The organism is Streptomyces sp. NPDC088810, assembly GCF_044750305.1.
GTDB lineage: Bacteria > Actinomycetota > Actinomycetes > Streptomycetales > Streptomycetaceae > Streptomyces.
This window is the reverse complement of the sequence record NZ_JBIVJQ010000001.1, coordinates 57672-114530: the sequence shown is the minus strand read 5'-3', so window position 1 is coordinate 114530 and position 56859 is coordinate 57672. Positions and strand designations below refer to the sequence as shown.

The 56859-nt window shown below is 72.5% G+C and carries 47 protein-coding genes, 2 tRNA genes, 1 other RNA gene and 1 pseudogene (2 of these 51 running past the window's edge); 14 read left to right on the top strand and 37 right to left on the bottom strand.

Annotated features, from left to right (window positions below):
• Nucleotides 1–950, bottom strand: the 5' portion of a protein-coding gene (locus ACIP4Y_RS00455) for an RDD family protein (protein ID WP_401385836.1). Its footprint begins 781 nt before the window's first position; 950 of the gene's 1731 nt are visible here — the first part of the coding sequence; its start codon is at nucleotides 948–950; its stop codon lies beyond the left edge, outside the window.
• Between the two features lie 235 nt (nucleotides 951–1185).
• On the opposite strand from ACIP4Y_RS00455, the gene ACIP4Y_RS00450 reads away from it, so the two are divergent.
• Nucleotides 1186–1599 (top strand): SsgA family sporulation/cell division regulator, encoded by a 414-nt coding sequence (locus ACIP4Y_RS00450; protein WP_358637232.1) that lies wholly within the window; start codon nucleotides 1186–1188, stop codon nucleotides 1597–1599.
• A gap of 8 nt (nucleotides 1600–1607) precedes the next feature.
• Here the strand turns inward: ACIP4Y_RS00450 and ACIP4Y_RS00445 are convergent, their stop codons facing one another.
• Nucleotides 1608–3014, bottom strand: coding sequence for an FAD-binding oxidoreductase (locus ACIP4Y_RS00445; RefSeq protein WP_401385833.1), 1407 nt, complete (start codon nucleotides 3012–3014; stop codon nucleotides 1608–1610).
• 92 nt (nucleotides 3015–3106) lie between these two features.
• On the opposite strand from ACIP4Y_RS00445, the gene ACIP4Y_RS00440 reads away from it, so the two are divergent.
• Nucleotides 3107–4591 (top strand): tetratricopeptide repeat protein, encoded by a 1485-nt coding sequence (locus ACIP4Y_RS00440; protein ID WP_401385830.1) that lies wholly within the window; start codon nucleotides 3107–3109, stop codon nucleotides 4589–4591.
• Nucleotides 4592–4609: 18 nt separating this feature from the next.
• On the opposite strand, the gene ACIP4Y_RS00435 is transcribed toward ACIP4Y_RS00440, so the two are convergent.
• Both ACIP4Y_RS00435 and hppD read right to left on the bottom strand, forming a co-directional pair.
• On the bottom strand, nucleotides 4610–5458 hold the full coding sequence (locus ACIP4Y_RS00435) for a Teichoic acid biosynthesis protein C (Precursor) (RefSeq protein ID WP_401385827.1): 849 nt from the start codon (nucleotides 5456–5458) through the stop codon (nucleotides 4610–4612).
• A gap of 35 nt (nucleotides 5459–5493) precedes the next feature.
• Nucleotides 5494–6642: a 4-hydroxyphenylpyruvate dioxygenase gene (gene hppD / locus ACIP4Y_RS00430; RefSeq protein WP_401385824.1), complete on the bottom strand. Its 1149-nt coding sequence runs from the start codon at nucleotides 6640–6642 to the stop codon at nucleotides 5494–5496.
• A gap of 126 nt (nucleotides 6643–6768) precedes the next feature.
• Here hppD and ACIP4Y_RS00425 point away from each other — a divergent pair, with 126 nt between their 5' ends.
• Complete coding sequence (locus ACIP4Y_RS00425; protein WP_358637222.1) at nucleotides 6769–7254, top strand: Lrp/AsnC family transcriptional regulator; 486 nt, start codon at nucleotides 6769–6771, stop codon at nucleotides 7252–7254.
• A gap of 37 nt (nucleotides 7255–7291) precedes the next feature.
• Here ACIP4Y_RS00425 and ACIP4Y_RS00420 read toward each other — a convergent pair whose 3' ends face one another.
• The 3 genes from ACIP4Y_RS00420 to ACIP4Y_RS00410 are packed head-to-tail and all read right to left on the bottom strand — an operon-like array spanning nucleotide 7292 to nucleotide 9994.
• A complete protein-coding gene (locus tag ACIP4Y_RS00420; protein WP_401385821.1) occupies nucleotides 7292–8083 on the bottom strand; it encodes a S16 family serine protease in 792 nt (263 codons plus the stop codon).
• A gap of 55 nt (nucleotides 8084–8138) precedes the next feature.
• Nucleotides 8139–9248 carry an o-succinylbenzoate synthase gene (gene menC, locus ACIP4Y_RS00415; RefSeq protein WP_401385818.1) on the bottom strand — a complete coding sequence of 370 codons (1110 nt, stop codon included), beginning with the start codon at nucleotides 9246–9248 and terminating at the stop codon, nucleotides 8139–8141.
• Nucleotides 9245–9994: a chorismate synthase gene (locus ACIP4Y_RS00410; protein WP_401385815.1), complete on the bottom strand. Its 750-nt coding sequence runs from the start codon at nucleotides 9992–9994 to the stop codon at nucleotides 9245–9247. Before ACIP4Y_RS00410 ends, menC begins: the two co-directional genes overlap by 4 nt.
• 103 nt (nucleotides 9995–10097) lie before the next feature.
• Here ACIP4Y_RS00410 and ACIP4Y_RS00405 point away from each other — a divergent pair, with 103 nt between their 5' ends.
• Nucleotides 10098–11645: a PucR family transcriptional regulator gene (locus ACIP4Y_RS00405; protein WP_401385812.1), complete on the top strand. Its 1548-nt coding sequence runs from the start codon at nucleotides 10098–10100 to the stop codon at nucleotides 11643–11645.
• Here the strand turns inward: ACIP4Y_RS00405 and dapE are convergent.
• The 4 genes from dapE to ACIP4Y_RS00385 form a co-directional block, all read right to left on the bottom strand.
• Nucleotides 11536–12681: a succinyl-diaminopimelate desuccinylase gene (dapE, locus tag ACIP4Y_RS00400; RefSeq protein WP_401385809.1), complete on the bottom strand. Its 1146-nt coding sequence runs from the start codon at nucleotides 12679–12681 to the stop codon at nucleotides 11536–11538. The two genes, ACIP4Y_RS00405 and dapE, sit on opposite strands and share 110 nt — an antisense overlap.
• Nucleotides 12682–13163: 482 nt before the next feature.
• Nucleotides 13164–13805 (bottom strand): IclR family transcriptional regulator, encoded by a 642-nt coding sequence (locus ACIP4Y_RS00395; RefSeq protein WP_401385806.1) that lies wholly within the window; start codon nucleotides 13803–13805, stop codon nucleotides 13164–13166.
• 496 nt (nucleotides 13806–14301) lie between these two features.
• Nucleotides 14302–16110, bottom strand: coding sequence for a DEAD/DEAH box helicase (locus ACIP4Y_RS00390; RefSeq protein ID WP_358637210.1), 1809 nt, complete (start codon nucleotides 16108–16110; stop codon nucleotides 14302–14304).
• A gap of 150 nt (nucleotides 16111–16260) precedes the next feature.
• The gene (locus ACIP4Y_RS00385) at nucleotides 16261–17709 is read right to left on the bottom strand and encodes an MFS transporter (RefSeq protein WP_401385803.1); all 1449 of its coding nucleotides are present in this window, start codon (nucleotides 17707–17709) and stop codon (nucleotides 16261–16263) included.
• 177 nt (nucleotides 17710–17886) lie between these two features.
• Between ACIP4Y_RS00385 and ACIP4Y_RS00380 the strand changes: the two genes are divergently transcribed.
• The 3 genes and pseudogenes from ACIP4Y_RS00380 to ACIP4Y_RS00370 all read left to right on the top strand — a co-directional run.
• A tRNA-OTHER gene (locus tag ACIP4Y_RS00380) sits at nucleotides 17887–17984 on the top strand.
• Nucleotides 17985–18001: 17 nt separating this feature from the next.
• Nucleotides 18002–18076: transfer RNA gene (locus tag ACIP4Y_RS00375), tRNA-Cys, on the top strand.
• A 106-nt stretch (nucleotides 18077–18182) separates the two neighbouring features.
• Nucleotides 18183–18620, top strand: a pseudogene (locus ACIP4Y_RS00370) (DUF6082 family protein); the annotation flags it as partial.
• Nucleotides 18621–19005: 385 nt separating this feature from the next.
• On the opposite strand, the gene ACIP4Y_RS00365 reads toward ACIP4Y_RS00370, so the two are convergent.
• The 8 genes from ACIP4Y_RS00365 to ACIP4Y_RS00330 form a co-directional block, all read right to left on the bottom strand.
• Entirely contained in the window at nucleotides 19006–20163 is a 1158-nt protein-coding gene (locus tag ACIP4Y_RS00365; protein WP_401385800.1) for an SUKH-4 family immunity protein, read from the bottom strand.
• A gap of 129 nt (nucleotides 20164–20292) precedes the next feature.
• Entirely contained in the window at nucleotides 20293–20421 is a 129-nt protein-coding gene (locus ACIP4Y_RS00360; RefSeq protein WP_401385797.1) for a hypothetical protein, read from the bottom strand.
• Nucleotides 20422–20536: 115 nt separating this feature from the next.
• A complete protein-coding gene (locus ACIP4Y_RS00355) occupies nucleotides 20537–22846 on the bottom strand; it encodes a xanthine dehydrogenase family protein molybdopterin-binding subunit (protein WP_401385795.1) in 2310 nt (769 codons plus the stop codon).
• A complete protein-coding gene (locus ACIP4Y_RS00350) occupies nucleotides 22843–24714 on the bottom strand; it encodes a 2Fe-2S iron-sulfur cluster-binding protein (RefSeq protein ID WP_401385793.1) in 1872 nt (623 codons plus the stop codon). The genes ACIP4Y_RS00355 and ACIP4Y_RS00350 overlap by 4 nt, the downstream gene beginning before the upstream one ends.
• Nucleotides 24711–25604: an FAD binding domain-containing protein gene (locus ACIP4Y_RS00345; RefSeq protein ID WP_358637199.1), complete on the bottom strand. Its 894-nt coding sequence runs from the start codon at nucleotides 25602–25604 to the stop codon at nucleotides 24711–24713. Before ACIP4Y_RS00345 ends, ACIP4Y_RS00350 begins: the two co-directional genes overlap by 4 nt.
• Before the next feature lie 252 nt (nucleotides 25605–25856).
• Nucleotides 25857–27494 carry a beta-N-acetylhexosaminidase gene (locus ACIP4Y_RS00340; RefSeq protein ID WP_401385791.1) on the bottom strand — a complete coding sequence of 546 codons (1638 nt, stop codon included), beginning with the start codon at nucleotides 27492–27494 and terminating at the stop codon, nucleotides 25857–25859.
• Nucleotides 27495–27695: 201 nt separating this feature from the next.
• Nucleotides 27696–27980 carry a DUF3039 domain-containing protein gene (locus tag ACIP4Y_RS00335; RefSeq protein WP_208032514.1) on the bottom strand — a complete coding sequence of 95 codons (285 nt, stop codon included), beginning with the start codon at nucleotides 27978–27980 and terminating at the stop codon, nucleotides 27696–27698.
• Nucleotides 27981–28009: 29 nt separating this feature from the next.
• Nucleotides 28010–28582 carry a YqgE/AlgH family protein gene (locus tag ACIP4Y_RS00330; RefSeq protein WP_401385788.1) on the bottom strand — a complete coding sequence of 191 codons (573 nt, stop codon included), beginning with the start codon at nucleotides 28580–28582 and terminating at the stop codon, nucleotides 28010–28012.
• Between the two features lie 277 nt (nucleotides 28583–28859).
• On the opposite strand from ACIP4Y_RS00330, the gene murA reads away from it, so the two are divergent.
• On the top strand, nucleotides 28860–30200 hold the full coding sequence (gene murA / locus ACIP4Y_RS00325; protein WP_401385785.1) for a UDP-N-acetylglucosamine 1-carboxyvinyltransferase: 1341 nt from the start codon (nucleotides 28860–28862) through the stop codon (nucleotides 30198–30200).
• Nucleotides 30201–30298: 98 nt separating this feature from the next.
• Here the strand turns inward: murA and ACIP4Y_RS00320 are convergent, their stop codons facing one another.
• The 6 genes from ACIP4Y_RS00320 to ACIP4Y_RS00295 all read right to left on the bottom strand — a co-directional run bounded on the left by ACIP4Y_RS00320 (nucleotide 30299) and on the right by ACIP4Y_RS00295 (nucleotide 37354).
• Nucleotides 30299–30580 (bottom strand): HU family DNA-binding protein, encoded by a 282-nt coding sequence (locus ACIP4Y_RS00320; RefSeq protein WP_023550134.1) that lies wholly within the window; start codon nucleotides 30578–30580, stop codon nucleotides 30299–30301.
• A gap of 321 nt (nucleotides 30581–30901) precedes the next feature.
• Complete coding sequence (locus tag ACIP4Y_RS00315) at nucleotides 30902–32317, bottom strand: NAD-dependent malic enzyme (RefSeq protein WP_401385781.1); 1416 nt, start codon at nucleotides 32315–32317, stop codon at nucleotides 30902–30904.
• A 346-nt stretch (nucleotides 32318–32663) separates the two neighbouring features.
• Complete coding sequence (locus ACIP4Y_RS00310) at nucleotides 32664–35045, bottom strand: HelD family protein (protein ID WP_401385778.1); 2382 nt, start codon at nucleotides 35043–35045, stop codon at nucleotides 32664–32666.
• A gap of 69 nt (nucleotides 35046–35114) precedes the next feature.
• Nucleotides 35115–35882: a zf-HC2 domain-containing protein gene (locus tag ACIP4Y_RS00305; protein ID WP_358637187.1), complete on the bottom strand. Its 768-nt coding sequence runs from the start codon at nucleotides 35880–35882 to the stop codon at nucleotides 35115–35117.
• Between the two features lie 62 nt (nucleotides 35883–35944).
• Nucleotides 35945–36532, bottom strand: coding sequence for a sigma-70 family RNA polymerase sigma factor (locus ACIP4Y_RS00300; protein WP_358637185.1), 588 nt, complete (start codon nucleotides 36530–36532; stop codon nucleotides 35945–35947).
• A gap of 228 nt (nucleotides 36533–36760) precedes the next feature.
• Nucleotides 36761–37354: a CGNR zinc finger domain-containing protein gene (locus ACIP4Y_RS00295; protein ID WP_401385774.1), complete on the bottom strand. Its 594-nt coding sequence runs from the start codon at nucleotides 37352–37354 to the stop codon at nucleotides 36761–36763.
• A gap of 279 nt (nucleotides 37355–37633) precedes the next feature.
• On the opposite strand from ACIP4Y_RS00295, the gene ACIP4Y_RS00290 reads away from it, so the two are divergent.
• From ACIP4Y_RS00290 to ACIP4Y_RS00280, 3 genes are all read left to right on the top strand, one after another.
• Nucleotides 37634–39007, top strand: a complete 1374-nt coding sequence (locus tag ACIP4Y_RS00290; RefSeq protein WP_401385771.1) for a nitrate/nitrite transporter — start codon at nucleotides 37634–37636, stop codon at nucleotides 39005–39007.
• 88 nt (nucleotides 39008–39095) lie between these two features.
• Nucleotides 39096–40247 carry a uroporphyrinogen-III synthase gene (locus ACIP4Y_RS00285; protein WP_358637179.1) on the top strand — a complete coding sequence of 384 codons (1152 nt, stop codon included), beginning with the start codon at nucleotides 39096–39098 and terminating at the stop codon, nucleotides 40245–40247.
• A gap of 160 nt (nucleotides 40248–40407) precedes the next feature.
• On the top strand, nucleotides 40408–40743 hold the full coding sequence (locus tag ACIP4Y_RS00280; RefSeq protein ID WP_358637177.1) for a hypothetical protein: 336 nt from the start codon (nucleotides 40408–40410) through the stop codon (nucleotides 40741–40743).
• Here the strand turns inward: ACIP4Y_RS00280 and ACIP4Y_RS00275 are convergent.
• The 3 genes from ACIP4Y_RS00275 to ACIP4Y_RS00265 all read right to left on the bottom strand — a co-directional run bounded on the left by ACIP4Y_RS00275 (nucleotide 40688) and on the right by ACIP4Y_RS00265 (nucleotide 44857).
• Nucleotides 40688–42856, bottom strand: coding sequence for a bifunctional polysaccharide deacetylase/glycosyltransferase family 2 protein (locus ACIP4Y_RS00275; protein ID WP_401385766.1), 2169 nt, complete (start codon nucleotides 42854–42856; stop codon nucleotides 40688–40690). The genes ACIP4Y_RS00280 and ACIP4Y_RS00275 overlap by 56 nt on opposite strands.
• A gap of 19 nt (nucleotides 42857–42875) precedes the next feature.
• Nucleotides 42876–43628: a hypothetical protein gene (locus ACIP4Y_RS00270; protein WP_401385763.1), complete on the bottom strand. Its 753-nt coding sequence runs from the start codon at nucleotides 43626–43628 to the stop codon at nucleotides 42876–42878.
• Nucleotides 43629–43855: 227 nt separating this feature from the next.
• Entirely contained in the window at nucleotides 43856–44857 is a 1002-nt protein-coding gene (locus ACIP4Y_RS00265; protein ID WP_401385760.1) for a LysR family transcriptional regulator, read from the bottom strand.
• 84 nt (nucleotides 44858–44941) lie between these two features.
• Between ACIP4Y_RS00265 and ACIP4Y_RS00260 the strand changes: the two genes are divergently transcribed.
• Complete coding sequence (locus tag ACIP4Y_RS00260; protein ID WP_401385757.1) at nucleotides 44942–46174, top strand: MFS transporter; 1233 nt, start codon at nucleotides 44942–44944, stop codon at nucleotides 46172–46174.
• Between the two features lie 64 nt (nucleotides 46175–46238).
• On the opposite strand, the gene ssrA is transcribed toward ACIP4Y_RS00260, so the two are convergent.
• The 5 genes from ssrA to ftsE form a co-directional block, all read right to left on the bottom strand.
• Nucleotides 46239–46608, bottom strand: a transfer-messenger RNA (tmRNA) gene (ssrA, locus tag ACIP4Y_RS00255).
• A 129-nt stretch (nucleotides 46609–46737) separates the two neighbouring features.
• Nucleotides 46738–47280: an SsrA-binding protein SmpB gene (gene smpB, locus ACIP4Y_RS00250; RefSeq protein WP_358637345.1), complete on the bottom strand. Its 543-nt coding sequence runs from the start codon at nucleotides 47278–47280 to the stop codon at nucleotides 46738–46740.
• A gap of 81 nt (nucleotides 47281–47361) precedes the next feature.
• The gene (locus ACIP4Y_RS00245) at nucleotides 47362–48531 is read right to left on the bottom strand and encodes a S41 family peptidase (protein ID WP_358637168.1); all 1170 of its coding nucleotides are present in this window, start codon (nucleotides 48529–48531) and stop codon (nucleotides 47362–47364) included.
• A gap of 68 nt (nucleotides 48532–48599) precedes the next feature.
• Nucleotides 48600–49517, bottom strand: a complete 918-nt coding sequence (gene ftsX, locus ACIP4Y_RS00240) for a permease-like cell division protein FtsX (protein WP_358637167.1) — start codon at nucleotides 49515–49517, stop codon at nucleotides 48600–48602.
• A 40-nt stretch (nucleotides 49518–49557) separates the two neighbouring features.
• Nucleotides 49558–50247 carry a cell division ATP-binding protein FtsE gene (gene ftsE / locus ACIP4Y_RS00235; protein WP_030610589.1) on the bottom strand — a complete coding sequence of 230 codons (690 nt, stop codon included), beginning with the start codon at nucleotides 50245–50247 and terminating at the stop codon, nucleotides 49558–49560.
• 262 nt (nucleotides 50248–50509) lie between these two features.
• Between ftsE and ACIP4Y_RS00230 the strand changes: the two genes are divergently transcribed.
• The gene (locus ACIP4Y_RS00230; protein WP_030348508.1) at nucleotides 50510–50710 is read left to right on the top strand and encodes a hypothetical protein; all 201 of its coding nucleotides are present in this window, start codon (nucleotides 50510–50512) and stop codon (nucleotides 50708–50710) included.
• A gap of 103 nt (nucleotides 50711–50813) precedes the next feature.
• On the opposite strand, the gene ACIP4Y_RS00225 is transcribed toward ACIP4Y_RS00230, so the two are convergent.
• The 4 genes from ACIP4Y_RS00225 to ACIP4Y_RS00210 form a co-directional block, all read right to left on the bottom strand.
• Nucleotides 50814–51749: a hypothetical protein gene (locus tag ACIP4Y_RS00225; RefSeq protein ID WP_401385750.1), complete on the bottom strand. Its 936-nt coding sequence runs from the start codon at nucleotides 51747–51749 to the stop codon at nucleotides 50814–50816.
• 297 nt (nucleotides 51750–52046) lie between these two features.
• Nucleotides 52047–53153, bottom strand: coding sequence for a peptide chain release factor 2 (gene prfB, locus ACIP4Y_RS00220; protein ID WP_358637162.1), 1107 nt, complete (start codon nucleotides 53151–53153; stop codon nucleotides 52047–52049).
• A gap of 72 nt (nucleotides 53154–53225) precedes the next feature.
• A complete protein-coding gene (locus ACIP4Y_RS00215) occupies nucleotides 53226–54452 on the bottom strand; it encodes a serine/threonine-protein kinase (protein WP_401385747.1) in 1227 nt (408 codons plus the stop codon).
• Nucleotides 54453–54576: 124 nt separating this feature from the next.
• Nucleotides 54577–56319, bottom strand: a complete 1743-nt coding sequence (locus ACIP4Y_RS00210; protein WP_401385744.1) for a serine/threonine-protein kinase — start codon at nucleotides 56317–56319, stop codon at nucleotides 54577–54579.
• A 300-nt stretch (nucleotides 56320–56619) separates the two neighbouring features.
• Here ACIP4Y_RS00210 and ACIP4Y_RS00205 point away from each other — a divergent pair, with 300 nt between their 5' ends.
• A protein-coding gene (locus ACIP4Y_RS00205; protein WP_401388586.1) for an FtsK/SpoIIIE domain-containing protein crosses the window boundary here: on the top strand, nucleotides 56620–56859 show its start. The gene runs 3300 nt beyond the window's last position; only the first 240 of its 3540 coding nucleotides appear in the window; its start codon is at nucleotides 56620–56622; the stop codon falls past the right edge of the window.

The window sequence follows — 56859 nt, the reverse complement described above, 5'->3', positions numbered from 1 at the left end:
CCGACGGGTCCCTGCGCGCCGAAGCCGGGGGAACCGCTTTCGGGGGCGGGGGCGGGGGCCGGGCCGGGGGTGCCGGAGGGGGCGGGAGCGGCAGAGGGACCGGGGGTGCCGGACGGTACCGGGCGGAACGTCATCGTGCCGTCGTCGGTGCGGGCCGCCGCCGGGCCGGGGATCGGGCGGCGGAAGATGAAGGTGCCGGGGTCCGGGGCGTCGTCCTCCGCCGGGGGGATCGTCGCGGCGCCGTCGGTACGGGCGGTGGCACGGCCGTCGGGCCCGCCCGAGGAGTCGGCCGGCACCCGCGGATCGGCACCCCAGGCACCCCCGCGTCCGGCATCACCGCCGAACCCGGCCGACTGGGCACCCTGCGCGGATTGACCGGGCTGAGCGGTCCGGCCCGGCTGACCGGAGCCGCCCCACTGCGCGGGTCCGCCGGACTGACCCGGCAGTCCCGGCTGAGCCGATTGCGCTGACTGGCTCCACTGCGCACCCTGCGCCACCTGACCGGCCTGCGCAGCCTGCCCCGCCTGGCCCGCGCGATCCACCTGTCCCGGCACGCCCGGCTCACCCCAGTGCGCGCCCTGCGCGCCCCGGCCCGCCTGAACCCACTGCGCGCCCGGGCCGCCCTGCCCCCCAGCGCCCTGGCCAGCGGCGTCGGGCCGGCCCACAGCACCCGGCTGACCGGCGGCACCGGACACACCCGTGCCGCCCTGCTGGGGCACGTCGAGTGGGTCCTCGTCGAAGAAGTGGGGGCCCGTCTCCTCTACGGCGGGGAGTGCCGGGCGGGCGCCCGGCGGTGGGGTGAGCGGTTCGCCGTCCTTCGGCGCCGGGCGGCTGGTGCCGGGCACCCAGGAGGCGCCGTTCCAGTACCGGACGTAGCCGGGAATGGACGGGTCCGGGTAGTAGCCCTCGCGGGGCCGGTCGTCGCCTGGGGCCGGGGTTGGGGCGCTCATGTCCGTCGTCCCGTATCTGCTCGGGGGTGGGATGGGGGCCTCCACATCTATCAGACCGCGGCAGCCCACAGCGCCAGTCCGGCGGGACCCACCCCTTTCCGGGCAATGCCGTACCGGACTCTCACGGGTCCGCGAAAAAGATTTCCCCGAACCCGCGTAATGCCCCGGCCCCTGCCCCCTCTCCCCCGGTGCGGGCCCGGTCCGAACGGCCCCGGACAGAAAGGAAACGCAGGTCATGCAGCACACCGTGGTGGAGCGCGAGCTGGAGCTGAGGCTCATCCTGTCCCCGGAGCGGAGCGTCCCGGTTCCCGCCCGGCTCCGTTACCGCTCCGACGACCCGTACGCCGTCCACATCGCCTTCCACATCACCTCCGAGCACCCCGTCAACTGGACGTTCGCGCGCGACCTGCTGGTGGAGGGGGTGTTCCGGCCGTGCGGGCACGGGGACGTGCGGGTGTGGCCGACGAAGGCGGACGGCCGGAGCGTCGTGCTGATGGCGCTCAGTTCACCGGACGGCGACGCGCTGCTGGAGGCACCGGTCCCGCAGGTGTCGGCCTGGCTGGAGCGGACGCTGCGGGTGGTGCCGCCGGGCACGGAGGGCGGGCAGCTGGGCATCGACGACGCGCTCGACCACCTGCTCGCCCAGTGAGCCCGGCGTCAGAAGAGCTTGCCGGGGTTGAGGATGCCCAGCGGGTCGAAGACCTGCTTCACCGCCCGCTGCATCTCCACCCCGACCGGGCCGATCTCGCGGGCCAGCCACTCCTTCTTCAGCACGCCGACGCCGTGTTCGCCGGTGATGGTGCCGCCCAGCTCCAGGCCGAGGGCCATGATCTCGTCGAAGGACTCGCGGGCCCGCCGGGACTCCTCGGGGTCGCGGGCGTCGAAGCAGACCGTGGGGTGCGTGTTGCCGTCGCCCGCGTGGGCGCAGACGCCGATCGTGAGGTCGTACTTGGCGGCGATCCGCTCCACGCCCTCCAGCAGGGCGCCGAGCCGGGAGCGGGGCACGCACACGTCGTCGATCATCGTGGTGCCCTTGGCCGCCTCCAGCGCGGTCAGCGACAGCCGCCGGGCCTGCAGCAGCATCTCGGACTCGGTGGCGTCCTCGGCGGGCACGACCTGGGTGGCGCCGGCGGCCTCGCACAGGGCGCCGACGGCGGCGAGGTCGGCGACGGGGTCCGGGGTGTCGAAGGCGGCCAGCAGCAGGGCCTCGGTGGTCTCGGGCAGTCCCATGTGGGCGAGGTCGTTGACCGCCTTGACCGTCGTACGGTCCATCAGTTCGAGGAGGGAGGGGACGTGACCGCCCGCCATGATGCGGCAGACGGCGTCGCAGGCGGCGGCCGCGGAGGGGAACTCGGCGGCCAGCACGAGCTGCTCGGGCGGCTTGGGCTTCAGCGCCAGGACGGCCCGGACGACGATGCCCAGTGAGCCCTCGGAGCCGACGAAGAGCCGGGTGAGGTCGTAGCCCGCGACGCCCTTCGCGGTGCGGCGGCCGGTGGACATCAGGCGGCCGTCGGCGAGGACGACGTCCAGGCCGAGGACGTACTCGGCGGTCACGCCGTACTTGACGCAGCACAGGCCGCCGGAGGCCGTCCCGATGTTGCCGCCGATGGTGCACGTCTCCCAGCTGGAGGGGTCCGGCGGGTAGTACAGGCCGTGTTCCTCGACCGCGCGGGAGAGGGCCGCGTTGACCACGCCCGGTTCCACCACGGCGATCCGGTCGACGGGGCTGATCTCCAGGATGCGGTCCATCTTGGTGAGGGACAGCACGATGCAGCCGTCGGTGGCGTTGGCGCCACCGGACAGGCCGGTGCGGGCACCCTGCGGGACGACGGGTACGCGCAGCTCGGTGGCGGTGCGCATGACGTGCTGGACCTGCTCGACGGTGCGCGGCAGGACGACGACGGCGGGGCTGCCCGCGGGGCAGAAGCTCGCCATGTCGTTGGCGTAGGAGGCCGTGACGTCGGGGTCGGTGAGGACCGCCTCGGGCGGCAGGCCGGCCAGGAGCCGGTCGGTGAGGTTCCCCGTGTGCTCGTCGCGCGGTGCTTCGATACGGCTCATGATCACAGCGTGGCACTCGCGGCCATCGGTGTGAACCCCACCCGTGCCGTCCTTGGGCCACCCGGATGTGCTCGTCGTATTGACGCACAGTGAGCGCCATGGACAACCGACAGTGCGTGGGTACGTCCCTGATCCCGGAGCCGCCGCCGCGCCGGTCCCGGCGGGTGCTGCGCCGGGTGCTGGTCGCCGCGCTGGCGGGCGGTGTCGTCGTCGGCTCGGCGCTGGTGCTGCTGCCCGAGGAGCCCCGGCCGCACCGGCCGGCCCCGCCGCCCGCCGCCGGCCCGCGGGCACAGCCGCAGACGCAGGCGCAGGCGCAGGCGCAGGCGCTGACGACGGTGACGTACGGGGTGCCGGCCGCGCTGCCCGGGCTGACGGCGCTGATCGGGCGGCAGGAGCAGCGGGTGCGGGCGCAGCCGCGGGACGCCCGGGCGTGGGCGGTGCTGGGCTCGGCGTATGTGGCGCGGGGGCGCCGGGCGGGTGACGCGGCGGACTATCCGCGGGCCGAGCGGGCGCTGCGGACCTCGCTGGACGTCCGCGGCACCAAGAACACCGAGGCGCTGGACGGGCTGACCGCGCTGGCGCTGGCGCGCCGGGACTTCCCGGCGGCGAAACGGTACGGCGAGCAGGCCCTGAAGGCGACGCCGAAGCGGTGGTCGGCGTATCCGCCGCTGATCGACGCCTACAACGGGCTCGGCGACTACACCAAGGCCCGCGCCGCCCTGGACAAGCTGATGGAGCTGCGCACCGGTCCGGCGGAGCGGCCGGCGGTGATGGCGCGGGCCGCGGCGGTGTACCGGGACCGGGGCTGGCGTGAGGACGCGGTGGCCCAGCTGACCGACGCGGCGGCCGCCGCCCGCACCCCGGCCGAGCAGGCCGCCTGGCTGGCCGGGCTGGGACAGCTGGCGTGGGAGCGCGGGGATCTGCCGGACGCGCTGCGGCACTTCGAGGCGGCACTGCGGCTCGACCCCGACCAGCGGGCGGCGCCGGCCGGGCGGGCGCGGACGCTGGCCGCGCTGGGGCGTACGGCGCAGGCGCTGGCCGCGTACCGGGCCGCCGTCGCGAAGCAGCCGGACCCCGAGGTCCTGATGGAGCTGGGCGAGCTGTACGAGTCGCTGGGGCAGCCCCGGCCCGCCGAGGAGCAGTACGCGCGGCTGAAGGCGGCGGTACGGCAGTCGGTGGCGGGCGGGGTCGACGAGGAGCTGCTGATCGGGCGGTTCGAGGCGGACCACGGGGATCCGTGGGACGCCGTGGAGCGGCTGGAGGAGGAGTGGCGGCGGCAGCCGGGGATCGAGGTGGCCGACGCGCTGGGCTGGGCGCTGCACCGGGCCGGTGAGGACCAGGAGGCGCTTCCTTACGCGACCGCCGCGACGGACGAGGCGAAGGGCGGCGGGGTGCGCAGTGCGCCGTACGCCTTCCACCGGGGGGTGATCGAGGCGGAGCTGGAGCGGTACGGGCCCGCGCGGCGGTACCTGGAGGAGGCGCTGCGGATCAATCCGTACTTCTCGCCGCTCGGCGTGCCGGTGGCCCGGGAGGCGCTGCGGACGCTGGGCGAGCCGCCGGCCGACGAGCCGCCCGAGTCCTGAGGGGTCACTCGCGGAGGGTCACTTGTAGTAGACCGAGAACTTCCGCGCGCCCTCCGCCCCGGACGCGAACCCGATGTACAGGCGCGGGGTGCCCGCGGTGCGGACGGCCAGGCCCTCCGGTTCGCGGTGGTCGAGGGAGTACGCGGCCTCGGTGCGGTGCCGGGCGAGGAGTTCGCCGGTGCGGATGTCCAGGCAGGACAGGTGGGTGTCGCCATGGCCGGCGGGCGGGTTGGTGCGCGGGTCGTAGGCGGAGCCCGCGAGCTGGTAGAGGTGGTCGCCGTGCAGGGCGAAGCCCTGGAAGGGGACGCCGGGGTCGGGGTGGGCGCCGGTCTGGGGGAGGTCGGCCAGCGGGGATGCGTAGTCGCGGGCGGTGAAGGCGGCCAGGTCCCAGACGCGGTACCGGGGGGTGTTCCCCAGGCGGTAGCGGACGGCGATGCGGCCGGTGGCCGGGCAGACCGCGGGCTGGTTGGTGCGGGAGCCCTCGACGGGGTGGCGGACCTTGACGTCCTCGGGGGTGCGGGTGGCTCCGGCCGCGAACCGGAACCGGGTGACGCCCCGGCCGTAGCCGTCCACGGCGTCCGTCTCGGTCCAGATCCACACCGTGCCGTCGGCGCCGTGCTGGACGCCCATGCCCACACCGTGCCCGAAGCCCTTGAGGTACATGTGGCCGAGGCGTCTGCCCGTCAGGTCCAGGCGGTTGAGGCACAGGTCGCCGGCGGCCCGGCCGCCCGGGGTGAGCTGGAGGACGTAGAGGTGGTGGTGGACCTCGTCGAAGGCGAAGGACTGGAGGACCGTGGGTTCGCGCAGGGTGCCCTTCTCCCGCAGCCAGCGGACGGCCGGCGCGGCGAGGTCGATGCGTTCCGCCACGGTCCCCCCTCGGATGTCCGGCGGGGGACCGTCGGCTACAGGTTGCCCCGCTTGGCCTGCTCGCGTTCGATCGCCTCGAACAGTGCCTTGAAGTTGCCCTTGCCGAAGCCCATCGAACCGTGCCGCTCGATGAGTTCGAAGAACACGGTCGGCCGGTCCTGGACCGGCTTGGTGAAGATCTGCAGCAGGTAGCCGTCCTCGTCGCGGTCGGCGAGGATCTTCAGCTCGCGCAGGGTCTCGATCGGCACGCGGGTGTCGCCGACCCACTCGCCGAGGGTGTCGTAGTACGAGTCGGGGGTGTCGAGGAACTCGACGCCGGCCGCGCGCATGGTGCGCACCGTCTGCACGATGTCGTTGGTGTTGAGCGCGATGTGCTGGACGCCCGCGCCGCCGTAGAACTCCAGGTACTCGTCGATCTGGGACTTCTTCTTGGCGATGGCGGGCTCGTTGATCGGGAACTTGACCTTGAGGGTGCCGTCCGCGACCACCTTCGACATCAGCGCGCTGTACTCGGTGGCGATGTCGTCGCCCACGAACTCCTTCATGTTCGTGAAGCCCATGACCTTGTTGTAGAAGGCGACCCACTCGTTCATCCGGCCGAGTTCGACGTTGCCGACGCAGTGGTCGACGGCCTGGAAGGTGCGCTGGGCGGGCGGCTCGACGATCGGCCGGGCGGCGGTGTAGCCGGGCAGGTAGGGGCCGTCGTAGCCGGTGCGCTCGACCAGGGTGTGGCGGGTCTCGCCGTAGGTGGCGATCGCGGCGAGGACGACCGTGCCGTGCTCGTCCTTCATCTCGTACGGCTCGGCGACGCTGCGCGCGCCGTGCTCGATCGCGTAGGCGTACGCGCGGCGGGCGTCGGGGACCTCGATGGCCAGGTCGATGACGCCGTCGCCGTGCTCGGCCACGTGCTGGGCGAGGAAGTGGCCCCAGGTGCTGCTCGGCTTGATCACCGAGGTGAACACGAAGCGGGCGGAGCCGTTCTCGAGCACGTAACTGGCGGTCTCGCGACTGCCGTTCTCCGGTCCGGAGTAGGCAACCAGCCGCATGCCGAAGGCGGTGGAGTAGTAGTGCGCCGCCTGCTTGGCGTTGCCCACGGCGAAGACGACCGCGTCCATTCCCTTGACCGGGAAGGGGTCGTCCTGCCGGGCGGTCGTGTCGGGAGTGTGCTGTGTGGTCTGCGTCATAGCGGAAGGGTGGCTCTGCTCTGCAAGGTGCGCAATAGTTCGCTTCATCGCTGGGCAATCTGACCAGCGATACGGCCGTATCGTCGGTCGTTCTGTACAGGATGACCAACCATCTCAGGGGGTCCCGTGGCGATCGATCATCTGGACGGGCGGATCATCGTGCTGCTGGCCGAGGAACCGCGCATCGGGGTGCTGGAGATGTCCCGGCGGCTGGGTGTCGCCCGGGGCACGGTGCAGGCGCGCCTGGACCGGCTCCAGTCGAACGGTGTCATCCGCGGCTTCGGTCCGCAGGTGGACCCCGCGGCCCTCGGCTACCCGGTCACCGCGTTCGCCACCCTGCAGATCCGGCAGGGCAAGGGAGCCGACGTACGGGCCTACTTGGCGACCGTGCCGGAGGTGCTGGAGCTGCTGACCACCACGGGCAGCGGGGACATGCTGTGCCGGCTGGTGGCCCGCTCGAACGCCGATCTCCAGCGGGTGATCGACCGGGTCGTCGGTTTCGACGGCATCGTCCGGGCCTCCACGGCGATCGTCATGGAGAACCCCGTCCCGCTGCGGATCATCCCGCTGGTGGAACAGGCCGCGGAGGACCGGCGCCCGGGTGCGGTGTAGGGCCTGCCGTTCGGGTCGGGCCGGGTGATCGATACACCTAGCAGCTGGGGACCGGGCCCTTGCCCTTCTCCAGTGCCACCAGGGAGTCGACCGCGCCCTTGAGGGTGGTCACCGGAACGAGCCGCAGCCCCTTCGGCAGCTCGGCCTCGGCATCGGCGCACTCCGCCTTCGGCACCAGGAAGACGGTGGCCCCGTCCCGGCGCGCGGCCTGGGTCTTCAGGGCCACCCCGCCGACCGCGCCGACCTTGCCGGTGGCGTCGATCGTGCCCGTCCCGGCGATGGTGCGGCCCCCCGTGAGGTCGCCGCCGCTGCCGTCGCCGTCGAGCTTGTCGATGATCCCCAGGGTGAACAGCAGTCCCGCGCTGGGCCCGCCGACGTCGGCGAGCTTCAGCGTGACCTTGACCTTGCCGGTGCTCAGCCCGAGGTACTTCAGCGCCGCCTGGGTCGCCGCGTCCTGGGACTGCTGCATCTGTGCCTCGTTGTGCTTCTCGATCTCCTTGACGGTGTCGCCGCTCGGGTAGACCGCGTCGTGCGGCATGACGGCCCGGTCGGTGCGGAACCAGTTGCCGAGCACGTCACCGAGGGAGACGCGGGTGTCGGGGCCGGTCGCCTCGATGGTGGTCATCCGCAGCTGCCCGCTGGTGTTGCGGGTCGCCGCGCCGGAGACGGTGATCACCGGGGTGCCCTTGTTCTCGCCGAGCACGTTCGCCGTCATGCCGGGCTGCGCCACCGAGAACGGCAGCGGCGCGAACACCGCCGTGGCCAGCAGGGCCACGACGGGCAGCGCACAGACGGCGAGGGCCTGGGGGCGTGTGAGACGTGAGAGCACGGGATCAATCTAACGTGACCGCCAGGTGCCCCTCGTGCCCTGGACAGGGTGCCTCCTACGCCGTGTACAGGTCCCGCCGCTCGCGGGTGAACCGGCGCAGGGCGTCCGGCCGGGGCTCGACGCCGATGCCGGGGCCGGTCGGGACGGGCAGGTGGCCGTCCCGCAGGACGAACGGCTCGGTGAGGTCCTCGGCGAAGTAGCGGCTGGACGCCGAGGTGTCCCCGGGCAGGGCGAAGCCGGGCAGCGCGGCCAGGGCGAGGTTCGGCGCCCGTCCGATGCCGGTCTCCAGCATGCCGCCGCACCACACCGGCACGCCGTGCGCGTGGGCGACGTCGTGGACCCGGCGGGCCTCCAGGTAGCCGCCGACCCGGGCGGGCTTGACGTTCACCACCCGGCAGGCGCCCATCGCGATCGCGGACGCGGTGTCGCGCGCGTGGTGCAGGGACTCGTCCAGGCACACGGGGGTGGCCAGGCGCTGCTGGAGGAGGGCGTGGGCGTGCAGGTTGTCCTCCTCCAGCGGCTCCTCGATGAGCAGCAGCCCGAACGCGTCCAGCCGCCGCAGGTGCTCGGCGTCGGCGAGGGTGTAGGCGGTGTTGGCGTCGACCTGGAGGGGCAGGCCGTCGCCGAAGCGCTCGCGGACCGCCCGGACGGGCTCCACGTCCCAGCCGGGCTCGATCTTCAGCTTGATGCGGACGTACCCCTCGGCGAGGTAGCGCTCGACGTCGTCCAGCAGCTCGGACACCGAGTCCTTGATGCCGACGGAGACCCCGGCGGGCACCCGGTCCCGTACCGCGCCCAGGTAGGCGGCGAGCGGCATGCCGTAGGAGCGCAGCTCGGCGTCCAGGACGGCCGTCTCCAGGGCCGCCTTCGCCAGTTCGTGGCCCTTGGTCTTCGCCATGGCCGGGGCCAGCGCGGCCGTGGTGAGGTGCGGCAGCGCGGCCACGCGGGGCAGCAGGAAGTCGCGCAGCACGATCTCGGCGCCGGCGACGAACTCCGAGCAGTACAGCGGCTCGGGGTCGGCGGCGAACTCCGACCAGCCCTCGGCACCGTCGGTGACGACGCGCAGCAGGAAGGTGTCCTTGGCCGTCATGGTCCCGAAGGACGTACGGAACGGGGTGACCAGCGGGATCGCCACGTGCACGATCTCGACGCGCTCCAGCTTCACGCGGCCGCCTCCGTCGCGGTGAGGGTGTACCAGCCGTCGCGGGACATCCCGGTGGCCCGGAACCCTTCCGCGAAGGCGTTCACGAGGACCTCGCGCACCGCGCGCCGCCAGCGCAGCGCCAGCGCGGGATCGCCGGCGCGCAGCGCGACGACGTCCTCGGGCACCCGGCACCACAGGTGCCGGCCGGTGCGCCGGGCGAGCGGGCCGCCGTCGGGCGCGGAGCGCACGACCTCCCCCTCGGGCCGGACGTCGTACGACGGTCCCGGCTCCGCCAGGTCCCAGGTCACCGTCAGCCGGTCGCTCTCGTCGCCGCCGTTCACGCCGTCGGTCATCGGGCCGTAGAAGTCGATCAGGTACTCCGTGCCGACGGCCCCCAGCTTGACCAGGTTGAAGCGGGCGTTGCGGCCGACCAGCGGGTCGAAGGTCCAGCGCATGGTGCGGGCGCCGAGGGCGCGGGCCCAGTCGCGCTGCGCCCGCTTCAGCGCGGGTCCGAGACCGCGCTCGGCGGCGGCCACCAGCGAGTACGTGCTCCGGTCCGGGCCGAGGACGGCGACGGCCGCCCCGGCGAGCCGCTGCCCGGCGAACACGGCGTGCACAGCGCCGCCGGCGTGCACCAGGCTGTGCAGGACCTCGGCCGGGTACGGCGGGGCGGAGCGGGGCGTCCGCCAGACGTCGCTGAAGTGGTCCGCGACGGCCGCGAGCCCGGCGACGTCGTGGACGGTACGGATGGTGGTGCCTGCTGTCATGGGACCGAGTCTGGGATTCCCCCGCCCGGCGTGTGTTGTGCGAGCGGCCAACAGGTGCGTACGTTCGTTGCAGCATCAGCCAAGCCGCCCCGCGAGGACCCTCATGGACACGTGCACCCTCGGCGACCTCCTGGACGTCGTCGGCGGCCCCGCCCTGCGCCTGCACACCGCCCCGGCGGGCCGGGCCGTGCCGGTCACCGAGGCGGTGCTGTACGACGGCCACGCCCCGCTCCCCCGGCTGCCCGGCGCGCTGCTGCTGGCGGTCGGGGTCCGGGCGGCGGAGGCGGGGCCGCTGGTGCGGGCGGCGGCGGAGGCGGAGCTGGCCGGGGTCGTGGTGCGGGGCGCCGACGGGCCGGTCGAGGAGGCGCGGGCGCACGGCATCGCGCTGCTGTCGGTCGCCGAGGACGCGGCCTGGCACCAGGCGCACCTGCTGCTGGCCTCCGCCATCGGCGCCCGGCCCGCCGCCTCCTCCGACACCGGGCTCGGCGACCTGTTCGCGCTGGCCGACGCGATCGCGGCGGCGACCGGCGGGGCCACCGCCGTCGAGGACCCCCGGCAGCGGATCCTCGCCTACTCGACCGTCCCCGGGCAGCCGGTGGACGAGGACCGGCGGCAGGGCATCCTCGGGCTCCAGGTGCCGGCCAGCCCGGAGAACACCGAGCAGTACCGTCGGCTGTTCGCCGCCGACCGGCCGGTCCGGCTGCCCGCGCTGTCCGGCTCGGGCCTGCCCCGGCTGGCGATGCCGGTGCGGGCCGGCGGCGAGACGCTCGGCTCGGTGTGGGTGGTCGACGCGGGCTCGCTCGCCCCGGACGCCGAGGACACCCTCGCCCAGGGCGCCTCCACGGCCGCCCTGCTGCTGCTCCGGGCCCGGGCGGCGCGCGAACTGGCCCGGCACCGCAACAGCGACCTGCTGCGCCGCCTGCTGGACGGCACGGCGGACGCGCCGACGGCCGCCGAGCGGCTCGGTGTCGCGGGCCCGGCCCGGGTGGCGGCCTTCGTCCTGGACTCCGCCGCGAGCGTCCCGGACGCCGAACGCACCGCGCTGCGCCTGCTGGACGTCGTACGCCTGCAGTGCGAGGCCCGCTACGGCCGGCACGCGTGCGTGCTGCTGGACGGGGTGGTGTACGCGGTGCTGCCGGGCCCCGGCGAGCGGCACCGGAAGCTCGCCGAGGACATCGTGGCGCGGGCCGGGCAGGCGTTGCGGGTGCCGGTGCGGGCCGCGCTGGGCGAGGTGGTGCCGGGCGCGGAGGGGCTCGCGGACTCGCGGGCGGACGCCGACCTGGTGCTGCGGCTGCCGGCCACGGAGCTGCCGGTGGCCGCGGTGGACGAGGTGCGGGCCCGGGTGACACTGCTGCGGCTGGCCGAAGTGATGGCGGAGCAGCGCGAGTTGAACGCGGGCGCCTGGCGGCGGGTGCTGGCGTACGACGCCGGGCACGGCACCGAGTACGCCCGCACCCTGGTCTGCTGGTTCGACGCGGGCTGCGACATGGCGGGCGCGGCCAGGCTGCTGGCCGTCCACCCCAACACCTGCCGCTACCGGCTCAGGCAGCTCCAGCAGCACGCCCGGGTCGACCTGGACGACCCCGACGAACGGCTGGTGCTGTGGCTGCAGTTGCGGACGCTGGCGGGGATCGGCGCAGCCACTCCCTGAGCCGCTCCTCGCACCGCCGAAGGTGTGGCACGGGGACGTACTCCCCCGCCGTGTGCGCCAACGAGGGGTCGCCGGGGCCGTAGTTGAGCGCGGGCACCCCCAGCGCCGCGAACCGGGCCACGTCGGTCCAGCCCAGCTTGGCCCGGGGCTCGGCCCCGAGGGCGGTGACGAGGGCGCCCACCCGGTCCAGGTGCGGCAGCGCGCCGCCGGCCACCTCGGTGACCCGCACCTCGTACTCCGGGAACAGCCCGCGCACGTACGCCTCCGCCTCCTCCGCCGAACGGCTCGGCGCAAAACGGCAGTTGACGGTGACGACGCACTCGTCCGGTACGACGTTCCCGGCGACCCCGGCGCGTACGGCCACCGCGCTCAGCCCCTCCCGGAACTCCAGCCCGTCGATCACGACCCGCTGCGGGACGTGCGCGTCGAGCCGCTGCAGCACCTGCCCCGCCTTGTGCGCGGCGTTGGTGCCCTGCCAGGCGCGGGCGGTGTGCGCGCGGGCGCCCCCGACCACGATGTCGGCGGTGAGGATGCCCTGGCAGCCGGCCTCGACACCGGCGTCCGAGGGCTCCATGAGGATCGCGAGACCGGCCTCCTCCAGGAGCCCCGGCCGGGCGGCGGCGATCCGGCCGAGCCCGTTGCGCTCCCCCTCCACCTCCTCGCACTCGTAGAAGACGTAGGTGACGTCGCGCACCGGTTCCGGCACGGTGGCCGCGAGCCGCAGCGCGACCGCCACCCCGCCCTTCATGTCACAGGCGCCGAGCCCGTGGACCCGCCCGTCGGCGAGCCGGGAGGGCAGGTTCCCGGCGGCCGGCACGGTGTCCAGGTGCCCGGCGATCAGGACGCGTTCCCCGCGTCCGAGACCGGTACGGGCGATGACGGAGTTGCCGACCCGGTCCACGGCGAGATGCGGCAGGAGGCGCAGAGCCTCTTCCACGGCGTCGGCGATCAGCTCCTCCTCGCCGCTCTCGGAGGGCAGGTCGACGAGGGCGCGGGTGAGGGTGACGACGTCGGCGGTGGGATCGAGGGCGCTCATGCGGGGTCTTCCTGGGGCTGGGCGAGCTGGGAGTGCCGGATGCCGTGGAGGGCTGCACAGCATGCCGGGCCCCTCGATGATGCGGAGGAGGGAAGACCTCGTGGTGTACGGATCCGCCAAAGGCCGGCGGGTGGGGTTGGCGCGTGGGCCAAGAGGGCGGCCGTCGCCCCGCGGGTGCGGGTGCGCCACAGCTGCTCGCGGCGCGTCGACCAAAGAGGCCTAGCCCTCGCGCCGCGGGTGCGGGTCCGCCGCAGCCGCTCGCAGCGCGTCGACCAAAGAGGCCTAGCCCTCGCGCCGCGGGTGCGGGTCCGCCACAGCCGCTCGCAGCGCGTCGACCAAAGAGGCCTAGCCCTCGCGCCGCGGGAGCGGGTCCGCCGCAGCCGCTCGCAGCGCGTCGACCAAAGAGGCCTAGCCGTCGCCCCGCGGGTGCGGGTGCGCCACAGCCGCTCGCGCAGCGCGCCCCTTTCAGCCGCCGTCCGGTCTCAGCGGAGTGCTTCCGCGACCTCCCTGGCCGCCTCCACCACCCGCGCCCCGACCCGCTCGGGTACGGCGTCCGCCAGCATCACCACGCCCACGCTGCCCTCCACGCCCGTGACGCCGACCAGGGGTGCGGCGGCTCCGCTCGCCCCGGCCTCCAGCTCGCCGTGCGTGAGGGTGTACCCGGGATCGGCCGACGGCGACTGCCGCGCGGAGAGGATCGCCTTGCCCGCCGCACCCCGGTCCAGCGGATGCCGGAAGCCGGCCCGATAGGCCACGTGATAGTCCGTCCACGTCGGCTCGACGACCGCGACGGCCAACGCCTCGGACCCGTCCACCAGCGTCAGATGCGCGGTGGCCCCGATGTCCTCGGCCAGCGACCGCAACGCGGGCAGCGCGGCCTCGCGCACCAGCGGATGCACCTGCCGCCCGAGCCGCAGCACCCCGAGCCCGACCCGGGCTCGCCCGCCCAGGTCACGTCGTACGAGCGCGTGCTGTTCCAGCGTGGCGAGCAACCGGTACACCACGGTCCGGTTGACGCCCAGCTTGGTGGACAACTCGGTGACGGTCAGCCCGTGGTCCGTGTCGGCCAGCAGTTTGAGGACACGTAGTCCCCGGTCGAGCGTCTGAGAGGTCTCCGCGGTCACGACGCCCACTCCTTCGGCGGTGAGGTCGGCAACCCCTGAGCGAAAGATGCGTCACCGAGTCCCGTCGGCGACGCGCTTCAGAGGCCGCCGATCGGCAGGACGGCCCGGCGGCTCCCGGGCCGAGTCGCTTCACGGCTGCGCTCCGCGGCGGCGCTGCCACGGGGCGTGTGCGTAGCGGGACAGTAGCGAAGCCGGTTCGCTGAGCGGAAGTCTTCGTCCAGAATCCGGGCAAGACCGGATCCGGCCTGCCTGCATTCGTCCGGATACGCACACGGCACAGGGGACCGAATCGGAGCAAACACGTTCGCAGAACGGGCCCCGGGACGGGACCCCGCGACCATTGCCGACCGCCCGACCTCTCGGCTGACCGAGCCGCCTCACCACCCACCCGCGCTCACCCGCAGCCGGGGTCCGGGGCGGAGCCCCGTGGCGGTCGGCTCTTGGCCTACCGAGACGGGTGGGCGGGTGGGAAAGAACCGCCGAACCCAGCGGAGTGTCACCGCATGCGGGTAGCCCACTCCTGCACCTTGGCAATGCGCTGCCGCAACTGCCCCGCCGTGGCCTCCGCACTCGGCGGGCCCCCGCACACCCGCCGCAGCTCGGTGTGGATCACCCCGTGCGGCTTGCCGCTCTGGTGGACGTACGCGCTGACCAGCGTGTTGAGCCGCTTCCGCAGCTCCATCATCTCCTTGTGGCTGACCACCGGCCGCCGCTCGGCCGGCAGCTCCAGCAGATCCGCCTCGCTGTCCGGCTTCTTCCGGCTGTGCGCGATCTGCCGTGCCTGCCGCTTCTGCAGCAGCAACTGCACCTGCTCCGGCTCCAGCAGCCCGGGGATGCCGAGGTAGTCCTGCTCCTCCTCGCTCCCGGGATGCGCCTGCATACCGAACTCGGCGCCGTCGTACAGCACCCGGTCGAACACCGCGTCGGACTCCAGCGCTTCGAACGGCAGCATGTCCTGCTCGCCGGTGTCCTCGTCCTGCTCCTTGTTCGCCTCCTCCATCTCCTTCTCGGATTCGGCGTACGGGTCCTCCTCGCCCTCCTTCTTCGGCTTGTCGAGGGCGTGGTCCCGCTCCTTCTCCATCTCGTTGGCGAAGGTCAGCAGGTCCGGCACGGTCGGCAGGAACACGGACGCGGTCTCGCCCCGCCGCCGGGACCGTACGAAACGCCCGACGGCCTGCGCGAAGAAGAGGGGCGTCGAGATGGTCGTGGCGTACACCCCGACCGCCAGCCGCGGTACGTCGACACCCTCGGACACCATCCGCACCGCGACCATCCACCGGTCGTCGCTCGCGCTGAACTCGTCGATCCTCTTCGACGCCCCGGTGTCGTCGGAGAGCACGAGCGTCGCCTTCGTACCGGTGATCTCCCGGATCAGCTTGGCGTACGCCCGCGCGGAGTCCTGGTCGGAGGCGATGACGAGCGCACCCGCGTCCGGGATGGCCTTGCGGACCTCGGTCAGCCGCTGGTCGGCGGCGCGCAGCACGCTCGGCATCCAGTCGCCCCGCGGGTCGAGGGCCGTACGCCAGGCCTGGCTGATCGCGTCCTTGGTCATCGGCTCGCCGAGCCGCGCGGCGACCTCGTCACCGGCCTTCGTACGCCAGCGCATGTTGCCGCTGTAGGAGAGGAAGATGACAGGGCGGACGACCCCGTCCGACAGGGCGGACCCGTAGCCGTAGGTGTAGTCGGCCGCGGACCGCCGGATCCCGTCCGCCCCCTCCTCGTACGTCACGAAGGGGATGGGGTTGGTGTCGGACCGGAACGGCGTACCGGTCAGCGCGAGCCGCCGCGTGGCCGGCTCGAAGGCCTCCAGACACGCCTCGCCCCAGGACTTGGAGTCACCGGCGTGGTGGATCTCGTCCAGGATGACGAGGGTCTTGCGCTGCTCGACCCGGTTGCGGTGCAGCATCGGGCGCACGCCCACACCGGCGTACGTGACGGCGACCCCGTCGTACTCCCGGCCGAGCGGCCCCGCGCTGTACTCGGGATCGAGCTTGATGCCTATCCGGGCGGCCGCCTCCGCCCACTGCTTCTTCAGGTGCTCGGTGGGCGCGACCACGGTGACCTGCTGCACGACGTGATGGTGCAGCAGCCAGGAGGCCAGCGTCAGGGCGAAGGTCGTCTTGCCGGCGCCGGGCGTGGCGACGGCGAGGAAGTCACGTGGCTGCTCCTGGATGTACTTCTCCATCGCGCCCTGCTGCCAGGCACGCAGCTTGCTGGCGGTACCCCAGGGGGCCCGGCCCGGGAAGGCGGGCGAGAGGTGGTGCGAGTGAGCGGCGGAAGCTGCGGAAGCGGCGGTGGTAGTCACGGTCTCCGTGCGGGGTAGGGCGGCTACGTATGACAACCGGGCCACCCTACCGGCGCCGCCGTGCCGTCACCGCGCGAACAAGGCCGGGTCGCCCGCGGGTGGGAGGCACGTCACAGCAGCCGCAAGCGCCTCCTGGTCACCGACCGTCACTCAGCGCGCAGGCGTCCGTTCCCGCAGCCGCCGCGTCACCCAGGCCCCCACCAGCGCGACCCCCGCCATCGGCAGGAAGACGGCGGCGAAGGCGGCGGGATGCCCGCTGCCGGCCGCCGTGGCCGAGGTGGCCGCCGTGCTGCCGCCGCCCAGGGCCGCGAAGGCCGCGCCGGTCGCCGCGAGGAGGACGACGTTGGCGAGGGCGTCGGAGATCTGCAGCGCGGCCGAGTTCGAGCCGGCCTCCTCGGGCGCGGACAGCTGGAGCAGCAGCACGCTGGTGGAGGCGATCACCAGCCCCATGCCGAAGCAGCCCACACCCCAGGCGACGGCCACGGTCCACACCGGCACGGAGTGCACGAGCACACTCGGCGCGGTGACGATCGCGGCGGCGACCAGCACCATCCCCACGGTCATCAGCCGCTCCCGGTACGGCGCCACGCGCGCCCGGGACTGCACGAACGACCCCAGCGCCCAGGTCCCGCCGCCGGCCGCCAGCGAGAAACCGGCGAGGGTCGGCGACAGCCCGCGCTGGGTGACCAGCATCAGCGGCACGAACGACTCGGCGGCGACGAAGGAACCGGCGGCCAGGCCGCGCAGCAGCACGACGGAGGGCAGGCCGCGGGCGGCCCGGTAGGTGCCGCGGGGCAGCAGTCCGAGGACGGCGGGCACGAGGAAGGCGGCACCGGCCAGCCCCGGGACCAGGGAGAGGGGGCGCAGATCCTGGGCGGCGTACTGGAGGAGCCCGGCGCCCAGCGAGATGCCGAGCGCGAGCCGGATCCGCCGCCGGTCGAAGGAGCCGGCGCCGGCCTCCTCGTCCACCGGGCCCGACGCCCTGCGCCGTATCTGGGGCAGGGCGAGGGCGAGCGGGAACACGACGAGGACCGGGATGCCGAGGAACACCCAGCGCCAGCCGAGGTGCTCGGTGACGGCGCCGGCGGCGAGGGGGCCGACGATGGACGGTACGACCCAGCCGGCCGCGAAGGACGCCATGATCGCGGGGCGCAGCCGCTCGGGGTAGGCGCGGCCGACGACGACGTACAACGCCACGATGACCAGTCCGCCGCCCAGCCCCTGCACGGCCCGCCCGAGGATGAACACCCACATGACCTGCGCGGTCCCGGCGACGACGAGCCCCGCCGCGAAGGCGCCGATACCCGTGGTGAGAGCGCCCAGCGGACCCCGCCGGTCGGACCACTGCCCGGCGAGCACCATCCCGAACAGGCTGGTCGTGAAGTACCCGGAGAAGGCGAACGCGTACAGCGCCAGTCCGTCCAGCTCCCGCGCGGCCACGGGCATCGCCGTGCCCACGGCGGTCGCCTCGAAGGCGATGAGCACCACGACGGACACGATCCCGACACTCAGCGCCCGGTACGCCCTGCCCAGCACCCCCTCGCTCTTCTCGGCGAGTGGATCAACGACACCGGGTTCACGGGACTCGAGGGCACTCATGCCCGCCAGAGTAAGGCCCACAACCGACTTTGACCCCTGTCGGAAGTCCGACCCCGGACTACACCCTTGGTCGTACGCACGCCTCGCTTCATGAACGGCGTATGGCAGTCCCGTTGCAGCACCCCCGCTCCCCTTGAGCCCCTCACGGCCCGCCCCGTACGTTCGTCTCACGAACACGGCCGTGTGCCCGAGTGGTTCAGGGGCTCGCCCGCACTGCATCCAACAGCGAGCTCCGCTCGCGGGGAGTCACGCGGGTCCGATCCCCACCACGGCCGAGACGACAACAAAACACGGCCGTGTGCCCGAGTGGTTCAGGGACTCGCCTGCAAAGCGAGTTACGCGGGTTCGATTCCCGCCACGGCCTCCAACGCCTGACCAGAGGCAACGAGAGCCTTGGGCAGGTCCTGCCATCTTGCCCAGCGCGGCCTAGCTCCCCAAGATGAGTACGAAGACGGAGACGGGGGCGGGCCGCGATGAACCCTGGACGGCGCCGGAGCATCATTCTGTGGACGCTCACAGGAGCGCTCACCACCTTCTTGATAGTGATCACTCCGTTCCTGCTCCAAGCGGCGGCACCTTCCAACAAGGACTGGGAGCAACTCAGCAACATCAGCCAGTCATACGGAGCACTGTCCGTCCTGTTCTCCGCAGCAGCACTCATCGGCGTCGTGGCGTCCCTGTTCCACCAGTCACGGCAGACGGACATCGCGCTCGAACAAGCAATACGTGCTTCACACCAGCACGTGATCGGCATGCTGCTCAACGACCCTGCACTGCTGGCAGGCGGTGAACCACCTTTGATGGACGTCACAGAGCAAGAGATGAAGCAGGTGATGCTGGCGAATCTCTTCATGAGCAACTGGTTGGCGACCTACCGGCTCAATCGTTTGACCGACGGCCAACTTCGAGTGCTGCTCAGGGGCCACTCAGAGGTGAAATCCCTCGCAGGCACTGGGAGGGAGCCGGCGAACAGTGGCGACAGTTGGCCACTGCCTCGAAGGCCCGCAAAGAGGTCCGATTCGTTTCCCTTGCGGACGAGGAATACAGAAACGCGGTTTCTGAGGGGCCGGCAATCCCACCCGGTTCCTACTTCTCAGATCCCTCGTAGCCACTGGACCATCCACTGCGGTACCGCCCTGGCCGCAACGCGGCACTCATCGGACGCGAAAAGGCGACGGCCAGAAGGATGGCCGCTGACCGGTGGTACCTGTCCGCCCGTACGGCCTGCGCCGGCCTCATCGGCCTTCGTCCCGCGCCGTCTGCTGAGCCGACGGTGTCACAAGGCACCCGGCCGGCTCAGAACAGCCCGCCTGCCTCGTCCTGGAAGAGTTCCGTCCAGTAGTGCCAGTTGGTGTCGGGGAGGGTGCCGGTGGGGTCCAGGGTGGTCAGGGTGTGGATCATGGCGGCGACCAGGTGGTCGTAGGCGTGGGTGGCGAGTTCGTGGCCCAGGTGGGTGTCGATCGTGCGCTCGTGGTGGATGAGCCAGAGGGTGAAGGCCAGGGTGGAGACGTCGGTGTTGAGGGGGTAGAGGGCGGCCTCGGGCTCGTTGAAGGTGAGGACCGCGCCCGTTCGGCCGTCGACCACCAGGCTGGTGTCCTCCAGCAGGTGGCCCAGGCGGATCAAGTGGTCGCAGTGGGCGGGGAGTTCCGCGAGGGGGTACTCGGGGCGCTCCTCGGTGAAGTACTCGCGGAGCGTCGGCAGCGGGACGTCCGTGTCGGCGTGGAAGAAGACCGCCTCCTCCGGCAGTCCCGTCTCGCGCAGGAAGCGGCGGGTCGGCTCGTGGGTGAGCGTCGCCGGGAAGTCGACCTCCTCGAAGCGGGCCACCCGGCCCTGCCCGAACTCCTGGTCCAGGATGCGCGCGGGGACGTCGAGGGTGAGGCCCGAGGCCGTGCCGGGGCCGGCGACGAGGGAGAGCGGGCGGATCAGCGCGGCCGCCTTCCAGTACGGCGGGACCTCGCCGCCCGTGCCCTCCTCGAAGAGGGTGAGGAGGCGGCGCGAGGCCTCGGTCGCCGTCCTGGGGCCGTACTGCCCCGCCAGGGAGGCGAAACGGCCGCGCAGACCCGCCAGTTCCTCGGTGACCGCGGCGAAGCGCAACAGCGTGGCCAGGGAGGGCGCGAAGGGGCGGGCGTCGGACGGGTCGAAGAGGTAGGCCGTGGTCAGCTCGCCCGTGGCGCCGTCGAGCAGGATCGACTCGCGCTCCATGCCGGCCGGGGTGAGCAGTTCGCCTATCACCAGGCGGCCGCGCAGCTCCTCGGCCAGGCCGAAGGGGCTCTCGGCGGCGTCGTCGAGCGTGCGCAGGCCGTGGGTGCGGAGCGGGGAGAAGGTGAGCAGGTCGGTCTCGGCGGGCAGGCCGGTACCCGTGAGCAGGCCGCGCGTCGGCGTGTGCGTGACGAACCGGTCCAGCTCCGCCTCGGTCAGCGTGATCACCGGTACTTCGGCGTCGGTCGTGCTCATCGCTCCCCCGCGGTCTTCCCTGTGCGTGACGGGCCGGCGCACACCGTCGTACGCGGCCCCCGGGCAGATGCCCCCACCGCTCAGCACACTACGCCGCCCCACTGACAACGGCCCTCACGAGGGAAGACGTCAGGCGACCCGGGCTCGTTGCGCGTCCGCGAGGATCGTCCCGGTGCGCGGGCGCAGTTCCCCGTCCGGGGCGGCCACCACCGACGTGCCCGCCGCCATCACCCCGGTGACCAGGACGACACCGTCCATCACAGGAAGAAGGAGATCAGCCGCAGCACCAAGGCCAGGGCTCCCATCGCGCACACGACGACCGACGCGGTCACACCGGTCGGTGGTGTGCAGCGCTGTCGGCCGGACGGCGTGCTCACCGGTCGGTCACCACGGCCGCCTGCGGGCGGATCGGCAGGCGGTTGACCGGGCGGCCGGTGGCGGCGCGGACGGCGGAGGCGATCGCCGCCGGTGCCGTCACCACCGGGACCGCGCTGACCGACTTGGCGCCGAAGGGGGCCACCACGTCCCGTTCCTCGACCAGTTTCACGATCCGGATGTCGGGGGCGTCCAGGGCGGTCGGCAGGGCGTAGCCGGTGAGGTCGGGGTGGCGGATCAGGCCGCGGGGCGTACGGAGGTTCTCGGTGAGGGCGATGCCCACGCCCTGCGTGACGCCCGCCTCGATGCGCGCCGCCAGCTGCGCCGGGTTCAGCACCCGGCCCACGTCCTGGGCGACCGCAAGCTCCACCACCCGGACCGAGCCGAGTTCGACGTCGACGTCCACCACCGCGCGGATCGCGCAGAACGCGAGCCCCACGAAGGCGTCACCCTGGCCGGAGGCGTTCAGCGGCTCGGTGGGGTGCGGGCGGCACTGGGCGGTGGCCCACAGCTCCTTGCCCTCCATCGCCTCGGTGACGGTGGTCGACAGGACGCCGTCGTACGAGGTGATCTTGCCGTCGGTGATCTGGAGCAGCTCGGTGGACATGCCGAACTTGTGCGCGAGCGGCTGGAGCAGTTGCGTGCGGACCATCTTGGCCGCGCGTTCCACCGCGCCGCCGGACACCCAGGTGTGCCGGCCCCGGCAGCCCGCGCCGGCCGGCGGCTGGTCGGTGTCGACCGGGGCTACGTGGACCTCCTCGATGCCGAGGGTCTCCTGGACGATCTGCCGGGCCAGCGTGGTGAAGCCCTGGCCGGTCTCGACGGCCGCGCACAGCACGGTCGCGATGCCGTCGTGGACCTTGACGGTGGCGGTCGACACCTCGTCGGCGCCCTCCGCGCCGAGCATGTGCACCATGCCCAGGCCGTAGCCGACGCCCCGGCGCACCGCGCCCGGCTCGCCCGCGCCCTCGGGGCCGCCGGGCAGCAGCCACTCCTCCTCGGGGGTGTCCTTGGGCAGCGCCGGGAGCGGGAAGTCCCGTACCGCCTGGAGGAGTTCGGCGACCGGGGCCGGGCAGGTCACGGTCTGCCCGATCGGCAGGACGTCTCCGGTGGCGAGGACGTTGCGCAGGCGCAGTTCGGCCGGGTCCAGGCCCAGCTTCTTCGCCAGCTTGTCCATCTGCGCCTCGTAGGCGGCGCACACCTGCATGGCGCCCTCGCCGCGCACATGGCCGGAAGGCGGGTTGTTGGTGCGGACCGCCCAGCCCTCGATGAAGGCGTTCGGGACGACGTACGGGCCGCACGCGAAGGAGACGGCGGCGGCGAGCGCTTCGGCGGAGGTGTCGGCGTACGCGCCCGCGTCCAGCAGGATCTGCGCCTCGACCTTCACCAGCCTGCCCTCGGCGTCGGCGTGGTGGCGGTAGCGCAGCAGGGTGGGGTGGCGGTGGGCGTGGCCGAGGAAGGACTCCTCGCGGGTCGCCGTCAGCTTCACCGGGCAGCCGGTCTTCAGGGCGAGCAGGCCGAGCGGGAGCTGGAAGCCCTGGTCCTCGCGGTCGGCCGTGGCGCCGGGCACCCCGGTGACGACGACCTTCACTCGATCGGGGGGCAGGCCGTAGCAGGCGGCGGCCGTGTTGCGGTCGGCGTGCGGGTCGGTGGAGGCCAGGTACAGCTCCACCCCGCCGTCGGGGCGCGGTACGGCGAGACCGGCCTCGGCGCCGATGGGGGCCGGGTCCGCGCGGCCGATGCGGTACTGGCCCTCGACGACGACCTCGCCGACCGCGCCCGGGTCGCCGTGGTGCAGCGGGATGTGCCGGATCAGGTTGCCCTCGGGGTGCAGGGGCTCGGCCTCGAAGGCCTGTTCCGGGTCGGTGACCGGGTCGAGCACCTCGTACTCGACGATGACGGCGGCGGCGGCCATCCGCGCGGTGTCCGGGTGGTCGGCGGCGACGGCGGCGATGGGCTCGCCGTGGTGGCGTACGACCTCGGAGGCGAACACCGGACGGTCGGGCGTGCCGCGGCCGTGGCGGGGCGTGCCGGGCACGTCCTCGTGGGTGATGACGGCGCGGACGCCGGGCATCTCGCGCGCGTGGGTGGTGTCGATGGAGACGATGCGCGCGTGCGCGTGCGGGGAACGCAGCACGGCCGCCCACAGCAGGCCCTCGGCCCACAGGTCGGCCGCGTACGGGAAGGTGCCCTCGGTCTTGGCGCGGGCGTCGGCGTGCGGCAGGGAGGCGCCGATGCCGTGCGGCAACGGCTCGGCCGCGGGGGCGGCTTCCGCGGCGGTGGTCGCGGTGCCGGCTTCGTTGCTCACGCCTGGCCTCCGTCCTGGCCGTAGTCCTGGTCCTGCTGTCCCCGCGGCGTGCCGTACGCGTCGGGCGTGCCGTACGGGTCCGACGGGTCGTACGGATGCGACGGGTCGTACCGGTCCGGCGGGTCGTACGGGTCCGGCGGGTCGTACGGTTCGGGCGCCCGCGGGGTGTCGAACGCGCCCGGTGCCTCGAACGCCGACGGGTGGACGCCGCCGGAGCCGGGCCCCGCCTGGTGCGGAATGCGGGCCTCTTCCGCCTCGGACTCGCCGCCCGCGTGGGACGCCTCGCGCTCGGCGACGACCTCCTTGACGGCCTCCAGGACGCCCCGGTAGCCCGAGCACCGGCACAGGTTGCCGCACAGGGCCTGCCGGGTCTCCAGCTCGGTCGGCGCCGGGTTGCCCTCCAGCAGGTCGTGCACGGTCATCGCCATGCCGGGCACGCAGAAACCGCACTGCACGGCACCGCAGCGGGCGAGCGCGCGCTGCACGTCGGAGGGCTGCCCGTCGGCGGCCAGGCCCTCGACCGTACGGACCTCGCTGCCGGCCGCGGTGACCGCCGGAACCAGGCAGGAGGCCACCAGGCGGCCGTCGACCTGCACGTTACAGGCCCCGCACTCGCCCTGCGAGCAGCCGTCCTTGGCGCCCGCGAGGCCGAGCCGTTCGCGCAGCACGTACAGCAGGGACTCGCCGATCCAGGCGTCGGTGACCGGGCGGTCGGCGCCGTTGACGCGCAGCACGTAGGAGGCGAGGGGGTGGTCGTCGTGCGGCGGCAGCGGTACGGCCGCCTGCTCGCCGGCATCGTCGGAGGCGTCCTCCTGCGCGCGCGGGGTGTCACCTTCGGCGCCCGCGCCTTCGGAGGGGCCGTCCGGTTCGGCCGCGGGCGCGGGTTCCTCCGCGTCGCTGCCGGGGGCTTCCGGGGAGGCAACCGGCTCGGCCGTGGCCGCCGTCGTGGCGGGCTGGGACGCGTCGGCCGGGTCTGCCGGCTGTTCGTGGCCCGCGGGGGCGTCAGCGGGGCGCTCAGGGGCCTCGGCGAGGTCGTGTGCCTCGGCTTCCGGCGCCGTATCGGACTCGGTCGGCGCGACCGGCGCGGCGGGCACGCCCGTACCGCCGGGCGTGTCGGCCTCCCCGGCGTCCCCGGTGCTCCCTGCGTCCCCGACGTCGGCGTGGCCGCCGTACCCGTCCTCCGGCCCGTACCCGTCCTCCGGCCCGTACCCGTCCGCCGAGCCGTACCCCTCCTGCGGACCGTACGCGTCCGGCGAGCCGCCCCGCCGGGGGTGGCCCTCGGGACCGTCCCGGTCCGGCGCGGGGGCGGCCGGCCGGTCCTCGGGCCGGTCCCAGGCGTGGCCCGCACCGTCCGTCGCCCAGGGCGCCGGCGCGCCGCCGGGCAGCGTGGCCGGCGGGGTGCCGCCCCACTGCTCGACCAGCGAGGACGTGGTGAACTCGCCCGACTCGTCCGGCAGCTCGCCCCCGGCGACGGGGATGGACCACTGCCCGGTGACGTCGTGCCCCGGGGCGGCCGGTGCCGCGGGCTCGTCGAAGGTCCAGTGCTGGGTGGCACCGGGGTGGTACGTGAACCGGTCGTCCGCGGTCTGCGGCTGGGCCGGCGCGGCGTTCGGGTCGGGCCACTGGGCGCCGCCGTCGGGCGCGGGCCACGTACCGGTGGCGCCGTCGGTGTGCGTGGCCGTTATCTGCGGCGGCACGTAGCCGTGGCCGGGCGCGGCCAGCGGGCTGTCGCCGGACAGCAGGGCGTCGATGCCGCCCTCGGGGAGTTGGACGAAGGCGGTGGCTCCGTCGTCGTAGTCGCCCTGGGGCAGCGGGTCCCAGCGTCCGCCGCCCTGGGGCGTGCCCTCTCCGTGCTGGTCGTCGGTCACGACAGCGCCCTCCCCAGTGCTCGTCGGGCCAGCGCGGCGACGGTGCGCCGCAGGTGCAGTACGGCGGGCGGAAGCGGGGTCACCGAGCCGTCGGGCTCGGGGGCCGGGTCGGGGATGCAGGCCGCGGCGACGTACTCCCCGAAGGCGTGCAGGGCCTCCGGGACGAGGGCGCGGTCGTTGTCCCAGTCGATCAGCTGGGCGACCCACTGCTCGGCCTCCAGGGGCCTGAGCGGCATCGGCGCTATGGCTCCCACGGCGCAGCGCACACCGCGCCGGGCCGGGTCGAGGACGAGCGCCACGGAGGCCAGCGCGCGACCCGGGCCGGTGCGTCCGGTCGCCTTCAGGAAGACCTGCGGGGCGTGCAGCAGCGGTAGGCGCACGTAGCCGATGAGTTCGCCGCCGCGCAGCATCTCCACGCCGGCCAGCAGGTGCGACACCGGGATCTCCCGGCGGGCTCCGCCCGGGCCCGCGATGATCAGCGTCGCTTCCAGGGCGGCCAGCACCGGCAGCGCGTCCCCGGTGGGGGCGGCCGAGGCGATGTTGCCGCCCAGGGTGCCCGCGTTGCGGATGTGCGGCGGGCCCGCGGCGCGCGCGGCGGCGGCGAGCGCCGGGATCAGGGCCGCGAAGTCGGGACGGCCCATGCGCGCGTGTGTGAGGCCGGCGCCGAGCAGCGCGTGGCCGTCCTGGTACTGCCAGCCGCGGATCTCGTTGATCCGGCCGAGGCCGACCAGTGCGGCGGGCCGGAGCTGGCCGGAGTTGACGGCGGCCATCAGGTCGGTGCCGCCCGCCACGGGGACGGCGGTGGGCATGGCGGTGAGGGCCGCCACGGCCTCGTCCAGTGTCGTGGGCAAGGTGACGGCCTGCGCCGCCTGCGGTGCGTGCGTGGTCAAACCGGCTGCCCCTTCCCGCTGCCCCACCTGGTCCCGCCTGTGTTGCCGTACGGTACGTGCTGACAGGGCGGACGACGCAACTCTGGCACATCTTCGCAACGCCCGAACGCGGGGGTCCGCTAGGAGGCATTCGCCCATCTCATCGGGGAGATGGTCCGTTTTCGTACGGCATCACCGGTGTGCACGGATTGCCACTCTTCGGTGATCCTGCCAGGGTTTTTCCGTTACCTCTTCGGGGGCGGCCCGGCGCGGTCAGCGGTTCGGGGGCGGCCCCTCGACCGGACGGCCGGGCACGCCGGGTCGGCGCTGCCAGGGGCGGGGTCCGGCGGGCGGCCGGTAGGCGACGCCGAGGGCGTCAAGTCGCCGGTAGTGGGCCGTCATCCGGCGCGCGAAGTCGGCGTAGTCGCGTTCGGCCGGGGCGGGCAGCGGGCTCCAGGCGACCTCGGCGAAGGCCGCGAGGCGGGGGAAGGTCTGGTAGTCCACGCGCGCGGCGTCCTCCAGCACCTCGGTCCACACGTTGGCCTGGGTGCCCAGCACATGCCGGGCCTCCGCCTCGGTGAGCCCCTCCGGGACGGGCTCGAACCGGTAGACGTCCTCCAGCGTGCGCACGAAGCCGATCGGTACGGGCTCGTCCTCGCCAGGCGCCTGACGGTGGTCCAGGTACACGTACTGCTCCGGGCACATGACCACGTCGTGGCCGGCCCGCGCGGCGGCGATCCCGCCCGCGTAGCCGCGCCAGGAGGAGACGGCCGCGCCGGGGGCGAGCCCGCCCTCCAGGATCTCGTCCCAGCCGATGAGGCGGCGCCCGCGCGCGGAGAGCCAGGCGTCGAAGTGCCCGATGAACCAGGACTGCAGCGCGTCCTCGTCGGCGAGGCCGAGGTCGGCGATGCGGGACTTGGCGGTCACGGACTCGGCCCACTGCTCCTTGCGGCACTCGTCGCCGCCGACGTGCACGAATGCCGAGAACTCGGCGGCGTCCGCGGGGAAAAGCTCCAGGACCTCCTCGAACACCCCCTCGTAGAACCGCAGGGTGGTGTCGGTGGGGGCCAGTACGTTGGACGAGATGCCCCAGGTGTCCCAGACGGAGAGGGCGGTGGTGTCGATGACGTCGGTGTTGCCGAGTTCGGGGTACGCGGCGATGGCGGCCTGCGAGTGGCCCGGTACGTCGATCTCGGGGACGACGCTGATATGCCGGTCGGCGGCGTAGGCGACGATCTCCCGGATGTCGTCGTGGGTGTAGAAGCCGCCGTGGGGCTTGTCGTCCCACAGCGGTGAGGCCCGGTGGCCGAATTTCGTCCGGGTGCGCCAGGAGGCGATCTCGGTCAGTTTCGGGTACCGCTCGATCTCGATGCGCCAGCCCTGGTCGTCCGTCAGGTGCAGGTGCAGCACGTTGAGTTTGTGCGCGGCCATCAGGTCCAGATAGCGCAGCACGCCCTCCTTGGGCATGAAGTGCCGGGCGACGTCGAGCAGGAGGCCGCGCCAGCGGAACCGGGGGGCGTCCTCGACGACCTGGTGCGGGACGCCGAGGGCGGTGTCCCGGCGGACGGGGGCGCGCCGGAAGGCGTCGGGGCCGAGCAGCTGGCGCAGGGTCTGCGCGCCCCAGAACACGCCCGCTGGTCCGCCGCCGCGGATCTCCACGCCCTGCCCGGCGGCCGCGCTCAGCCGGTACGCCTCGGGCGCGAGGGTGTCGTCCAGCAGCAGCCGTACGCCGTCGCGGGCGTCCCGCGGCCCGGGGCGCAGCGGCAGCCCCAGGGCGGCGCCGAGGGTGGCGCGCAGCCAGCGTTCGGTGCGTTCCGTGCCGGGGCCGGCCCACAGCGTGGTGCCGTCGCCGAGCGGTACCTCGGGTCCGGCCGGCCCGTCGACGGCGCGCGGCGCCGGAATCAGTTCCACGACATCAGCCCCTCACCACGTTGCACTGCATGCAACGCGCCTGCCACCCTGCGCAACACACGCCCGACGCCTCGAAGGCTAGGGACTGGGCGGAGGCACCACAAGAGGTCTGGACCACTTGGCGTCCGGAAAACGCGAAGATCCCCGGGACGTGCGGACGCACGTCCCGGGGATCCCACCGCCGGCGGGCAGGCCGGTGACCTACTTCTTGTCGCCGCCCTTGCCCTCGTCGCCGCCGCTGCCCATGGACTCGTAGATCTCCTTGCACATGGGGCAGACGGGGTACTTCTTCGGGTCGCGGCCCGGCACCCAGACCTTGCCGCACAGCGCCACGACGGGGGTCCCGTCGAGGGCGCTCGCCATGATCTTGTCCTTCTGGACGTAGTGGGCGAAGCGCTCGTGGTCGCCGTCGCCGTGGGACACCTGCGGCGTCGGCTCTACGAGGGTCCCCGTACCAGTCCCGCGCTCGGGCTCGAGAGTGCTCATACCAGCAAGAGTACTGAAGCTCACAGGCATCAGTTGAGCGAAGGGTCGTCCGGATACGTGGCCACCATCGCCAGCTCGTTGCGCTGGCGGCGCAGCACCTCGCGCCAGAGTCTCTCCGGGGCCGGCGAGGACACGTCACCCGGCTCGGACTCCACGACGTACCAGGCGCCCTCCACCAGTTCGTCCTCCAGCTGGCCCGGGCCCCAGCCGGCGTACCCGGCGAAGATCCGCAGGCTGCCCACGGCCTTGGCGAGCAGTTCCGGCGGCGCCTCCAGGTCGACCAGCCCGATCGCGCCGTACACCCGCCGCCAGCCGAGGGGGGCCCGGTCCCCGTTGGCGCCGCCCGGGATGACCGCCACGCCCAGCGCCGAGTCCAGCGACACCGGGCCGCCCTGGAAGACCACACCGGGCTCGCCGGCCAGCTCGGCCCAGTCCTCCAGGATGTCGCCGACGACCACCGGGGTGGGGCGGTTGAGGACGACACCGAGGGAACCCTCCTCGTCGTGGTCGAGAAGGAGCACCACCGCACGGTCGAAGTTCGGGTCCGCCAGGGCGGGGGTAGCCACGAGCAGCCGCCCTGTGAGCGAGGACACCTCGGTCATGCCAGACATGATCCCGCATCTTCCCCTGGTGTGGGGAGCCAATCGGGCGCACCGGAGTGAAGGCTGCTCAGGGCGCATCGAAGCCGGGGGGCGCACACCCGGACACCGGTGACCCCATGTGCCCGATAGGGAACGGTTCGTGTTGTGACACACCTATGACGCAACTGGGCGGTCCTTGGGCTTACGGGCGGGGGGTGATCGGCGATTACCCTGTCTTCCCGGCCCCTGCGCACAGTGATCGGCCGGCCCCTGACCAACTCATCGGAACGCGAGATTCATGACCGTCAACGACGATGTCCTGCTTGTCCACGGCGGAACCCCGCTGGAGGGCGAGATCCGTGTCCGCGGTGCGAAGAACCTCGTACCGAAGGCCATGGTCGCCGCCCTGCTGGGCGGCGAGCCGAGCCGACTGCGCAATGTTCCGGACATCCGTGACGTGCGGGTCGTCCGCGGCCTGCTCCAGCTGCACGGGGTGACGGTCCGTCCGGGCGAGGAGCCCGGCGAGCTGGTCCTGGACCCGACGCGGGTCGAGAGCGCCAACGTGGCCGACATCGATGCCCACGCGGGTTCCAGCCGGATCCCGATCCTCTTCTGCGGTCCGCTGCTGCACCGCCTCGGCCACGCGTTCATCCCGGGCCTCGGCGGCTGCGACATCGGCGGCCGGCCCATCGACTTCCACTTCGACGTGCTGCGGCAGTTCGGCGCGGTCATCGAGAAGCGGGCGGACGGCCAGTACCTGGAGGCCCCGCAGCGGCTGCGCGGTACGAAGATCCGGCTGCCGTACCCGTCCGTCGGCGCCACCGAGCAGGTGCTGCTGACGGCCGTACTGGCCGAAGGCGTCACGGAGTTGTCCAACGCGGCCGTCGAGCCGGAGATCGAGGACCTCATCTGCGTGCTGCAGAAGATGGGCGCGATCATCGCGATGGACACCGACCGCACGATCCGCATCACGGGTGTGGACAAGCTCGGCGGTTACACCCACCAGGCCCTGCCCGACCGCCTGGAGGCCGCCTCCTGGGCCTCCGCGGCCCTCGCGACCAACGGCAACATCTACGTCCGAGGCGCCCAGCAGCGCTCGATGATGACGTTCCTGAACACCTACCGGAAGGTGGGCGGTGCCTTCGAGATCGACGACGAGGGCATCCGCTTCTGGCACCCCGGCGGGCAGTTGAAGTCCATCGCGCTGGAGACGGACGTGCACCCCGGTTTCCAGACCGACTGGCAGCAGCCGCTGGTGGTGGCCCTGACCCAGGCCACGGGGCTGTCCATCATCCACGAGACGGTGTACGAGTCCCGGCTGGGCTTCACCTCGGCGCTGAACCAGATGGGCGCGCACATCCAGCTCTACCGCGAGTGCCTGGGCGGCTCCGCCTGCCGCTTCGGCGCGCGCAACTTCCTGCACTCCGCGGTCGTCTCGGGCCCCACCAGGCTCCAGGGCTCCGACCTGGTCATCCCCGACCTGCGCGGCGGCTTCTCGTACCTCATCGCGGCCCTGGCCGCCGAGGGCACCTCCCGCGTCCACGGCATCGACCTGATCAACCGCGGCTACGAGAACTTCATGGAGAAGCTCGTGGAGCTGGGCGCGAAGGTCGAGCTGCCGGGCAAGGCACTCGGCTAGACGTCACGCACGGCAAAAGGGCGGCCCCCCTCGTGGAGGGGGGCCGCCCTTTTTCGGCGTCCTCGGGGCCGGTGGACCGGCGCCTCGAAGCGGAGCGCTTACTTGCCCTTGGCGGCTTCCTTGAGCTTGGAGCCCGCGGTGACCTTCACGCTGTAGCCGGCCGGGATGTTGATGGGCTCGCCGGTCTGCGGGTTGCGCGCGGTGCGAGCGGCACGGTGGGTGCGCTCGAAGGTCAGGAAGCCGGGGATGGTGACCTTCTCGTCGCCCTTGGCGACGATCTCGCCGACGGTCTCGGCGAACGCGGCCAGCACGGCGTCGGCGTCCTTGCGGGTCACCTCGGCGCGGTCGGCCAGCGCGGCCACCAGCTCACTGCGGTTCATGTTGTTACTCCCGTGTATTTCTTGCCGTTGGGGTGTGCCACGCGGCGAAGCCGCCCGAGGCACTGCGATGCCGATGCGCTCGCGCCCTTGGGGGTGCCCCCGGGGACTAGGTCCCTGAGGGAGCATCCTGCCCCTACCTGCGGCGGGAAAGCCAATCCGGCACCCGTAGGAGTCGTGAGAACACCCTGGGGAGTCACACGAAAAGCGCCCGCTCGGCCGTCACCCTAGAGCGCGCCCGGCATCTGGCGGTTCCACGACGCGCCGGTGCGGGGGCTGCCGTGGCGATGCTCACAGCCCCCTGCACACTACGACACGCCGTGCTCAGGCCGTCGCGCCGGCCGCCTTGGCGGCCTCCCGGACCGCTCCGGCGACCGCGCCCGCGACCTTGTCGTTGAAGACGCTGGGGATGATGTAGTTCGGGTTCAGCTCGTCCTCGGTGACCACGTCGGCGAGGGCCTTCGCGGCGGCGAGCATCATCTCGGTGTTCACCGTACGGGACTGGGCGTCCAGCAGACCGCGGAAGACACCCGGGAAGACCAGCACGTTGTTGATCTGGTTCGGGAAGTCCGAGCGTCCGGTGGCCACGACGGCCGCCGTCTGCCGGGCGATCGCCGGCTCGACCTCCGGGTCCGGGTTCGCGAGCGCGAACACGATGGCGCCCTCGGCCATGGCGGCCACGTCGGTCCCGTCCAGGACGTTCGGAGCGGAGACGCCGATGAAGACGTCGGCGCCGCGCACGGCCTCCTTCAGGGTGCCGGTGAGGCCCTCGGGGTTGGTGTTGTCGGCGATCCAGCGCAGCGGCGAGTCGGCCGGGGCGTTCACCAGGTCCTCGCGGCCGGCGTGGACGACACCGTGGATGTCGGCGACGACGGCGTTCTTGACACCGGCGGCGATGAGCAGCTTGAGGATGGCCGTACCGGCCGCACCCGCGCCGGACATGACGACCCGGATGTTCTCGATGGCCTTGCCCGTGACGCGCAGGGCGTTGGTCAGGGAGGCGAGCACGACGATGGCGGTGCCGTGCTGGTCGTCGTGGAAGACGGGGATGTCGAGGGCCTCGCGCAGCCGGGCCTCGATCTCGAAGCAGCGCGGCGCGGAGATGTCCTCCAGGTTGATGCCGGCGAAGCCGGGGGCGATCGCCTTGACGATCTCCACGATGGCGTCGGTGTCCTGGGTGTCCAGGCAGATCGGCCAGGCGTCGATGCCGGCGAAGCGCTTGAAGAGGGCCGCCTTGCCCTCCATGACGGGCAGCGCGGCCTTGGGGCCGATGTTGCCGAGCCCGAGCACGGCGGAGCCGTCCGTCACGACCGCAACGGAGTTGCGCTTGATGGTGAGGCGGCGGGCGTCCTCGGGGTTCTCGGCGATGGCCATGCAGACGCGGGCCACACCGGGCGTGTAGACCATGGAGAGGTCGTCACGGTTGCGGATGGGGTGCTTCGACGCCATCTCGATCTTGCCGCCGAGGTGCATCAGGAACGTACGGTCCGAGACCTTGCCCAGCGTGACGCCCTCGATGCCGCGCAGCTTCTCGACGATCTCCTCGGCGTGGGCCGTGGAGGTGGCCGCGATGGTGACGTCGATACGGAGCTTCTCGTGACCGGACGCGGTGACGTCGAGGCCGGTCACCGAGCCTCCGGAGGACTCCACGGCGGTGGTGAGCTGCGAGACGGCGGTTCCGCTCGCGGGCACCTCCAGCCGGATCGTCATCGAGTAGGAGACGCTGGGCGCCGTTGCCATGGCCGACTTCCTCTGCTTTCACCGTGTCGCGAGTTGTGCCGTCCGATCGTCGCACCTACCGCGGAGTACGCGGTAGTCGCCCTGGATTGCGGACGTTGTGTTCATGAGCGGTGCCTGGTTTCGGAAAACCACTTCCACCATACGAGAAATGATCAGACAAAGAAAGAGACCCACGTCACGGTCGTGACGTGGGTCTCTCCTGCGTTCATGACACCGGCCCGCCATGCTCGCCTCGCGGCAAGTGGTCCCTCTGAGGGACGAAGGTTGGGCCCGGGGGCTTGGATCGGGCCGGTGCCACACCCAGGCTAACAAACGGATCCCGTAAGGCCATTCCCGCGCCGGAGGCTCAGTCCCGGAGCAGGTCCGGAACCCCCGCCGCGTCCGGCTCGTCCCGCTCCCCCGACACCACCGTGAGCTGCTGGGTGGCCCGGGTCAGCGCCACGTAGAGCACGCGCAGGCCGGCCGGCGACTCGTCGGCGATCTCCGCGGGCGAGACGACGACCGTCGCGTCGTACTCCAGGCCCTTGGCCTCCAGGCTGCCCAGGGCCACCACGCGGTCGCCGAGCCCGGCCAGCCAGCGCCGGGCCTCCTCGCGCCGGTTCATCGCGACGACCACGCCGACCGTGCCGTCCACCAGGTCCAGCAGCCGCTCGGCCTCCGCGCGCACGGTCCGCTCCAGGGAGTCCCGTGTGCCTGACGGCATCACTCCGTTGACGACCGTGCCGTGTTCGATGTCCGTTCTCACGAAACGCGGCTCGACCCCGGTGGACCGTACGGCGGACGGCGCCTCGGAGCCGGGCATGGCGAGCGCGAGCACCTTCGCGGCCAGCTCGGCGATCTCGGCCGGGTTGCGGTAGTTCACGGTGAGCTGGAAGCGGCGCCGGGGCCGGGTGCCGAGGGCCTCGTCGCGGGCCTCGGCCGCCTCGTCCGGGTCGGACCAGGAGGACTGGGCCGGATCGCCGACGACCGTCCAGGTGGCGTGCCGGCCACGGCGGCCGACCATGCGCCACTGCATCGGCGTGAGGTCCTGCGCCTCGTCCACGATGACGTGCGCGTACTCGGTGCGCTCCTGCGCCAGCCGCTCGGCCCGCTCGCGCTGCGTCTCCTCGCGCACCGGCATCAGCTCCTCCAGGCCGGTGAGCTGGTCCAGCGGATCGAGTTCGCGCTTCCTGCGGGGGCGGGCCGGGGCGCCGAGGATCGCCTGGAGTTCGTCGAGCATGGCGATGTCGTGCACGGAGTGGCCGTCCCGCCGGAGCGAGCGGGCGACCTTGCGGACCTCGCCGGGGTTGAGGATCCGCCGGGCCCAGCGGCCCAGCCGCCTCTCGTCGGCCATCGCGGCGAGCACGGCCCTCGGGGTCAGCTCGGGCCACCAGGCGTCCAGGAACGCGATGAACGAGTCCTCGCCGGTGACGTCCTCGTCGAAGGACGAGCGCAGCTCGGCGGCCAGCTCCGGGTCGGTGTGCCGGGCGGCGCCGCCGGACTTGGCCCACAGGGCGTCCAGCAGCAGCTTGCGGGCGCGCGGGCGGAGCAGGTTGACGGGCGCGGTGCCGCCGAGGGCGGTACGGCGGATACGTTCCAGCTCGTCGGCCTCCAGTTCGAGCCGGCGGCCGAAGGCGACGACCCGCAGCCGGGCGGGCGGCCCGGTGACCGTTTCCCCCTCCGGTGCCGCCGGGCCCAGCTCCAGGGCTCCCCGGGCGGCTTTGCGCAGCACCTTCAGCATCCGGTACGAGCCCTTGGCGCGGGCCACGGCCGGGGAGTCGTACACGGTGGCCTCCGCGCCGTCGACCAGCGAGCCGATGGCGCGGATCGCGACCTGGCCCTCCTCGCCCAGCGAGGGCAGCACGCCCTCGGTGTAGGCGACGAGCAGCGGGGTCGGCGAGACGATCAGGATGCCGCCCGCGTAGCGTCTGCGGTCCTGGTAGAGCAGGTAGGCGGCGCGGTGCAGGGCGACGGCCGTCTTCCCGGTGCCCGGACCGCCCTCCACATAGGTGATGGAGGCGGCGGGGGCCCGGATGACCATGTCCTGCTCGGCCTGGATGGACGAGACGATGTCCCGCATGGTGTGGCTGCGGGCCTGGCCGAGGGCGGCCATCAGGGCGCCGTCGCCGATGACGGGCAGCTCGCGGCCGTCGAGGAAGGCCGTCAGCTCCGGCCGCATCAGGTCGTCCTCGACGCCGAGCACCCGGCGCCCCTTGGAGCGGATGACCCGGCGCCGGACCACCCGGCCCGGGTCCACGGGCGTGGCCCGGTAGAAGGGCGCGGCGGCGGGCGCCCGCCAGTCGATGACCAGCGGGGAGTAGTCCTCGTCGAGCACGCCGATACGGCCGATGTGCAGGGTCTCGGCGATGTCGGCGGTGTTGTCGGGCCGTACCGCCCCCTCGGCCGGTTCCACCGCCGTGTAGGCCCCGTCGGGCCCCTTCTTTCCGTCCTTGCCGAGGAGCAGGTCGATCCGTCCGAAGAGGAAGTCCTCGAACTCGTTGTTCAGCCGGTTGAGGTGGACGCCGGCCCGGAAGACCTGCGCGTCCCGCTCGGCGAGTGCGCCCGGGGTGCCGACCTGGCCGCGCTTGGCCGCGTCGTGCATCAGGAACTCGGCCTCGTGGATCTTCTCCTCCAGCCGCCGGTACACCCGGTCCAGGTGTTCCTGTTCTACGCCGATCTCCCGGTCACGGACGGAGTCGGGTGCGTCCTGTACCGAGCCGACCGCGGACTGCTGAACCTGAGCGGCCACCGGGCCCCCTTCTGACGTGCTGGGCAGCCGTCAACCGTACGCGAAGGGAGCCCGTCGGGGCTACGTCGGCTACGCGTCCACCTGGACCAGCTTCTTGCCCTCGAACGTCACGACCTCGAAGTGGTCGATCTCGTTGGGCTGGAAGGCCGCGGCCCCGCCGATGTACAGCGGTTGCTTCGACTGCTCGGTCTTGGCGTCCGGGATGCCGTACCCCCAGTTCGGCACCGACCACGACGACATGGTGACGCGCTGCCCGTTCTTGGCGACGAGCACCAGGGAGCACTTCAGCGGGCCCTTGACGTTCTTCAGCTCCAGGACGGCCTGCGTGCCCCAGTCCTTCTGCGCCATGGCGACGGTCGCGCTGACGTGGGTCGACGCGTCCGTGGCGGACTTCTTGTCGGACATGGTCCGGAACGTCGCCTGGGCGGGCGTCGCCGCGACCTGCTGTCCGCCGTCCGAGCCGCCGTTCACCGCGACCGCGGCCAGCGGTCCGGCGATGATCAGCGCGGCTGCCGCGGCGATCATGTAGAAGCTGCGCCGGCGCTTCTGGGCCCGCTTCTCGGCGACCTCGTCAACCAGCTTCTCCACCAGCCGCGGGCTGGGCTTGGCGGACAGCGACTCGCCGATCGCGGGCGTGCTGCCGGAGCCCGGCAGGTCGGCGAGCGCGGCGAGCATCGGCTCCATCCCGGCCAGCTCGTCCAGCTGCTGGGCGCACCACTCGCAGCCGGCGAGATGGGCTTCGAAAGCGGTTGCCTCGGCGTCGTCCAGGATCCCGAGGGCGTAGGCGCCGACGGTCTCGTGCTCGCTCGGCACCGAAGATCCCTGACTGGGGTTCATGGGCCCAGACATACCCGGACCAGCCGGTCCGAATCCCTGCATTCCCCCGTACCCGTTGCTCATCACGCCGTCACCCCCCGCTCCTCCAGTGCCAGCTTCATCGACCGCAGGGCGTAGAACACCCGGGAACGCACCGTTCCGCTCGGTATGCCCAGTGTTTCGGCCGCCTCATTGACGGTACGCCCCTTGAAGTACGTCTCGACGAGCACCTCCCGGTGGGCCGGGGTCAGGTCGTCGAGCGCGTCCGACAGCGTCATCAGCCACAGCGCCTTGTCGATCTCGTCCTCCGCGGGGATGACCTCCAGCGGCGACGGATCGACCTCCTGCGGCCGGGCCTGCCGGCTGCGGTGGCCGTCGATGACGATGCGGCGCGCGACCGTCACCAGCCAGGGGCGTACCGAACCGGTCGCCCGATTGAGCTGACCGGCGTTCTTCCAGGCACGGATGAGCGTTTCCTGTACGACGTCCTCGGCGCGCTGCCGGTCTCCGGCGACCAGCCGCAGGACATACGCGAGCAGGGGCCCTGCGTGCTCCCGGTACAGGGCACGCATCAGCTCCTCGTCGGGTTCGGAAGGCTGCGATGAGGACATGCGATGTCGGGCCCTCGTTCCACGTTCATTGGCCACGGCCGCATCCTTGCGCACGCCCACCTCCGGTGTCCGGGGGTTCCCCCAGTCGGTCGCTCGCCCACCTGTACGGACCCCGGTGCGCGAGTGTTCAAACCGGAGTGACAGATTTCTCGGGGGTGACGTGACGAGCGGGACATGGGCGCACATTCCCACCGCATGATCTTTACATTTGCGACACATTGCCGGAGACGGCTCGCGACGCCCGTGTACGGGCCACCTAAACCTGGTGTTACGGAAATCACTCCTGCCTCAGGCGCGCGCCAGCGCGGCCCGCCGCCGGTGCCGGGCCACCCGCTCCCGGTTCCCGCACACCTCGCTGGAGCACCAGCGCCGGCGCCGGCCGCGGGAGGTGTCGAGGTACACCAGCGGACAGTCGTCCCCCTCGCACTCCCGCACGGCGGCCCGCGCGACGGGATCGGTGAGCAGCTCCACGGTGTCCCGGGCGACGACGGCGAGCAGCGCGGCACAGCCGGGCGGCCCGGCCAACTCCCGCACGAGACGGCCGTCCTCCCCGCGTACGGCGAGGGGCGCCGGGGTCGCGGCCCGCGCGACCTCGTTCACCCGGGCCAGCGCCCGCCCGTACGCCGGCGTCTCCCCTCCCTGCATCGCCTGCACCAACAGCCCCACGTGCCCCCGCAGTTCCCGGAACCCGGTCAGCCAGGAGTCGTCGGCATGACCGAGCGCCGTACCGCCGGGCACGAGCCCGGCGCCGGCGATCCACGCGCACAACGCCCCTACACCGTCCAGCCGTTCGCCAGGATGCGTGGTGGCGAGGAGATCCAGACACACCCGCCCGGCATCGAACCGCGGCTCGTGCGCGGAGGGGGCGCTCCCGAGTGCCATGTGCCAGTCACCGCCTAGGCAGGAACCGTGCGGGGTCTCCCCCACAGTGCCCGCGCGGAGGGAACTGCGGAACCCCTCGCGCCGCACCGGTCCCCGAGCCGTCGGGCGGGACGGAGCGATCACCGCGCGGGCGGCACGCCTCACCGCACCGTCCCCGGCCGAGTGAGAGCAACGTTCCCTTCCGGTCACCCACAGCCACAGGGCGGAAACCCGGCCTCCCTACCTTCGGGCTCAGTCAGTGGTTGGCAGACCGAGCAGCCGGAGCACCGTGGAGGCGTGATGACACCCCCAGCCCCAACCCGTCGCAGTAGCCGCTGGATCGAGCACTGGGATCCGGAGGACGAGGGATTCTGGCAGGCGACCGGGGAACGGATCGCCCGCCGGAACCTGTGGTTCTCCGTGCTCTCCGAGCACATCGGGTTCTCCGTCTGGACCCTGTGGTCCGTGCTGGTCCTGTTCATGGGCCCGGAGTACGGCCTCACCCCGGCCGACAAGTTCCTGCTGACCTCGGTGGTCACGCTGGTCGGCGCGGTGGTCCGGGTGCCGTACACCTTCGCCGTGGCCGTCTTCGGCGGCCGCAACTGGACGATCATCTCCGCCTGCCTGCTGCTGATCCCGACCGTCGCCGCGTTCGTGGTGATGGAGCCGGGGACGTCGTACTCCACCTTCCTCCTGGTGGGCCTGCTGGCCGGCATCGGCGGCGGCAACTTCGCCTCCTCCATGACCAACATCAACGCCTTCTTCCCGCTGCGGAAGAAGGGCTGGGCGCTCGGGCTCAACGCGGGCGGCGGCAACATCGGCGTGCCCGTCATCCAGCTCATCTCGCTCGCCATCATCGGCGCGAGCGGCGGGCCGCGCGTGCTGCTCGGGATCTACATCCCGCTGATCGTCGTGGCCGCCGTACTGGCCGCGCTGTTCATGGACAACCTGGCCTCGGTGAAGAACGACACCGGCGCGGCCAAGGACGCCGCCCGGGACGCCCACACCTGGATCATGGCCTTCCTCTACATCGGCACCTTCGGCTCCTTCATCGGCTACAGCTTCGCCTTCGGCCAGGTGCTGACGAACGGATTCGGCCGGACCCCGCTGCAGGCCGCGTACCTCACCTTCATCGGCCCGCTGCTCGGCTCCCTCATCCGCCCCCTCGGCGGCTGGCTCGCCGACCGCTACGGCGGCGCCCGCATCACCCTGTGGAACTACGTCGGCATGGGCGCCGCCACCGCCGTCCTCATCATGGCCAGCATGCAGAAGTCGCTGGCGCTGTTCGTGTCCGTCTTCGTCGTCCTGTTCGTGCTGAGCGGGCTCGGCAACGGGTCGACGTTCAAGATGATCCCCGGCATCTTCCAGGCCAAGGCGCTGGCCAAGGGCCTGGAGGGCGAGGCGGCCGTCGCCCACGGCCGGCGGCTGTCCGGCGCGTCCATGGGCCTGATCGGCGCGGTCGGCGCGCTCGGCGGTGTCGGCATCAACCTCGCCTTCCGCCAGTCCTTCCTCTCCTACGGCTCCGGTACCGGCGCGTTCGTCGCCTTCCTCGCCTACTACGGTGTCTGCTTCGCGGTGACCTGGGCCGTATACCTTCGCCGCCCGGCCGGCCGGGTTACGGCCACAGCGGCCGCTTCACAGGAGAAGTCCCAGCTCAGCTACGCCGAGGTATGACGTAACACCGGTGACATCAAGCCGAACCGAGCCTGTCACGCATCGTTGACAGGCTCGTTCGGCGTGCCGGTCAGCTAGGAGAGCCCCCATGTACGACGAAGAGCAGCAACCCGAGCACGGCCCCCTCGCCGGGTTCACCGTGGGCGTCACCGCCGCGCGCCGGGCCGAGGAACTGGGCGCCCTGCTCCAGCGGCGCGGCGCCACCGTTCTGCACGCCCCCGCGCTGCGGATCGTGCCGCTCGCGGACGACGGCGAACTGCTCGCCGCCACGAAGGAGATCATCGACCAGGTGCCGGACGTGGTCGTGGCCACCACCGCGATCGGCTTCCGCGGCTGGATCGAGGCCGCCGACGGCTGGGGCCTCGGCGAGCAGCTCCTCGACCGGCTGCGCGGAGTACGGCTGCTGGCGCGCGGCCCGAAGGTCAAGGGCGCGATCCGCGCGGCGGGCCTCAACGAGGAGTGGTCGCCGTCCTCGGAATCCCTGGCCGAGGTCCTCGACCGGCTGCTGGAGGAGGGCGTCGACGGCGACCGCATCGCCGTACAGCTGCACGGTGAACCGCTCCCCGGCTTCGTGGAGTCGCTGCGGGCCGCCGGCGCGGAAGTGGTGCCCGTCCCGGTCTACCGCTGGATGCCCCCCGAGGACCTCAGCCCCCTCGACCGCCTCCTGGACGCGGCCGTCACCCGCGGCCTGGACGCGCTGACCTTCACCAGCGCCCCCGCCGCGGCCTCGCTCCTGTCCCGCGCGGAGGACCGGGGTCTGCTGGACGAGCTGCTGTCGGTCCTGGCCCACGACGTCCTCCCCGCCTGCGTCGGTCCCGTCACCGCGATCCCCCTCCAGGCCCGCGGGGTGGACACGATCCAGCCGGAACGGTTCCGCCTGGGCCCCCTGGTCCAGCTCCTGTGCCAGGAACTCCCGGCCCGGGCCCGGTCCTTGCCGATCGCCGGCCACCGGGTGGAGATCCGCGGCCACGCGGTCCTGGTCGACGGTGAACTCAAGCCGGTCCCGCCGGCCGGCATGTCCCTGCTGCGCGCCCTCTCCCGCCGCCCCGGCTGGGTGGTGGCCCGCGCCGACCTGCTCCGCGCGCTGCCGGGTGCGGGCCGCGACGAACACGCCGTCGAAACGGCGATGGCCCGCCTCCGCACGGCCCTCGGCGCCCCGAAGCTGATCCAGACGGTGGTGAAGCGGGGGTACCGCTTGGCGTTGGACCCGGCGGCGGACGCGAAGTACGCGGACGCGTAGGCGCGGGGGCCGATCAGGCAGCGCCGCCCCGGCCGCCCACCGCGAACCACTGCGCGTCTCGGCCACGTCCCCTGCCCCGCGTCGCCGGGTACCCCCCCAAGCCTCTGGAACTGCTCAAGTGGTTTGAAGATCGCGGCCCATGGCGTCCACCCTGGTCCGTATGAAGGGACTCACGGGATTCGGCAGGAAACAAGACCTCGTGCTCGTCATCCGGGACTCCGACCTCGTCGCGGCGGCGCTGCGGGATGCGCTGGCCGGGGCTTCGGAGGAGGAGCGGGCGGGGCTGGAGCGGGCGGTCGCGCTCGTCGGGGCCACCGCCGGTGCGAGTGAGGGGCAGTTGCGGGCCGACTGGGTGCGCAGCCGGCTGGCCGACGTCGGGTTCAGTGGGGATGTCGAGTCCGTCGCCGCCATCAAGGCGCTGCGGCAGGCCGAGCCGGGGCTCAGTCTGCTGGCTGCGGTGCAGTTGCAGAAGGAAGCGGTGGCCCACCCGTTGTAGAAGCCGGCGGTGCCGCCACCCCGCCCGTGCGGCGGAGTTTCTGCCAGCGCAGCCGGCCGCCGGTCAGGGCGGTGATCCAGGACTGGAGCAGGACGACGTACATGAGCTGGCGGTAGAGGAGCTGCTGGAGCGGGAGGGACAGGAGCGGAGTGAGGGGTTCGCGGTCGAGGTGGAAGGCGTAGGCCGCACAGGCCGCCTGCACGGCGAGGACGGCGAACCAGGCCGCGATCGTCTTCCCGGTCGGGCCGAACACCAGGCCGTAGACGAGGAACAGGTCGATCAGCGGGGCCAGTAGCGGGGCGACGACCATGAAGAGGGAGACCAGGGGCAGACCGACGCGGCCGAAGCGGCCGGACGGGCCCCGGTCGAAGAACGCGCGGCGGTGCTTCCAGACGGCCTGCATGGTGCCGTACGACCAGCGGTAGCGCTGGGACCACAGCTGCTGGACCGACTCCGGCGCCTCCGTCCACGCGCGGGCCTTCTCGGCGTACACCACGCGCCAGCCGTCGCGGTGGAGGGCCATCGTGACGTCGGTGTCCTCGGCGAGCGTGTCGTCGCTCATGCCGCCGACGCGCTGCAGGGCGGACTTCCGGAACGCCCCGACCGCGCCGGGGATGGTCGGCATGCACCGCAGGATGTCGTACATCCGGCGGTCGAGGTTGAAGCCCATCACGTACTCGATGTGCTGCCAGGTGCCGATGAGCCGGTCCTTGTTGCCGACCTTGGCGTTGCCGGCGACGGCGCCGACGCGCGGGTCGGCGAAGGGCTGCACGAGTTCGCGGACGGTGGCCGGTTCGAAGACGGTGTCGCCGTCCATCATCACGACCAGGTCGTACCGGGCGTTCGCCAGGCCCCGGTTGAGGGCGGCCGGCTTGCCCGCGTTGGCCTGGCGGATCACCCGTACGTCCGGGAGGTCCAGCGCCTCCACGATGCCGGCCGTGCCGTCCGCCGAGCCGTCGTCGATGACCAGCACTTCGATGGGGTGCTCGCTGCGCATCAGGGAACGGACCGTGTTCTCGATGCACTTGGCCTCGTTGTACGCCGGCACCAGCACCGACACCGGCTCGGTGACCGGCCCGTCGCCCCAGCGGAAGCCGGGGCGACGGGTGCGGCGGGCGTGCGCGCCGGACAGCAGCAGCATCAGGCCGAAGCGGGCGAGGACGAGGCAGCCGACGACCGCGAGGCCCACGACGAGGACGGCGGTGAGGTCGTCGGCGCCCGTCACCAGCAGGACCCAGGCCTTGCCCTTCCACAGGTCGAGGCCCGTGACCGGGGTGTCCGCGCTCGGCGCCCGCAGCGCTCCGGTGAGGGTCTGGAAGGTGTAGCCCTGCTGCTGGAGCCGGGGCAGGAGCGTGTCGAGCGCCTGCACGGTCTGGTGCCGGTCGCCGCCCGAGTCGTGCATGAGGACGACCGCGCCCCGGCCCCCGTGCGGGGTGGCGTTGCGGACGATCCGCGCCACGCCCGGCTTGCGCCAGTCCTCGCTGTCGGTGTCGTCCACGACGGTGAGGTAGCCGCGGCCGCCGATGTACCGGGTGACGGGCCAGGACCGGTTGTCGAGGGCGTCGGCGGAGGAGGAGTACGGCGGCCGGAACAGCGAGCTGCGGATACCGGCCGCTCCGGCGAGCGCCAGCTGGTTCTGGGACAGCTCCCAGTCGATGCGCTTCGCGGAGTGGTACGACAGGTCGGGGTGGTCGAAGGTGTGCAGGCCGACCTCGTGGCCCTCGGCGACCATGCGCCGGACCAGCTCCGGGTGGCGGGAGGTCATGGTGCCGGTGACGAAGAAGACCGCGTGCGCGTGGTGCTTCTTCAGTATGTCGAGCACCTTCGGGGTCCAGGTCGGGTCGGGACCGTCGTCGAAGGTGAGGACGATGTGGTGGTCGGGGATGCGCAGGCTGCTGCTGCGGCCGTGGCGGGTGTCGATGACCGGGCCGCCGTCCAGGATCCGCCGCGGCACCTCGTCGTTCGCCGCGGCGGGCCGGATGCGGTGGTCCGCGAGGATCTCGTTGTGCACGTAGCCGCGCAGCATCAGCATCGCCAGGGTCGCGCCCAGGACCAGGAGGGGCAGCAGGTAGCGCAGCGGCAGCCGGGCGCGGCGCCGGGGTTGTGAAGCCATCTGAGGGTGTTCCGCCTGGTCAGAGGGAGAGCTTGGGGTGCGGGTGCCGGGTGTGGCCGGGCGGGGTGTGGGTGCGGCCCGGCGGGGTCGGCGTGGGCGCCGGAGCGGTCGCGGTGCCCGAGGCGGACGGTGCCGGGGTCTCGCCGGTGGAGGGCACGGCCGGGGACGGGGACGCCGTGGTGCCGGGCGCGGAGGCGGTGGCGGCCGACGGCGCGACCGAGGCGGAGACGTCGGCCGCGACGGGCGAGCCGCCGCCCGGTACGGCGGTGCCGGTCACCGCGGTGCCCACGCCCGGCGCGGTCACCGCGCCGGTGCCGGGCGGGGTCGGGGTCGTGGAGGCGCTCGGCAGCGGCGAGGTGTCCACCTTGCTCGCCGGCTTGTCCTCGTGCTGGCCCGGCACCGGCAGCCAGGGGGCCGCGGAGTTACCGGACAGCAGGGTGGCGACGATGACGGCGGCGTACCCCGCGCAGGCGACGGCCACGGCCTGGCCGAGCCGGCGGAAACGGCGGCTGCGACGGCCCGACTCGTCCACGAAGACCGGTCCGTCGGAGCCCCGCGGCTCGTCCACGGCCGCGGCCGTGCCCGGGGCGCCGAGCCGTACGTCGTCCAGCTGGACGGTCGCGTCGTCCGGTCCGGGGGCGGGGGCCGGCGGACCGGCGACGGGCCCGGGCGCCTCGGGAGACCCGACGACGTCAGCGGACTCGGCAGGCCCGGAGGACTCGGCCCCGTCGGATTCGGCAGGCTCAGGCTCGGGGGGCTCCACAGGCTCCACGGAGCCCTCCGCCGCGTCCGGATTCATTCGCTCGTCGCCCTCGTCCACCGGCTCACCGGGCCCTGCCGATGCCGTTGCCCGCTCTTCCGGTTGGGCGCCTTCCGGCCACTTTTTCACGCGCTTGCATCCCCCCACGGGACAGGTCCGGGCGCGCTCACGATCCCCATTACCACCTGTGCCCGGGCCATGAATGTAGCGCACGCGGAGGGGTGCCGTTCACCTGGTCGTCACGGGCGGGCGCCGGTCCCGTCCGGCACGCCCTGGTTCATCACCTCCGCGTCCATGGCCGGAATCCATCCACCGGCAGGCCGCCGCAACCACCCCTCCCCCCGAGTGATCTCGGCCACCGCCGTCCGCAGTGCGGTCAGTCCGGGATGAACCAGCCCCTTCCGCCACACCAACGAGACGGGGGACAGCGGGACGGGGTCGACGAGGGGGCGCCGTACCGTGCCGGGCAGGGGCGGGAAGTCCACGACGGCCAGCACCGGCGTCCGGGTCTTCGCCATGATGCGGCCGAACTCCTCGTCCCCGACGGCCAGCGGGAGGGGCGGGGCGAGCCGGACGGCGTGGTCCGCGAACAGGCGCCGGGCCAGGTCGGTCCACTCCCCGGTGCGCGGGTTGCCGGCCCCGGCGTACACCGTCTCCCCGGCCAGCGCGGACAGCGGCACCCGGGCCGCACCGGCCAGCGGGTGGTCCTCGGGCAGGACGACGGCCATCGGCTCGTACCGCACCGGCTGCTGCGCCAGGCCGGAGCGGAGCGCCGGGTCGAGTCCGGCGAACCGGCCGAAGGATACGTCGAGGCGACCGGCCAGCAGTTCGGCGGCGGCTCCGGTGAGGCCGCTCTCGTAGCGGGCCATCAGCTCGCAGTCGGGGACGAGTTCGCGGGCCCGGTGCAGCACCCGGCGGCCGGTGACCAGGCCCGGCGTGTTGAGGTCGACCAGCAGCGGGCGGGCCTGGCCGGCGGCGAACGCGCTCAGCAGGTCGTCCTGGGCGGCGAGGACGCGGCGGGCGTGCGGCAGCAGGCGCTCGCCGTCGGGGGTCGGCGTGACCTGCCGGGTGGTCCGGACGAACAGCTCGGCACCCAGCTCCCGCTCCAGTCGCCGTACGTCCCGGCTGAGCGCCTGCTGGGCGACGTACAGGCGGGCCGCGGCCCGGGTGAAGTGCAGTTCCTCGGCGACGGCGACGAAGGCGCGCAGCAGGCGGGGGTCTATGTGGGCGGGAGCGGACATGGCGGCGAACTTACAACGCCGGTGCGTGAATCCGCACGCAGAAGGTGTTGGACCCGGTGATCCGCTCCGGGTGACCGTGGAGCCATGCCGCAACAGACCACCGAAGACAGTCCGATATCAGGCAGAGCCCCGCAATCCACGGGATACCGCCGCCTGTTCGCCCTCCCCGGCGCCCGCGCCTTCACCACCGGCAACCTGCTCGCCCGCCTGCCCATCGGCATGCTCAGCGTGAGCGCGGTGGTGATGATCGCCGGTTCCCGTGGCTCGTACGCCCTCGCCGGCGCCGTCACCGCGACCGGACTCGCGGCGACCGGGGTGGCCGGGCCCTGGCTCGCCCGGCTGGTGGACCGGCACGGGCAGGCCCGCATCGCACTGCCGGCCACGGTCGTCGCCGTGCTGGGCAGCCTCGCGCTGCTGCTGTGCGTCCGCTACGACGCCCCCGACTGGACCCTGTTCGCCGCCTACGCCGGTACCGCGGCCACCCCCAACATCGGCGGCCTGTCCCGCGCCCGCTGGGCCCACCTGCTGCGCGACGAACCCGGCGCGCTGCACACCGCGAACGCGTTCGAGCAGGCCGCGGACGAGTTGTGCTTCATGCTCGGACCGGTGCTGGCCTCGTTCCTGACCGGCACGCTCTTCCCGGAGGCGGGCACGCTCACGGCGGCGGCGCTGCTGCTCGTCGGCATGCTGCTGTTCACCGCCCAGCGGGCGACCGAGCCGCCGCCGACGGCCCGTTCGCTGGCGCCCTCGCCGCTGCGCAGCCCGGGCATCCCGCCCCTGCTGGCCTGCTTCGTCGCGACCGGCGCGGTGTTCGGCTCGATGGAGGTCGTCACGATCGCGTACGCCGACGGGCAGGGCCACCGCGCGGCGGCCGGTGCGGTGCTCGCGCTCCAGGCGGCGGGGTCGTGCGCGGCGGGCCTGGCGTACGGCGCGCTGAAGCCGGCGAGGGTGCGGCTGGGGCACTGCCTGGCGGGGATGGCCCTACTGATGATCCTGCCCTGGCTGGCCGCGGGCCTCACCGGTTCGCTCTGGGCACTGGCGGCCGCGCTGCTGGTGGCGGGCATGGCGACCGCGCCGACGATGGTCACGGCGATGACGCTGGTGCAGAAGCACACCCCGGCCGACCGCCTCAACGAGGGGATGAGCCTGATGGTGACGGGGCTGCTCACCGGGATCGCGTGCGGTTCGGCAATGGGCGGCTGGGCGGCGGAGCACCTCTCCCCCGCCTCGGCGTACGCCGTACCACCCGCGGCCGCCACAGTCGCGCTGGGGGTTGCTTCACTCACCCGCGCCGGCGGGGTACGGGGAACCCCATGACAAAGGCCCCGCCGCTCGAAGCGACGGGGCCTTTGCCCACATGGGGTGGACCCCCGGAGGGGCCTCGTGGAGATGGCGGGAATCGAACCCGCGTCCAACGGTGCGGAATCAGGGCTTCTCCGTGTGCAGTCCGCTGCGATTTTCTCGGCCCCGGAGATCACGCGGACAAGTCTCCGACGGGCTCAGTCACTGTTTGATTTCCCTCTATACCCCGTGACCGGGTCTAGAGGTTTAGTTCCCTAGCTGATGCCAGGATCCGGGTCGGGAACAGCCCCGGGCTGACACTTCGCAAGTCGCTACTTAGGCAGCGAGGGCGAAGGAATCGCGCTTGGTGTTGGCGATTATTTTTTGCGACATATGGTTTACGAGATCATTGCCGCTTCCTCGACACGCTTCCCCTGCTTCGACAGCCGCTGTCGAAACCGATCATCCCCATGTTGCTGTGTTTAATTAACAACAGTTCTATCCCCTCCGTGGAGGGGGTTCGCGCACCCTCTGTGGAGTGCACTGCCATCGTACGTGACCAACGCCCGACGATGCCAGCCTGTTCCCGGCGGCCGGCTCTAGACGCCGCGCTGCCTGCGCTTCGCCGCCGCGATCGCCCGGTCCGACTCCCGCCGGTCCTGCTTCTCCCGCAGCGTCTGCCGCTTGTCGTACTCCTTCTTGCCCCGTGCGAGAGCGATCTCGGCCTTCGCCCGGCCGTCCTTGAAGTAGATGGCGAGGGGCACGATGGTGTGTCCCGTCTCCTGGGACTTCGACTCCAGCTTGTCGATCTCCTCGCGGTGCAGGAGCAGCTTGCGCTTGCGGCGCGCGGAGTGGTTGGTCCAGCTGCCCTGGTGATACTCGGGGATGTGGGCGTTGTGCAGCCACGCCTCACCCCGGTCGATCTGGACGAAGCCGTCGGTCAGCGAGGTCCGTCCCTCGCGCAGCGACTTGACCTCTGTGCCCATGAGCACGAGCCCGGCCTCGTAGGTGTCGACGATCGCGTAGTCGTGCCGGGCCTTCTTGTTCTGGGCGACGATCTTGCGCTTGCCGCCCTTCTCGCCGTCCCGGGCCTTGGCGGCCCCGCCGCCCTGCTTGGGCTGGGACTCCTTCGGTACGTACATTCCCTTGCTCATAGTGCCGCCCATTTTCGCACCACACAGGGGGTGTGCGTACAGCCGATTACGGGTGGCCGCGCGGCGTGGCTACGACGGGTCGCCCAGGCCGGTGAGGACCGTCGCGGCCCGCTCCAGGGCGTGCGCGCCCGCCTCCAGGTCGGGGGTGATGCCGCGGCCGTCGACCGTGTGCCCGGAGGGGGTGCGGTAGTGGCCGACGGTCAGCTCGGCCACCGAGCCGTCGGGCAGCTTCGTCGGCATCTGGACGGAGCCCTTGCCGAAGGTGCGCGAGCCGATCACCACCGCGCGGCCCCGGTCCTGCAGGGCGCCGGTGAGCAGCTCGGCCGCGCTCATGGTGCCGCCGTCGACGAGGACGACCAGGGGCCGGGTGGTGTCGCCGCCCGGGGCGGCGTGCAGGGCGCGCTGGACGCCGTCGACGTCGTAGGTGGCGACCAGGCCGCCGTCCAGGAACGCGGAGGCGGTGTCCACCGCCTCGGTGACCAGGCCGCCGGAGTTGCCGCGCAGGTCGAGGACGGTCCGGCCGTCGGCCGGTGCGGTGCGCAGGGCCTCGCGGACCGCGTCGGCGGAGCCCTTGGTGAAGGCGGCGATCTTGAGGACGGTGACCCCGTCGGGCAGCCTGCGCACGGTCACGGAGTCGGTGGACAGCCGGGCCCGGTGCAGCGTCCGGGTCCACGCGCGCGTGCCGCGCTCCAGGCCGAGGGTGACCGTCGTACCGGCCGGGGCGTCCTCGGCGTCGCCGCGGAGTAAGGCGACCACCTCGGTGACCGGCCGCCCGTCGACCTTGCCGCCGTCGACGCTGCGCAGCCGGTCGCCGGTGCGGATCCCGGCGTCGGCGGCGGGCGAGCCGGGCTGCACCCGGGTCACCACGATCCGGCCGTCCGCCTCCTGCCGCGCCCACAGCCCGACGCCGGTGTAGCGGCCGTCGAGCGCGTCCTGGAACTCCTCGTACTCGCCCTGGGAGTAGACCGCGGCCCAGCGGTCCCCGCTGCGGCTGACGGCCCGTTCGGCCGCCTCCACGGGGGACTTGCCGTCGGCCATCGCCTCGGCGGCGGCCTTCTCGACGGCCTCGTGCCGGGTGGCCGCACCCGCCGGACCGACGGCGGTGCGGCGCGCGGGGCCGCCGGACTCCGGGAAGGAGCCGGTGGCGACGCCGGCGACCAGCACCCCGGCGAAGACCAATGTCAGGGCGGCCCCACGGCGGATGCGGCGGGGCTGACAGAACAGGTCACGGCCTGACATGGCGGCGAGTCTAGGGCAACGCCAAGGGGCCGTACGGCCGGATGCCTGTACGGCTCCCTTGGCGTGCGTCACACCTTGAGGTACTTGCGCAGCGCGAAGAACGCGGCGAGCGAGGGCATCAGCACACTGGTGGCGAGGATCAGCGGCAGCTTGGTCAACACCGCGTCCCAGCCGACGAAGTTGATGAGCGTGAGCTTGTGGGACAGCTCCATGCCGTGGTCGATGGTGAAGTACCGGCCGACGACGAGGGCGACACAGGCGAGGCCGCCGCCGATGAGTCCGGCGACCGCGGCCTCGGCGATGAACGGCGCCTGGATGTAGAAGCCCGAGGCACCGACCAGGCGCATGATGCCGGTTTCGCGCCGTCGGCTGAACGCCGAGACGCGCACGGTGTTGACGATCAGCAGGAGGGCGACGATCAGCATCATCGCCATCACGCCGAGCGCGCCCCGGTTCATCAGGTTCAGCAGCTGGAAGAGGTTGTCCAGGATGCCCTTCTGGTCCTGCACCGACTGCACGCCGTCGCGCCCGTTGAACGCGGTCGCGATCACCTGGTACTTCTGCGGGTCCTTGAGCTTGATCCGGTACGACTCCTGCATCTGGTCCGGCGTCAGCGAGCCGGCCAGCGGGGAGTTGCCGAACTGCTCCTTGTAGTGCTTGTACGCCTCGTCCTGCGACTCGTAGGTCACCTTCTCGACGACCGGCATCCCGTGCAGGTCCGCGACGATCTGCTTTTTCTGGTCCTCGGTGACCGCGCCCTTGGCGCAGTGCACGTCGTTCTCCGCGTCGTGCTTGTTGCACAGGAAGATCGAGACGTTGACCTTGTCGTACCAGTAGCCCTTCATGGTGCTCACCTGGTCGCTCATCAGCAGCGAACCGCCGAACAGGGCCAGGGACAGGGCGACGGAGACGATGACGGCGAAGGTCATCGTCAGATTGCGGCGGAGACCGACACCGATCTCCGACAGGACGAACTGGGCGCGCATGGCGGGGTCTTCAGGCCTTTCGGGAACTGGGTGCTTGCGGTCAGTGCTGGTAGCCGTAGACGCCGCGGGCCTGGTCGCGGACGAGGCGGCCCTTCTCCAGCTCGATGACGCGCTTGCGCATCTGGTCCACGATGTTCTGGTCGTGCGTCGCCATGATGACGGTGGTGCCCGTCCGGTTGATGCGGTCGAGCAGCTTCATGATGCCGACGGAGGTCTGCGGGTCGAGGTTGCCGGTGGGCTCGTCGGCGATGAGCAGCTTCGGGCGGTTGACGAACGCGCGCGCGATGGCGACGCGCTGCTGCTCACCACCGGACAGCTCGCCGGGCCTCCGGTCCTCCTTGCCGCCGAGCCCGACGAGGTCGAGCACCTGCGGCACGGACTTGCGGATCTCGCCGCGGGACTTGCCGATGACCTCCTGGGCGAAGGCCACGTTCTCCGCGACCGTCTTGTTCGGCAGCAGTCGGAAGTCCTGGAAGACGGTGCCCAGCTGGCGGCGCATCTGCGGCACCTTCCAGTTGGACAGCCGCGCGAGGTCCTTGCCCAGGACGTGCACCTGGCCGTGGCTGCACCGCTCCTCGCGGAGGATGAGCCGCAGGAAGGTGGACTTTCCGGAGCCGGAGGACCCCACGAGGAAGACGAACTCGCCCTTCTCCACCTCCAGGGAGACATCCCTGAGTGCGGGGCGGGTCTGCTTGGGGTAGACCTTGGAGACGTTGTCGAATCGGATCACGGATGCACCACGGGTCGCCGGGGGTAGATGAGCGTGACCATACGCGAACCGGGTGTGCAAGTGCAGTCGCAGGTTGAGGTTGGGCAAGACTTGTGCGTTTTTGTACCGCCCCCGTCTCCGCGCCCTGTTCCCCGGGGCCCCGCGCACGCTCCGCGGGAACCTGGCACAGTGGAAGGAAAACGAAGGAGAACGGGAGCGGGGGGAACGTTCTCGTTCCGGCGAACGTTGTACATGTGATGGCCGGTGCAAGGAGGGCGAGCGCATGACGTACGACCGGTTGGTGTGCGCGAACTGCGCGTCGCCTGTGAGTGAGGGCCGGTGCCCGGTGTGCCGTGCCAACCGCGAGCGACTGCAGCAGGAGGGCTTCTTCGGAGGCCTGAACGGGCTGAACCCCATGGCGCTGATCGCGCTGCTCGCGGTGCTGATCGCCGCGGTGGCGCTGCTGGCGCACCAGACCGCGTGAGCGGGCCGAAGAGCCCGCACAGAGCGTCGTAAGGGCCCGGAGCGCCAAGCTCCGGGCCCTTACGCGTACAGCATGCGTGCCGTGCGTGACCGTGTGGCTACGGTCAGGCGGCGGCGCCGCCCCGGCCGGTCACCAGGCGCGGCAGAACGCGGAAGCCGATGCCGCCGGCGATCATCGTCGCGGCGCCGACGAGCAGGAACGCGGTCTGGCCGGCACCGGTCTCGGCGAGCTGCTTGCCGCCGCCCTGGGCCGAGTCGTCGGACCCGGTCGCGGTCAGCGCCGAGGAACCCTCGTTCTGCGGGACGTTGTTGTTGCCGCCCTCGGGGGAGGTGTTGTTGCCACCGGTGCTGCTCGAGCCGCCGTCGGTGGAGCCGGTGGTGCCGGTCCCGGTTGCGCCGGTGTCACCCGACGTACCGGTCTCACCCGTCGTACCGGTGGTGCCGGTGCTACCGCTCGTGCCGGTGGAACCCGTGGTGCCGGTCGTACCGGAGGAACCGCTGGTGCCAGTGGTACCAGTGGTACCAGTCGTGCCAGTGGTACCGGTCGTGCCCGTAGTACCGGTGGTACCCGTAGTGCCGGTGGTACCCGTGGTGCCGGTGGTACCCGTGGTGCCGGTGGTACCCGTGGTGCCGGTGGTACCCGTGGTGCCGGTGGTACCCGTGGTGCCGGTGGTGCCGGTGGTGCCAGTCGTACCGGTCTCACCGGTGGTACCAGTGGTGCCGGTCGTACCCGTCGTACCGGTCTCACCGGTAGTGCCGGTGGTGCCCGTCGTACCCGTGGTGCCGGTCGTACCGGAGGTACCCGTAGTACCGCCCGAGCCGTCGGTGCCGCCGTCGGTGCAGATGCCGATCGGGCAGCCACCGCCGCCGTCGGTGTTGCCGCCGTCGGCGCCGACACCGCTCACACCGAGGCTGATCGGGCCCGCCTGGACATCGAGGTCCAGGGCGGAAGCCGCGCCGGCGGCGGTCAGTGACGCCCCGGCCGCGATCACGGCGCCGGCGGCTATCCGCGCGACCCGGATCCGCGTCTTCTTCGTCATATGGTTGCTACCCCCAGTAGCTGTTCGTCAATGAGGCGGCGCGATGGGGCGTGCCGTGATCGACGGAGGCAGCTGGTGACGAAGCGCGTCAACTCGATTCCCCCGGTTCACATGCGCCCCTCGAGTACGCATGCCGCGCCTCACCCTTCCCCATTCTTCAAAGCAACGTCAAGGGCGTTGCGGGCGCAATGTCCGGTGGAGTGGCGTTTGCGGGGAGTTGAAGCCTGTGAGTGTGATGTAAAACCCAGACATAAGACAACTGCCGCCCTAAGGACGGCAGTTGTCATGTCGACAAAGTTACTTCTCCTGCTGCTTGCGCCAGCGAATCCCGGCCTCCAGGAACCCGTCGATCTCGCCGTTGAACACGGCCTCCGGGTTGCCCACCTCGTGCTCGGTGCGCAGGTCCTTGACCATCTGGTACGGGTGCAGCACGTACGAACGCATCTGGTTGCCCCAGGAGTTGCCGCCGTCGCCCTTGAGGGCGTCCATCTTGGCCTGCTCCTCCTGCCGGCGCCGCTCCAGCAGCTTGGCCTGGAGGACGTTCATCGCGGTGGCCTTGTTCTGGATCTGCGACCGCTCGTTCTGGCAGGAGACCACGATGCCGGTGGGCAGGTGGGTGATGCGGACCGCGGAGTCGGTCGTGTTCACGCCCTGGCCGCCGGGGCCGGAGGACCGGTAGACGTCGATGCGCAGCTCGGACTCGTCGATCTCGACGTGGTCGGACTGCTCGACGACGGGCAGCACCTCGACGCCGGCGAAGGAGGTCTGGCGGCGGCCCTGGTTGTCGTAGGGCGAGATGCGCACCAGGCGGTGCGTGCCCTGCTCGACGGAGAGGGTGCCGTAGGCGTACGGCGCCTGGACGGCGAAGGTGGTCGACTTGATGCCGGCCTCTTCGGCGTACGACGTCTCGATCAGCTCCGTCTTGTAGCCGCGCTGCTCGGCCCAGCGCAGGTACATGCGCTGGAGCTTCTCGGCGAAGTCGGCTGCGTCGACGCCGCCGGCCTCGGCGCGGATGTTGACGAGCGCCTCACGGGAGTCGTACTCGCCGGACAGGAGGGTACGGACCTCCATCTCGTCCAGCGCCTTCTTCACCGAGGTCAGCTCGGACTCCGCCTCGGCGCGGGTGTCCGGGTCGTTCTCCTCCTCGGCCATCTCGAAGAGGACCGCGAGGTCGTCGATCCGGCCGCGCAGCGCCTCCGCCTTCCTGACCTCGGCCTGGAGGTGGGAGAGCTTGCTGGTGATCTTCTGCGCCTCGTCCGGGTTGTCCCAGAGGGACGGCGCGGCCGCCTGCTCCTCGAGCACGGCGATGTCTGCCCTCATCTTGTCGAGGTCCAGGACGGCCTCGATCGACTCCATGGTCGAGGAGAGGGACTTCAGCTCTTCGGATACATCGACGACTGCCACGCCTTCCAGCGTAACGGCTGTGGCAAGCGGCCTCGGCCGGACGGTGCCCGGCGCTGCCGGAGCCCGGGTGGGTCAGGGGGCCGACGTGCTGTGGGCGGGTGGCGCCGGCTGGTCGTCGTCCCCGCCGGAGGAGGCGAACCACGCGCCGACGGCCACGACAGCGGCCACCACCAACCCGGCCACCCCCAAGGTCACCCGGCGCCGCCGCACCGCGGCCCTGTGGCGGGCCGAGCCGGGGCGGGGCGCACCGGGGGCCCGGGGCACGCGAGCGGTCCCGTGGGCCCCGCCGGCCAACTCGTCCGGCCCCGGCACCCGCATCGACGTGTGCGTGTCCCGGTTGGAGTCGGGCTTGGCCCCGGGGACGAGGGGCACCGCCCCTCGCCGCCGTACCGGCTCTCGCTGCGGAGCCGACGGCACCGACTCCTCGGCGGCTTCCTCGGACAGGTCCGGCTCGTCCACGTCCAACGGCGGCATCCCGGCCAGCACGGGCAGCTGCTCGCGCAGCCGCGCCGCCAGCTCCGAGGCGCGCAGCCGGGACGCGGGGGCCTTGGCCAGGCACTGCACCAGCAGCTGCCACAGCTCCTCGGGGATGCCGGGCAGCGGTACGACGGTCTCGGTCACGTGCCGCCGCAGGACCGCGCCGGGGTGCCCGCCGCCGAAGGGCGTGAAGCCGGCCAGCAGCTCGTACAGGACGGTCGCCAGCGCGTAGATGTCCACGGCGGCCCGGGGCGGCAGGCCCTCCACGATCTCCGGGGCCAGGTAGTCCGGCGTACCGATGATCTTCGTGGCGCGGGTCCGCCGCGGCGAGTCGATCAGCTTGGCGACGCCGAAGTCGGTGAGCAGCGCCGGGTGGGCGCCGCCCGGCCCGAGCGGGCCCTGCATGTCGAGCAGGACGTTCTCGGGCTTGACGTCCCGGTGGACGACCCCGGCCGCGTGGGCCGCGGCCAGCGCGTCGGCGACGTCGGCGACGATCGCCACGGCCGCCTCGGGGGCGAGCCGCCGTTCCCGTTCCAGCCGGGTGCGCAGGTCGGTGCCGCGCACGAGGTCCATGACCAGGGCCAGGTCGTTGCCGTCGACCACCAGGTCGCGCACGGTGACGATGTGCGGGTGCTCCAGCCCGAGCAGCGCGGTGCGCTCCTGCACGAAGCGTCCGACGAGCTCCTGGTCGCAGGCGAGGTCTTCGCGCAGCATCTTGATGGCGACGGGGCCGTCCGGTCCCTCGCCCAGCCACACCGTGCCGGCGCTCCCCCGCCCCAGGATCTGGTTCGCGGTGTACCGGCTGCCGATCTTCCGTGCCAAGACTGCTCCTACAGACGCGTGTTGTCGCCAAAACTACGCGTCCGCCGAGCCAACCTTCACCGCGGAGACGGAAATCACCCGGCAGATGTCGACAAATGGCTAAACCAAACGCCCGAGCCGGCGATCAGTTCCCGCTGCCGGACGAACCGCCGAGGTCCTTGATCCAGCCGCCCACCTTGCCGACCCACTCGCTCATCTGGTCCCAGTAGCCCTTGCCGGTACCGATCCAGTCCTGCAGCGGGGTCAGCTCCCAGATCAGCCAGCTCGCCACGATCAGGATGACGATCGTGAACAGGCAGCCCTTCAGACAGCCGAGACCGGGGATCTTCATCGGGTTGGCGCTGCGCTGCCGCGGCGCCCGGGGCTCCCGCGCGGGCCGCTGCGGCTCGGGCCGGGCGGGCGGCGCGTACCGCTGCGGCTGCTGGGGCTGCTGCGGCGGGGCGTACTGCTGGGGCTGCTGTTGCGGGTAGCCGTAGCCGGGGGCCTGCGGCGAGCGCCGGCCGCGCGGCTGCGGCTGCTGCGGGCGGGGCTGCGGGGCCTGGCGCGGCTGCTGCTGGGGCCGGGCGACCTGCCGCTGGGGGCGGCGGCGCAGCGGGTCCTCGTCCGGGTCCAGGTACTGGATCTGCGTCTGCTCGTTGCGGTCGCGGGCGGCGCGCAGCTGCGTCTGCCAGGGGTGCGACTGCTCGGGCTGCTGCCCCTGCTGCCCCTGCTGCCCTTGCTGGCCGTACTGCCCCTGCCGGCCCTCTCCGACGGGCGGCAGGACGGCCGTCGGGTCCGCCGCGCCGGTGTTCGGCAGGACGGCGGTGGGGTCGGCGGCGCCGGCCGGGCCGCCGGTGTGCGGGAGCACGCTGGTGGCTGCATTCGGATCGTGCTGGCCGTACGCCCCCTGCGGCGCGTTCGTCGGCAGCACCTGGGTGGGGTCGGCGGCGCCGGGCACGCCCGGGACGGCGGCCGGGTCCGGGTCCGGGGCGAGCAGCGCGCCGACGCCCTCGGCGGCGGCGATCTGCGCGGCGTTCGCGTGCACGCCGACGCCCTCGGCGACGACCCGCAGCCCGCGCGCGAGGTTCTCCGCGCTCGGCCGCTCGTCCGGGTTCTTGCGCAGGCAGCGCTCTATCACCGTCCACAGCGGGGCCGGGACGGTGGAGGGGCGGCGCGGCTCGGCGCTCAGGTGCTGGTGCAGGACCTCGAGGGCGGAGCCGCCGGAGAACGGCGGGCGGCCGGTGACCAGCTCGTACAGCAGGATGCCGGCGCCGTAGATGTCGACGGCGGAGGTTTGCGGCCGGCCCTCGGCGGACTCCGGGGCGACGTACGCGGGTGTGCCGACGAACTCGTGGGTACGGGTCAGGCCCGGGGAGTCGGCGAGGCGGGCGATGCCGAAGTCGGTCAGCATCGGGTGCATCTGGCCGTCGCGCTGCTGGAGCAGCACGTTGGCGGGCTTCAGGTCGCGGTGGACGACGCCGTCGGCGTGGCTGGCGGCGAGCGCGTCGGCGATCTGGGCGGTCAGCAGGGCGGCGGCGACGGGCGTGAAGGGGCCGTTCTCGCGCAGGTAGCGGTGCAGGTCGGGGCCCTCGACGAGGTCCATGACCAGCGCCAGCAGGTCGCCCTCGACGACCAGGTCGCGGACCCGGACGATGTTGGGGTGGGTGAGCCGGAGCAGCACGGAGCGCTCGCGCAGGAAGCGCATCACGATGTCCGGATCGCTCGCCAGCTCCTCCTTCAGGACCTTGATCGCGACCGTCTCTCCCGGCTGGCCGGGCACGGCCGCCTCGGCGCCCGCGGTCTCGCGCTGGCGGGCACGCCAGACGGTGCCTGTGGCGCCGCGTCCGAGCGGCTCCTCAAGCAGGTACTTGCTGCCGACTGGCCGCACGTCACGCGCTCCCTGCTGGTTGCTGTTGCTTGCTTGCCTGCATTCCGTTTGTTCCGACCCACTGTAGTGCCGCCCTTGGGAGCCCCAGGTGCTCGACGGAAAGACGCACGCCCCGGTCCCCTGGTTGCCCAAACCGGACGTGACCGATCTCAAGTGATCGGCGCCGCCCTTGTGGTCAGGCACTTTTGGGGGCAGAGCCGACCAATCAAGATCACTTGTCACCGGGTTCCGGGCACGCTGTCAGCGGCAGGTGCGAGGATGCCTTCCAGTACTGGCCGACGTGCTCGTGTTGGGGTGGGGATGCAAATCCGGCTGACCGTCGTAGACCCGCTCGGCCCGGCCCCGCAGCGGGGCCGCGCCGTGAGCCGCGACGTGCTGGTCACGGCGCCCTCGGGCACGGAGCTGGCCGCGGTCGCGTCGGCGCTGGCCGGGGCGGTCACCGGCGACGGCGGCACCGGCCGGGAAGCCGGCGGCGCCTCCGTGGTGCTCTACGCGGGCACCGAGCGGCTCGACCCCCGGCGCAGCACCCTCGGCGAACCC

Coding starts and splice junctions, on each gene's coding strand:
- ACIP4Y_RS00315 (WP_401385781.1), bottom strand. CDS start 32,317: ATGGCAACGGCGCCCAGCGTCTCCTACTCGATGACGATCCGGCTGGAG.
- ACIP4Y_RS00295 (WP_401385774.1), bottom strand. CDS start 37,354: ATGGCACTCGGGAGCGCCCCCTCCGCGCACGAGCCGCGGTTCGATGCC.
- hppD (WP_401385824.1), bottom strand. CDS start 6,642: ATGACGCAGACCACACAGCACACTCCCGACACGACCGCCCGGCAGGAC.
- ACIP4Y_RS00335 (WP_208032514.1), bottom strand. CDS start 27,980: ATGAGCACTCTCGAGCCCGAGCGCGGGACTGGTACGGGGACCCTCGTA.
- ACIP4Y_RS00320 (WP_023550134.1), bottom strand. CDS start 30,580: ATGAACCGCAGTGAGCTGGTGGCCGCGCTGGCCGACCGCGCCGAGGTG.
- smpB (WP_358637345.1), bottom strand. CDS start 47,280: ATGTACGTACCGAAGGAGTCCCAGCCCAAGCAGGGCGGCGGGGCCGCC.
- ACIP4Y_RS00305 (WP_358637187.1), bottom strand. CDS start 35,882: ATGAACCCCAGTCAGGGATCTTCGGTGCCGAGCGAGCACGAGACCGTC.
- ACIP4Y_RS00330 (WP_401385788.1), bottom strand. CDS start 28,582: ATGACCGAGGTGTCCTCGCTCACAGGGCGGCTGCTCGTGGCTACCCCC.
- ACIP4Y_RS00450 (WP_358637232.1), top strand. CDS start 1,186: ATGCAGCACACCGTGGTGGAGCGCGAGCTGGAGCTGAGGCTCATCCTG.
- ACIP4Y_RS00285 (WP_358637179.1), top strand. CDS start 39,096: ATGTACGACGAAGAGCAGCAACCCGAGCACGGCCCCCTCGCCGGGTTC.
- ACIP4Y_RS00290 (WP_401385771.1), top strand. CDS start 37,634: ATGACACCCCCAGCCCCAACCCGTCGCAGTAGCCGCTGGATCGAGCAC.
- ACIP4Y_RS00365 (WP_401385800.1), bottom strand. CDS start 20,163: ATGAGCACGACCGACGCCGAAGTACCGGTGATCACGCTGACCGAGGCG.
- ACIP4Y_RS00230 (WP_030348508.1), top strand. CDS start 50,510: ATGACGTACGACCGGTTGGTGTGCGCGAACTGCGCGTCGCCTGTGAGT.
- ACIP4Y_RS00405 (WP_401385812.1), top strand. CDS start 10,098: ATGGACACGTGCACCCTCGGCGACCTCCTGGACGTCGTCGGCGGCCCC.
- dapE (WP_401385809.1), bottom strand. CDS start 12,681: ATGAGCGCCCTCGATCCCACCGCCGACGTCGTCACCCTCACCCGCGCC.
- ACIP4Y_RS00280 (WP_358637177.1), top strand. CDS start 40,408: ATGAAGGGACTCACGGGATTCGGCAGGAAACAAGACCTCGTGCTCGTC.
- ACIP4Y_RS00410 (WP_401385815.1), bottom strand. CDS start 9,994: ATGACAGCAGGCACCACCATCCGTACCGTCCACGACGTCGCCGGGCTC.
- ftsX (WP_358637167.1), bottom strand. CDS start 49,517: ATGCGCGCCCAGTTCGTCCTGTCGGAGATCGGTGTCGGTCTCCGCCGC.
- ACIP4Y_RS00245 (WP_358637168.1), bottom strand. CDS start 48,531: ATGTCAGGCCGTGACCTGTTCTGTCAGCCCCGCCGCATCCGCCGTGGG.
- ACIP4Y_RS00440 (WP_401385830.1), top strand. CDS start 3,107: ATGGACAACCGACAGTGCGTGGGTACGTCCCTGATCCCGGAGCCGCCG.
- ACIP4Y_RS00225 (WP_401385750.1), bottom strand. CDS start 51,749: ATGACGAAGAAGACGCGGATCCGGGTCGCGCGGATAGCCGCCGGCGCC.
- ACIP4Y_RS00385 (WP_401385803.1), bottom strand. CDS start 17,709: ATGAGTGCCCTCGAGTCCCGTGAACCCGGTGTCGTTGATCCACTCGCC.
- ACIP4Y_RS00260 (WP_401385757.1), top strand. CDS start 44,942: ATGCCGCAACAGACCACCGAAGACAGTCCGATATCAGGCAGAGCCCCG.
- ACIP4Y_RS00265 (WP_401385760.1), bottom strand. CDS start 44,857: ATGTCCGCTCCCGCCCACATAGACCCCCGCCTGCTGCGCGCCTTCGTC.
- ACIP4Y_RS00275 (WP_401385766.1), bottom strand. CDS start 42,856: ATGGCTTCACAACCCCGGCGCCGCGCCCGGCTGCCGCTGCGCTACCTG.
- ACIP4Y_RS00360 (WP_401385797.1), bottom strand. CDS start 20,421: ATGGACGGTGTCGTCCTGGTCACCGGGGTGATGGCGGCGGGCACGTCG.
- murA (WP_401385785.1), top strand. CDS start 28,860: ATGACCGTCAACGACGATGTCCTGCTTGTCCACGGCGGAACCCCGCTG.